The 50,597-nt window shown below is 55.9% G+C and carries 43 protein-coding genes; 14 read left to right on the forward strand and 29 right to left on the reverse strand.

The window, feature by feature from the left end; translation table 11 throughout:
* Positions 1 to 151: 151 nt before the first annotated feature.
* From JT718_RS19975 to JT718_RS19990, 4 genes are all read left to right on the forward strand, one after another.
* Positions 152 to 610, forward strand: a complete 459-nt coding sequence (locus JT718_RS19975) for a hypothetical protein (protein WP_205504572.1) — start codon at positions 152 to 154, stop codon at positions 608 to 610.
* 101 nt (positions 611 to 711) lie between these two features.
* Positions 712 to 1,335, forward strand: a complete 624-nt coding sequence (locus tag JT718_RS19980) for a hypothetical protein (protein WP_205504573.1) — start codon at positions 712 to 714, stop codon at positions 1,333 to 1,335.
* A 581-nt stretch (positions 1,336 to 1,916) separates the two neighbouring features.
* Positions 1,917 to 2,417, forward strand: coding sequence for a hypothetical protein (locus JT718_RS19985; protein ID WP_205504574.1), 501 nt, complete (start codon positions 1,917 to 1,919; stop codon positions 2,415 to 2,417).
* A 115-nt stretch (positions 2,418 to 2,532) separates the two neighbouring features.
* The gene (locus JT718_RS19990) at positions 2,533 to 2,976 is read left to right on the forward strand and encodes a nuclear transport factor 2 family protein (protein ID WP_317195537.1); all 444 of its coding nucleotides are present in this window, start codon (positions 2,533 to 2,535) and stop codon (positions 2,974 to 2,976) included.
* Positions 2,977 to 3,191: 215 nt separating this feature from the next.
* Here JT718_RS19990 and JT718_RS19995 read toward each other — a convergent pair whose 3' ends face one another.
* A complete protein-coding gene (locus tag JT718_RS19995; protein WP_205504575.1) occupies positions 3,192 to 4,790 on the reverse strand; it encodes a cation:proton antiporter in 1,599 nt (532 codons plus the stop codon).
* Positions 4,739 to 5,200: a cation:proton antiporter gene (locus JT718_RS20000; RefSeq protein ID WP_205504576.1), complete on the reverse strand. Its 462-nt coding sequence runs from the start codon at positions 5,198 to 5,200 to the stop codon at positions 4,739 to 4,741. Before JT718_RS20000 ends, JT718_RS19995 begins: the two co-directional genes overlap by 52 nt.
* Before the next feature lie 399 nt (positions 5,201 to 5,599).
* On the opposite strand from JT718_RS20000, the gene asnB reads away from it, so the two are divergent.
* A complete protein-coding gene (asnB, locus tag JT718_RS20005; RefSeq protein ID WP_205504577.1) occupies positions 5,600 to 7,294 on the forward strand; it encodes an asparagine synthase B in 1,695 nt (564 codons plus the stop codon).
* Between the two features lie 88 nt (positions 7,295 to 7,382).
* On the opposite strand, the gene JT718_RS20010 is transcribed toward asnB, so the two are convergent.
* The 8 genes from JT718_RS20010 to JT718_RS20045 all read right to left on the reverse strand — a co-directional run bounded on the left by JT718_RS20010 (position 7,383) and on the right by JT718_RS20045 (position 18,874).
* The gene (locus JT718_RS20010; RefSeq protein ID WP_205504578.1) at positions 7,383 to 7,874 is read right to left on the reverse strand and encodes a DUF4890 domain-containing protein; all 492 of its coding nucleotides are present in this window, start codon (positions 7,872 to 7,874) and stop codon (positions 7,383 to 7,385) included.
* Between the two features lie 238 nt (positions 7,875 to 8,112).
* Positions 8,113 to 8,778, reverse strand: coding sequence for an OmpA family protein (locus JT718_RS20015; RefSeq protein WP_205504579.1), 666 nt, complete (start codon positions 8,776 to 8,778; stop codon positions 8,113 to 8,115).
* 6 nt (positions 8,779 to 8,784) lie between these two features.
* Positions 8,785 to 10,542, reverse strand: coding sequence for a BAR domain-containing protein (locus JT718_RS20020; protein WP_205504580.1), 1,758 nt, complete (start codon positions 10,540 to 10,542; stop codon positions 8,785 to 8,787).
* A 324-nt stretch (positions 10,543 to 10,866) separates the two neighbouring features.
* Positions 10,867 to 11,883 (reverse strand): hypothetical protein, encoded by a 1,017-nt coding sequence (locus JT718_RS20025; RefSeq protein ID WP_205504581.1) that lies wholly within the window; start codon positions 11,881 to 11,883, stop codon positions 10,867 to 10,869.
* A gap of 82 nt (positions 11,884 to 11,965) precedes the next feature.
* A complete protein-coding gene (locus JT718_RS20030; RefSeq protein ID WP_205504582.1) occupies positions 11,966 to 15,421 on the reverse strand; it encodes a cell division protein FtsA in 3,456 nt (1,151 codons plus the stop codon).
* 209 nt (positions 15,422 to 15,630) lie between these two features.
* On the reverse strand, positions 15,631 to 17,082 hold the full coding sequence (locus JT718_RS20035) for a hypothetical protein (RefSeq protein WP_205504583.1): 1,452 nt from the start codon (positions 17,080 to 17,082) through the stop codon (positions 15,631 to 15,633).
* A 2-nt stretch (positions 17,083 to 17,084) separates the two neighbouring features.
* Positions 17,085 to 17,498, reverse strand: a complete 414-nt coding sequence (locus JT718_RS20040) for a hypothetical protein (protein ID WP_205504584.1) — start codon at positions 17,496 to 17,498, stop codon at positions 17,085 to 17,087.
* A 2-nt stretch (positions 17,499 to 17,500) separates the two neighbouring features.
* A complete protein-coding gene (locus JT718_RS20045; RefSeq protein WP_205504585.1) occupies positions 17,501 to 18,874 on the reverse strand; it encodes a hypothetical protein in 1,374 nt (457 codons plus the stop codon).
* Positions 18,875 to 19,747: 873 nt separating this feature from the next.
* Here JT718_RS20045 and JT718_RS20050 point away from each other — a divergent pair.
* Together JT718_RS20050 and JT718_RS20055 are read left to right on the forward strand one after the other, a co-directional pair.
* Positions 19,748 to 22,360 carry an Ig-like domain-containing protein gene (locus tag JT718_RS20050; protein ID WP_205504586.1) on the forward strand — a complete coding sequence of 871 codons (2,613 nt, stop codon included), beginning with the start codon at positions 19,748 to 19,750 and terminating at the stop codon, positions 22,358 to 22,360.
* A gap of 4 nt (positions 22,361 to 22,364) precedes the next feature.
* Positions 22,365 to 23,372: a PorP/SprF family type IX secretion system membrane protein gene (locus tag JT718_RS20055; protein ID WP_205504587.1), complete on the forward strand. Its 1,008-nt coding sequence runs from the start codon at positions 22,365 to 22,367 to the stop codon at positions 23,370 to 23,372.
* A 478-nt stretch (positions 23,373 to 23,850) separates the two neighbouring features.
* Here the strand turns inward: JT718_RS20055 and JT718_RS20060 are convergent, their stop codons facing one another.
* Positions 23,851 to 24,966 (reverse strand): glycoside hydrolase family 43 protein, encoded by a 1,116-nt coding sequence (locus JT718_RS20060; protein ID WP_205504588.1) that lies wholly within the window; start codon positions 24,964 to 24,966, stop codon positions 23,851 to 23,853.
* A gap of 379 nt (positions 24,967 to 25,345) precedes the next feature.
* On the opposite strand from JT718_RS20060, the gene JT718_RS20065 reads away from it, so the two are divergent.
* Positions 25,346 to 27,286: a glycoside hydrolase family 2 protein gene (locus JT718_RS20065; protein ID WP_205504589.1), complete on the forward strand. Its 1,941-nt coding sequence runs from the start codon at positions 25,346 to 25,348 to the stop codon at positions 27,284 to 27,286.
* 167 nt (positions 27,287 to 27,453) lie between these two features.
* Positions 27,454 to 28,215, forward strand: coding sequence for an MBL fold metallo-hydrolase (locus JT718_RS20070; RefSeq protein ID WP_205504590.1), 762 nt, complete (start codon positions 27,454 to 27,456; stop codon positions 28,213 to 28,215).
* 112 nt (positions 28,216 to 28,327) lie between these two features.
* Here the strand turns inward: JT718_RS20070 and JT718_RS20075 are convergent, their stop codons facing one another.
* Together JT718_RS20075 and JT718_RS20625 are read right to left on the reverse strand one after the other, a co-directional pair.
* On the reverse strand, positions 28,328 to 28,699 hold the full coding sequence (locus JT718_RS20075) for a hypothetical protein (RefSeq protein WP_205504591.1): 372 nt from the start codon (positions 28,697 to 28,699) through the stop codon (positions 28,328 to 28,330).
* A gap of 128 nt (positions 28,700 to 28,827) precedes the next feature.
* Positions 28,828 to 29,172, reverse strand: coding sequence for a hypothetical protein (locus JT718_RS20625; RefSeq protein ID WP_240337200.1), 345 nt, complete (start codon positions 29,170 to 29,172; stop codon positions 28,828 to 28,830).
* Between the two features lie 173 nt (positions 29,173 to 29,345).
* Here JT718_RS20625 and JT718_RS20085 point away from each other — a divergent pair, with 173 nt between their 5' ends.
* The 3 genes from JT718_RS20085 to JT718_RS20095 all read left to right on the forward strand — a co-directional run bounded on the left by JT718_RS20085 (position 29,346) and on the right by JT718_RS20095 (position 34,106).
* The gene (locus JT718_RS20085) at positions 29,346 to 30,521 is read left to right on the forward strand and encodes a transglutaminase domain-containing protein (RefSeq protein WP_205504592.1); all 1,176 of its coding nucleotides are present in this window, start codon (positions 29,346 to 29,348) and stop codon (positions 30,519 to 30,521) included.
* A gap of 507 nt (positions 30,522 to 31,028) precedes the next feature.
* Positions 31,029 to 33,497 (forward strand): S9 family peptidase, encoded by a 2,469-nt coding sequence (locus JT718_RS20090; RefSeq protein ID WP_205504593.1) that lies wholly within the window; start codon positions 31,029 to 31,031, stop codon positions 33,495 to 33,497.
* A gap of 150 nt (positions 33,498 to 33,647) precedes the next feature.
* Positions 33,648 to 34,106: a hypothetical protein gene (locus JT718_RS20095; RefSeq protein ID WP_205504594.1), complete on the forward strand. Its 459-nt coding sequence runs from the start codon at positions 33,648 to 33,650 to the stop codon at positions 34,104 to 34,106.
* Positions 34,107 to 34,192: 86 nt separating this feature from the next.
* Here the strand turns inward: JT718_RS20095 and JT718_RS20100 are convergent, their stop codons facing one another.
* The 6 genes from JT718_RS20100 to JT718_RS20125 all read right to left on the reverse strand — a co-directional run bounded on the left by JT718_RS20100 (position 34,193) and on the right by JT718_RS20125 (position 41,731).
* Positions 34,193 to 35,239 carry an iron-sulfur cluster-binding domain-containing protein gene (locus JT718_RS20100; RefSeq protein ID WP_205504595.1) on the reverse strand — a complete coding sequence of 349 codons (1,047 nt, stop codon included), beginning with the start codon at positions 35,237 to 35,239 and terminating at the stop codon, positions 34,193 to 34,195.
* 488 nt (positions 35,240 to 35,727) lie between these two features.
* On the reverse strand, positions 35,728 to 38,226 hold the full coding sequence (locus JT718_RS20105; RefSeq protein WP_205504596.1) for a TonB-dependent receptor: 2,499 nt from the start codon (positions 38,224 to 38,226) through the stop codon (positions 35,728 to 35,730).
* A 751-nt stretch (positions 38,227 to 38,977) separates the two neighbouring features.
* Complete coding sequence (locus tag JT718_RS20110) at positions 38,978 to 39,709, reverse strand: hypothetical protein (RefSeq protein ID WP_205504597.1); 732 nt, start codon at positions 39,707 to 39,709, stop codon at positions 38,978 to 38,980.
* Positions 39,710 to 39,715: 6 nt separating this feature from the next.
* The gene (locus JT718_RS20115) at positions 39,716 to 40,093 is read right to left on the reverse strand and encodes a GntR family transcriptional regulator (protein ID WP_205504598.1); all 378 of its coding nucleotides are present in this window, start codon (positions 40,091 to 40,093) and stop codon (positions 39,716 to 39,718) included.
* A gap of 17 nt (positions 40,094 to 40,110) precedes the next feature.
* A complete protein-coding gene (locus JT718_RS20120) occupies positions 40,111 to 40,887 on the reverse strand; it encodes a hypothetical protein (RefSeq protein ID WP_205504599.1) in 777 nt (258 codons plus the stop codon).
* Positions 40,877 to 41,731 (reverse strand): ABC transporter ATP-binding protein, encoded by an 855-nt coding sequence (locus JT718_RS20125; protein WP_205504600.1) that lies wholly within the window; start codon positions 41,729 to 41,731, stop codon positions 40,877 to 40,879. Before JT718_RS20125 ends, JT718_RS20120 begins: the two co-directional genes overlap by 11 nt.
* 416 nt (positions 41,732 to 42,147) lie before the next feature.
* Here JT718_RS20125 and msrA point away from each other — a divergent pair, with 416 nt between their 5' ends.
* Positions 42,148 to 42,834, forward strand: a complete 687-nt coding sequence (gene msrA / locus JT718_RS20130; RefSeq protein WP_205504601.1) for a peptide-methionine (S)-S-oxide reductase MsrA — start codon at positions 42,148 to 42,150, stop codon at positions 42,832 to 42,834.
* 521 nt (positions 42,835 to 43,355) lie between these two features.
* On the opposite strand, the gene JT718_RS20135 is transcribed toward msrA, so the two are convergent.
* The 7 genes from JT718_RS20135 to JT718_RS20165 form a co-directional block, all read right to left on the reverse strand.
* A complete protein-coding gene (locus JT718_RS20135; protein WP_205504602.1) occupies positions 43,356 to 43,676 on the reverse strand; it encodes a peptide-methionine (R)-S-oxide reductase in 321 nt (106 codons plus the stop codon).
* Complete coding sequence (locus JT718_RS20140; protein WP_205504603.1) at positions 43,645 to 44,124, reverse strand: AAA family ATPase; 480 nt, start codon at positions 44,122 to 44,124, stop codon at positions 43,645 to 43,647. Before JT718_RS20140 ends, JT718_RS20135 begins: the two co-directional genes overlap by 32 nt.
* A 12-nt stretch (positions 44,125 to 44,136) precedes the next feature.
* Entirely contained in the window at positions 44,137 to 44,523 is a 387-nt protein-coding gene (locus tag JT718_RS20145) for a methionine-R-sulfoxide reductase (protein WP_205504604.1), read from the reverse strand.
* A 187-nt stretch (positions 44,524 to 44,710) separates the two neighbouring features.
* A complete protein-coding gene (locus JT718_RS20150; protein ID WP_205504605.1) occupies positions 44,711 to 45,091 on the reverse strand; it encodes a PH domain-containing protein in 381 nt (126 codons plus the stop codon).
* A 135-nt stretch (positions 45,092 to 45,226) separates the two neighbouring features.
* Entirely contained in the window at positions 45,227 to 45,721 is a 495-nt protein-coding gene (locus JT718_RS20155; RefSeq protein ID WP_205504606.1) for a GyrI-like domain-containing protein, read from the reverse strand.
* 276 nt (positions 45,722 to 45,997) lie between these two features.
* Entirely contained in the window at positions 45,998 to 46,576 is a 579-nt protein-coding gene (locus JT718_RS20160) for a c-type cytochrome (RefSeq protein WP_205504607.1), read from the reverse strand.
* A gap of 64 nt (positions 46,577 to 46,640) precedes the next feature.
* The gene (locus JT718_RS20165; protein ID WP_205504608.1) at positions 46,641 to 47,075 is read right to left on the reverse strand and encodes a hypothetical protein; all 435 of its coding nucleotides are present in this window, start codon (positions 47,073 to 47,075) and stop codon (positions 46,641 to 46,643) included.
* A gap of 747 nt (positions 47,076 to 47,822) precedes the next feature.
* On the opposite strand from JT718_RS20165, the gene JT718_RS20690 reads away from it, so the two are divergent.
* Entirely contained in the window at positions 47,823 to 47,945 is a 123-nt protein-coding gene (locus JT718_RS20690) for a hypothetical protein (RefSeq protein WP_262897369.1), read from the forward strand.
* Between the two features lie 205 nt (positions 47,946 to 48,150).
* Here JT718_RS20690 and JT718_RS20170 read toward each other — a convergent pair whose 3' ends face one another.
* From JT718_RS20170 to JT718_RS20180, 3 genes are all read right to left on the reverse strand, one after another.
* On the reverse strand, positions 48,151 to 48,711 hold the full coding sequence (locus JT718_RS20170) for a DUF3592 domain-containing protein (RefSeq protein WP_205504609.1): 561 nt from the start codon (positions 48,709 to 48,711) through the stop codon (positions 48,151 to 48,153).
* Positions 48,712 to 48,814: 103 nt separating this feature from the next.
* Positions 48,815 to 49,369, reverse strand: a complete 555-nt coding sequence (locus JT718_RS20175) for a hypothetical protein (RefSeq protein WP_205504610.1) — start codon at positions 49,367 to 49,369, stop codon at positions 48,815 to 48,817.
* Between the two features lie 546 nt (positions 49,370 to 49,915).
* Complete coding sequence (locus tag JT718_RS20180) at positions 49,916 to 50,392, reverse strand: DUF1493 family protein (RefSeq protein WP_205504611.1); 477 nt, start codon at positions 50,390 to 50,392, stop codon at positions 49,916 to 49,918.
* Positions 50,393 to 50,597: the final 205 nt, after the last annotated feature.

Consider the following 50,597-nt stretch of genomic DNA (forward strand, 5'->3'; position numbering starts at 1 on the left):
AGACCTTTCCGACTCGTTAGCGGGTAGTGCACTGGCTGCCTCTTCAGGTACAGCAAGTTAATCCTATACCTGGCAAATAGGAAGTAGGACTATTGGAAAAATGAAACTGCGCTAAGCTAAAGGTTAGGTGCAAAAGAAAAATAAGAAATAGATGTTACTATACGTCCAGCTTCTCCTTATTCTAGCCTTTTCTGGAACAGAACCAGAATTTGAACAGTTGGCTGCCGACCATTTCTTCAAAAATATTTTTTCTGAAAAATACCCCGATCTAAAAGCTGCGGAATTAGACACGAAAACCGATTCGACCCTTCACTTTGGAATAGTAATGAACTGCCAGCAATGGGACGAAGAAACTAGGAAAAAGGTATACTCTGGTGGTTACGGAAAGCAGCAAGAACTGGCATTACCCAACTCCGATATTAAAATAAAGAAACACAGAAAATACACCAACCGATTGAAAATAGCAGTATCACCTAGAAGAAAGGTCGGGGACAATTTCTATGTAGAAGTAATTGCATATAAGAAGCTTAACTTCGTTGACTACTTTATATTCAGGTTTGAACGTGATGGGCGGTTGGTAAGTATTTGCAACAAGAGTGAAATAATTTAAAAAAACTTCTGCACCTAACACTGCATAAAAATCATGCTTCGGCCGACGGCCTTGCACGTTTTTTATACGAGACCGTTAGGGGCAATTAAAAAAATAATCAAATGGACGAAACAGAGAAAAACGAACTCCTTTCTATCAGCAAAGACTTTGGTGAACTTGGACTAGACACACTACTTGAAGATGGATTGTTTAAGGACATACCGTTCATAGGAACTGGAATCTCAGTTGTTAAATTAATCAACTCGTTTTCGGACAGAATCTTATTAACAAAAATACTTCACTTTATAAACGAACTCGGACTAAAGAACCAAAAAGAAGTTAGCGACTTTAAGGATAAGTACTTAAAAGACAAGGATTACAGTAAGATAGGTTCTAAAATTCTACTTGTACTAGAAAGAGCAGATAGCTTGACCAAAATCCAATGGCTTGCGAAAAGCCTTAGGCTTTTTGTTGACCAAGAGATATCAAAGAATGAATTTTTACGCATTTGTTCTATAATCAATTCCGCATATGTTGAAGATGTACACCAAATAACTGTTTTTGACAGACGTGAAAAAATTACATCTCATAATGACCTTATTGACGCATATGTTCTTGACCATCTTTTCTCTATAGGACTTCTTGCAAATCACGGCTTTGACGGCGGAAATGCGGCAGGTACAAATGCAGGTACCATTTATGCTTTAAATAAATTCGGAAAAATTCTGAAAGAGAAAATAATATAACTGCCCCTAACATTGTATAAAAATCATGCTTCGGCCGACGGCCTCGCACGTTTTTTATACTAACCGTTAGCGGTAAGCTTGAAAATTGAAAATGAATAAAAAGGAAATGATATCATTAAAAATTCTTGGGCTCGGCACCACGATTTTATATGGTTGGAGCTTTTTATGGATTTCTATGATGTACTTATATGGAGGAATGTATTACCCAATAAATGAATCAAGTTTAAAAAAATACATTCCCTTTGAGTTTGCAGTCGTGACCTTTTCGACAATTATCATCGGACTCGTAATTTTCTACTTTAGGAAAAATTCATTTTGGTCACTCTTGTTTCAGGACATTAGCTTAATAATTATTTCAGTGCCTTTATTTGCTACCATTTTACAATACTTTGAAAATGGATTCGACGACCCTGAAAGTTTAAAATACATTTATTCATCCATTTTTTTACTCACTATTCTAATCATTAATTTAAATGACTGGGTAAAAATAAAAAAGCCTACCGCTAACACTGTATAAACGCCAGCATCGGCCGACGGCCTTCGCCGTCGTTTATACTAGTCCGTTAGGCACAAGCTAAAAAATGGAAAAACTCAAAGCGACAATAAAATACTTGCTTTCATTTTTCAAGTCTGAATGGAGCTTTGAGGATTATCCACTTGAGACTTGGGAAAATCTGAATGCACAACAAGATGATATAAAGTTTGGGGCAAAGTTTACTAACTGGTCGACTTTTGTAGCTCACGGAAATACAATACCTGAAGCGGTTGAAAAGTTGAGAACAAACTTAAAAGAATATGCTAAAGAAAACCCACTACCAAGACCAGGAAGCAAAGTGCCCATCCAATTTGCAGAATCAGCTCGTGTCGAGCAGTACGAAGAGATAGCAGTCGACTTCTTTGAAAAAATAATAGGGATTAATTACTATGATTGCTTTATCTCTGACTATTCCAGCCTTGCCGATTTTGATTTAGATAACCCAGAGACGCTTGAAAAAATAAAAGAAGAATATGAAATTGACCCTAAAGGTGATTTATTTTTAGCTGACCTTTTTGAACAAATAAAAAATAAAGCCAGTGCCTAACACTGTGTAAACGCCAGCATCGGCCGACGGCCTCACCGTCGTTTACACAAGTCCGGTATACGCAGGTTTGTATCATGAAAACTTTTTGTTAGTATAGTGACAAAAAAAAGTTTTTGTGAAAAGATACCTTCTGGCTTTATCTAGTTGCATGATGACCATGGCCTGTACCCCCCACAACCCACCCACCCTTCACACAGAAAACGTAGCGTTGGTACATGAGTATTACGCACACTTCAACAACCACGCCTGGGAAAAGATGGCGGCGATGTACACAGAAACAGCCGAGTTCAAAGACCCTTCCCTGGGGCAGGGAATTGTTAACCAGACCCGGCAGCAGACCATTCAGAAGTACCGTCAGTTGCAGGCCACTTTCCCAGACCTGCACGACCAGGTGGTCCAGCTGTACCCCTCCGGCGACCGGCATGTGATTGTGGAGTTCGTCTCCACCGGAACAGCCCCAGACGGGTCAAAGTTTACCCTTCCCATCTGCACCATCTTCACCATTGAGAACGGCAAGATTGTGAAAGACTTCACGTACTATGACAACTTTGAGGAGTAGAAGACCTGCCCCCACCAGGGCGGCTTTTACCACGGGGAAGCCCGTGCCTCGCCTACTCTATTTCTGGTGGTAGCGGCAAAAGGATGGAGCATTCCCCAGGAACAAGCAACAAGCGGCTAACAAGACAACCGGCTGATGAGATCGGGCATGGGCCCTTGTAGCGCCACCGGGCTCAGCGGAAGATCAGCCTCACCTTGTTCCCGGGCGCTGCCCCCCTACTTCTGTTCCGGGTACAGAAGTACACAGCTCACGTCTTCAAAATACCGCGCCAGGTAGCGGGGCACCACATTGAACTCGGGCCGGTAAGACACCGTATGGGGCCGGCCCAGCACCACCGTGAACAGGTCATGCTTGGTTACCTCCCGGGCCAGGTCGGGGAATTTGTCCCAATCGTCAAACAGCTCGTAGGTGATGTGCACCGTGAACCGTTCCTGGTTGTCTAGGTAGGACTCCAGCGTGGTAAGGGTACTGGTGGCCCCCAGCAGCCTGATGCGGGCGCCGGCCCCCTTGGCCAGCTGCAGCAGGGTGTTCACCCAGAACGGAAACCCGGCCTCGCGCTCAGAGAGCGGGGGCGCCACCACTACCATGGTCTTAAGGGTGTTCAGGGGGTCACAGAACTTGCAGAACAGGGTCTGCACCGTGGTGTGGTTCACTACCCGGTTCATGATGTTGCCCAGGTACCATTCGCGGGCGCTGATTTTGCCGTTCCAGGCCATCACCACCTCGGTAATCCGGAGCTCGCGTACTGCTCGTATGATGCCGTTGCCCACGTTGATGTCTACCCGGTACACGGGCAGTAGTTGCTCGGGGTGCTCGGTCACTTCCCGGATCACCCTGGCCACTTTCTGCTGGTGCAGCTTGATCTTGTCTTCGGGGGCATGGTGCTCAGACACCACCACCAGGGGCAGCAAGGGCTCCGCCGATCGGGGATTCTTGATGAGCAGCGAAAAGTCCAGCAGGCGTTTGAGGTGGTCCAGGTTTTCCGCCGCAATCAGGATGCGCTCGTCGCCCTCGGTGCCTTCGGGCACTTTGTTGGCTTCGGCCATGGCAATCTCGCGGCCGGCCTTCTCGGCCACTATGCTGCTCACCAGGCAGGAGACCAGGATCAGGAGCACGGTGCCGTTCAGGGCCCTTTCATCCAGGATCTGCAGGTTGTAGCCAATGAGCACCACGGCAATGGTGGCGGCGGCGTGCCCGCTGCTCATGCCAAAGATCAGCCGGCGCTCTGCGAAGTGCAGCCCGTAGATTTTCTGGGTGGCGAAGGCGGCCAGCCATTTCCCGGCGAAGGAAATCACCATGATCACCCCGGCCACAAACAGCGCCTCGGGGCCTTCCAGCAGCACGCGCACGTCTACCAGCATGCCCACGCTGAGCAGGAAGAACGGGATAAACAGGGTATTGCCCACAAACTCGGTGCGGTGCATCAGCGGCGAGGCCTTCGGAATTAACTGGTTTAGGGCCAAACCGGCCAAAAACGCCCCAATGATGGGCTCGGCCCTGGCCACGTGGGCCAGGAAGCCCGACAGGAACACCACCGCCAGCACAAACAGGTACTGCGAGTTGCCCTCGCCCTCCAGCTGCCCGAAGAACCAGCGGCTCACGCGGGGCACGCCCCAGAGCACCAGAAACACAAACGCCACCAGTGACACCACAAACTGCACCCAGAACAAGGGCGTGACCTCGGGCTTCTGCAGGTTGGTGACCACGGCCAGGATGATGAGCACGGCGGCATCGGTGATGATGGTGCCGCCCAGAATAAGCGTCACGGTCTTGTGCTGCGTAATGCCCAGCCGACCGATGATGGGATACGCCACAGGGTATGCGTGGAGAACATGCTGGCCAGCAAAAAAGAGGAAAGCGGGCTGTACCCCAGCACGTAATAAGAGCCCAGCCAGCCCAGCACCAACGGAATAAGGAAGGTAAGCACCCCAAACACGATGCTCTTGTTCTTGTTCTCCCTGAAATCGTCCAGGTCCATTTCCAGCCCGGCCAGGAACATGATGTACAGCAACCCAATGGTACTGAACAGCACCACGCTCTCGTCGCGCTCCAGCACGCCCAGCCCGTGCGGGCCCAGCACCACCCCCGAGAGAATCAGGCCCAGGATGCCCGGTATCCGCAGGCGGTTAAACAGGAGCGGCGAAAACAAGATCACCAGCAAGATCACCGCAAACACCAGAACCGGGTCCTGGAGGGGAAGGCTGAAGAGCGAGAGTACAACCATTGGGGTGCAGGTCTGAGTGAAGGGCAAGGTCCCCTCTGCTTACGGGGCAAGCTTGCGGATGTTTTGGGCCGGTTTTTCGGAAAATGGGCCTGAAAACCGGCCCGGCGGCGTTCCAGGGCTACAGGAGCCGGGCGGCGCACCATAGGGGCTTGCCCCGTTCTGGGTGGTCATTCCCTCAGCCGTACTGCTTTAGGGCCGTTTTACGGAAAACCGGCCCAAAACCTGCCTTCACCATCAGTTTTGCAGCACTTTAAAGCCTTTTACCGTACATACTCACAGCAAAACCTAAACTATGTTAAATATTTAGTAAACATTTATTGAATTTATTACCATATTTACTTTGTTGTAAATTTATTTCTACGATATTTGTTATCAGAACCTATTAAAAGATTAAGGACCGTGTGTGGAATTGTTTGTGCATTTGATTTAAAGGAAACGGCGGAAGCCCTGCGCCCGCAGGTACTGGAAATGGCGAGGTGCATTCGTCACCGGGGACCAGACTGGAGCGGCATCTTCAGCCATGAGAAAGCCATTCTGGCGCATGAGCGCCTGGCCATTGTAGACCCTATCTCGGGCAAGCAGCCCCTGTTCAGCCCAGACGGAACGGTGGTGCTGGCGGCCAACGGCGAGATTTACAACCACCTGGCCCTGCGCGACCAACTCACCACGAATTACGCTTTCCAGACCAAGTCTGACTGTGAGGTGATCCTGGCGCTTTACAAAGAGAAAGGCGCTACGTTTTTAGATGAGCTCAACGGCATTTTCGGGTTTGCCCTGTATGACATGGCCAATGATGCGTACCTCATTGCCCGCGACCACATGGGCATTATTCCGCTATACGTGGGCTGGAACCAGGCCGGCACCCTCTTTGTGGCCTCTGAACTGAAGGCCCTGGAAGGCAAGTGCGACAAGATAGAGCTCTTCCCGCCGGGCCATTACCTCTCCAGCCAGGAAGAAGGCTTCCAGAAGTGGTACGCCCGCGACTGGATGGAGTACCAGAACGTGGCCGAGAACGAAACCAACATCCAGGCCCTGAAGGAAGCCCTGGAAGCCGCCGTGCACCGCCAGCTCATGAGCGACGTGCCCTACGGCGTGCTGCTCTCGGGCGGCCTGGACTCTTCCATCACTTCGGCCATCGCCAAGAAATACGCCCAGAAACGGGTGGAAAGCAACGACCAGGAAACCGCCTGGTGGCCGCAGCTGCACTCCTTCGCCATTGGCCTGGAGGGCTCCCCCGACCTGGCCGCCGCCCAGAAAGTGGCCGACCACCTGGGCACGGTGCACCATGAGATCAAATTCACCATTCAGGAGGGCATAGACGCCATCAGAGACGTGATTTACCACCTGGAAACCTACGACGTGACCACCGTGCGGGCCTCTACCCCCATGTACCTCATGGCCCGCGCCATTAAGTCCATGGGCATTAAGATGGTGCTCTCCGGCGAGGGCTCAGACGAGATCTTCGGCGGGTACCTGTACTTCCACAAGGCCCCCAACGCCCAGGAGCTGCACAAGGAAACCGTGCGCAAGCTGGAGAAACTGCACATGTACGACTGCCTGCGCGCCAACAAGTCACTGGCAGCCTGGGGCATTGAGGGCCGCGTGCCCTTCCTGGACAAAGAGTTTATGGACGTGGCCATGCGCCTGAACCCGCAGGACAAGATGATCAACGGCGAACGCATGGAGAAGTGGGTCCTGCGCAAGGCGTTTGAGGAGTACCTGCCCGCCTCGGTGGCCTGGCGCCAGAAAGAGCAGTTCTCAGACGGCGTGGGCTACAACTGGATTGACACCCTCAAGGAAATGGTGAACCAGAAAGTGACCGATGCGCAACTGGCCAACGCCCACACGCGGTTCCCCATCCAGACGCCGGCCTCTAAGGAGGAGTACTACTACCGCTCCATCTTCTCAGAGCATTTCCCCAGCGACGCGGCGGCTCTGTCGGTGCCGTCGGTGCCGTCGGTGGCCTGCAGCACGCCCATTGCGCTGGAGTGGGACGCCTCGTTCAAGAACCTGAACGACCCTTCGGGCCGAGCCGTGGCTAACGTGCACGCCGATGCCTACCAGAAAGATCTGGTGCAGGAGCTGGCAGAGTAGGGATTTTAGAGGTGTTTTCTATAAAAAGGCCCTAAAACAGAAAAGGCAAGCGCGCTGCTTGCCTTTTCTGTTTATAATAGGAATTTACTTAACTGTTCTGCTTCTGTCGGAACTCCCGGCCCTTAAAGTCCTGGCCTTTCCGTTGGCCTCTGGTTTCCTGCTGGCTCCGCTTCTCCTTGCGGCTGGCTTCCAGGGTGGCGTACTGCTTCTTGGTCAGGATCTTTTGCAGTTCGGCCTCCCATTTGGCGTGTGCTTCTTTTCTGGAGGCTTTCAGCTGGGGATCTTTGCGCTCTCCTGGCTGGCGGTTGGCGCGCAGTTGCTCCCGTTCTTTGCTCTGCTCCAGGAACAGGGCCGTGATCTTCTTCTCCTGGGCTTTGCTCAGGTCTAGCTGCTTGTCTAAGCGGGCCGTGCGGGCGGCTGCCCACTGCTCCGGGGTTTTCCTTTCGCGGTCTGCCCTGGGTTTCTGGTGGCGGTTTTCAAGGCGGTGCTTGCGGCCCTCGGGCTGCGGAGCAACGGTTTGCGCAAAGGAAGTTCCGGCGACTAAAACGCCCAAAGAGAGCATGGCAAGTATCTTTTTCATCTTGGTGCTGGTAAAGGGTTCTGACTTAGTTTCCCAACCGGAAGATCTTTCCCGCTTGGTTAGACTCCCTAATTCAAACGGTGTGCCAAAAACCGAGACATTCCGCTAACGGGCACCGCTTAAACGCCCCATCCACCCACTACCCATTCTAAACCAACTACTTACCAACTAAAGATTCTTACAGCCCCTGCCCTGTTTTTCTCCCTTTTCCTGAAAAGCGCCCTAAAACAGGCGGGGCTTACTTGCCAGAGATCTGCCGGGTGTCCAGGGTGCCTACTTTGGGCAGGATCTGGATCACGAACCGGCGGTCGCGCACATCGCCGGTGCGGCCGGCGCCCTCAAAGCCACTGCCCGAGGCAATCAGCTCAATACGGTCCTTGGGGAACTTGATGCCGGCACTGCGCCAGAACTGCAGCAGCGCCAGCGCCCGCTTGTAGCTCAGCTCCAGGGCATACTCCCGCTGGGTCACGTTGCGCGGGTCGCCCTGCGGAAAGCTGGCCGCCCGGCCGTCAATTACAATCAGGTATTTCACATCGGTGCCTTTGATGGAGTTGATCACGCGGCTCAGCTCCTGCCCGGCCCGGCGCAAGGGAACCAGGGACCGCTGCGGCAGGGCCGCGCTGCTCTGCGGGAACAAGACGTCTACCAGCAGCTCATGGCGTTTGTAGCGCTCATTGTAGTAAAAGTACCGGCTGTCCAGGCGCGAGAGCGCGGCTTTGATTTCGTCTAGCTTGCGCTTTTCCTGCACCTCTACCTGCAGCCGGGCAATGTTGCGGCGGTTTTCGGCGTCTTTGTCCCGAAACATCTTAAAACTGAGCACAAACAGCACCAGCATGATCAGGAACAGGGCCGTCATGAGGTCCACGTAACTGGGCCAGAAAAAATCGCGGTTTTCTTTGTTCATGCTGCCTTATCCCTTGCGTCTGGTAGTGGGTTGCCCCGTGCCGAAGATGCGCCCCATGGCCGCCTTGAACGGACCCGGCTCCATGCTCTTCTCCACGTTGGCGTTCAGTTGGGCCAGTTGCTGCAGCAGGCGCTGCTGAATCTCAGTGTCGGTGTCAATCTTGCGAAGCAGGCGCTCATTGGTCAGCCTGATCTCCTGCGCCAGGTCCTGCTGCTGGCGGTTAAGGGCCTCCTGCTGGCTGGTGAGGCTCTGGAACGGCTGCATGTAGTCCAGGATGCGCTGGTAGATGTTGTCCTCGTTGAGGCGGCGGAAGTGCTCCTGCCATTTCTCATAGGCGTTCTGGGCATCGCGCTCCTGGTGCTCCAGGCGGGCCTGCATCAGGTCGGTGAGTTTCAGGGCCGCTTTGTCAAAGTACTGCTCGGTGCGGTTGGCAATGGTGTCCAGCTCCTCCTGGTGGCGCTGGAAGAAGTTGATCTGCCGCTGAATGGACTCGTCGTGCTGCTGCAGGTAGCCCGGCACCTGGTCAAAGCCTTCCTGCAGTCTGGTGAGGCGGTTGAGCACCTGCGTGATGTTGTGGGTCAGCTCGCCCCCCTTGCGCACCGACTCATTGAGGGCCTCCTGGTACTGCAAGAAGTTCTGGAACAGGCGCTCGCTTTCCTTGATCTTGTCAAACACCTGCAGGTTGGCGTTGGCCATCTGGGTGAACCCGATCTCGTCCAACTTCTGGATGAATTCCTTCTGCGTGCTGATGTTGTCGGTGAGGGTTTCCACAATCGGGCGGAAGCCCAGGATCTTGTCCAGAAAATCTTTGTTGAACGAGTCCAGCACCGATTTCAGGTTGCCCAGGCTGGCGGCCATGTCTGAGTTGAGCTTGGGCAGCAGATGGGTCTGCAGAAAGGTGTAGTACTCGTTCTTGAGCCGGTCACGGGTGCTGCGGGCGTTTTTAAGCCTGTTGTTGCCCATGAGGGTGAGCAACAGCCCGAAGAAGCTGCCCGCCATGGCAATGAGCACCCCGAACAGGAACGAGGGAATGTTCTGGTCGGTGATGAAGGCTCCTTCCTCGCCGTCGCCGCTGCCCAGCCCGGTAAAGATCAGGCTGGAAAGCCCAATGATCACCCCCGAGAAGGTACCCAACAGGCCCACGTACAGCGGCGTGGCAATGGTAGACTGCACCTCGGCCTCCAGGGCGTCTGAGTGGCGCTCGGCCACGTCCTTCAGGATGTCAAAGTCGGCGGCGGCTCCTTTGTTCAGGCGCAGGTACTCATTGGTGCTGCTGATGACCTTCTGGAACGTGGGCGATGGGGCCTGCACCTCAATGAGGTCAATGGTGGTGTCCTGGGTAGGGTCAGGGGTTTGCGCAGCACCGGTGGCCAGGTCCTGCACCAGGAAAATACGGCCCTGCGCCAGCTGCTCCCGCAACTGGGGAATGGGCACCTTGTAGAACGGGGTGGCATCGTGCTGGGCCTCCAGGTGCAGTTCCTCGGCATCTACGGCAATGACCCGTTTTGTGACCGGACTCTCGGCGGAGCCCTCCTTGAAGTACTCGCCGTACAGGAGCCGCTGCCATTGTTTTTCCTGCTGGTCCGGTGCGCTGGCCCCGGCGGCTTTTTCTGCCTGGGACCGGCGCGTGACCCGCAGTTGGTCTACCCCCGGAAACAACCGCTCCAGGCTCTCCAGTTTGCCCCGATTGGCCTGGTAAACCCGCCACTGGTACCCCAGAATGACGAGCACCAGCAGGGCCTCAAAAATAAAAATTACTTCCATGTATGTGGTGCGTGAAAAGACACCCGGTAAAGGTAGTGCCTGGACGGATGGGGCAAAAGCGCCCAGCCCCTGCGGCCGGTTTCTTTTGCGTTCTTAAGGTATGATTGACAGGTTGGTTTTAAGCCGGATTTCTGCAAAACAGGCCCGAAACAGACCGCAGGCCCTCTCCGGTTGCGCGGACTGCCAGCCCCTCACCGGCCAGGAGCAGCGGGGCAGGAAAGGCAGAAAACCGTTTTACGCCGGTTCTGCTGAAAACGGGCGTAAAACGGTTTACCTACCGGCTGGGTGTCGCCCGGGGGCGGCGGCTTCGGCAAAGGCTCTCCCTTACCGGAAATCAATGCGGGCTTTCTCCTGGATTTTCCAACCGCTGCTGGTTCTGGTGAGTACGCCGTCGCCCTGCAGCACAATGCGGCTGACCATGCGGTTAGAGGGCTTCTCAAATGAGAACGCGTTCTCCAGCCGGTCCATGCCCTGCGAGATCACGAAGGCCTGGTTGCCGCCTAGGTTAAACCGGTAGCGGGTGCTGGTGGTGCCCTCCTGCGGCGCGTCAATCTCCAGGTAACTGTCTGAGTCGGGGCGCTGCTGCAACTGGTGGCTCTTGATGATGCCATCTTCGGGGATGATGGCGTACCGGAAGCGGCTCACGGGCTCTTCGGGCTGCGGTTGCGGTTGTGTTTGTGGGTTGGGCTGCGGTGGGGTTTGCGTCAGTTCGTTGAGCAGGTCATCGCCCACAATGCCATGGCCTAGGGTGGCGGAAGGCACGGGCCGGGCAGTTTGGGTAGCCTCCGGAGGGACCGCGCTGGCGGCTTCGCGTCTGCGCCCCTCGTTGCGGCGCGACTGCTGACTGGCTTTAGGTTGCGCATTGCCCTGCCCTGCCTGCGGTTGGGCCTGGGGCTGACCTTGTGGTTGGCCTTGCCGTTGGCGAGGTTCCTGCGGAGCTTTGGGTTCCTGGGGCTGGCGCGGCGCGGCGGGTTGCTTCTGCCGGGGCTCCTGCGGCTGCTTTTGCGGCGGCTGGCCCTGGGCGTTTCGTTGCTCCGGAGCTTGTTGCTGCTGCCTTCCCGATTGACCGCCCTGCTGCTTCTGCCGGGGCTCCTGGGGTTGTCTTTGCTGCGGCTGGGCAGCCTGTGGTTGCTGGCCGCCCCGACCTCCGCGGCCCTCGGCCTGCGGCTGGTTGCGTTTCAGGCGCTTCAGTTCCTCTTTGGCGTCCTGCATTTCGGCCTCCAGCCGGCGGTTGCGTTTCTCCAGAGACTGTACCCTGGTCAGGATGGAGGCTACCTTGTAAAAGGTGAACCCCGCCACCAGCAGCGCAACGGCCCCTAGAATAATTGGTAAAAATGCCATATCAAGTGATCTGTTTAGGTTTTTTTAAGATGAGGAAGAAAGCCCCGCCCGCGCCACTCGGAGGCGGACGGGGGGCATGGAATTAGACAAACGCCCCTACCTGCTGCTGGTACAACTCTTTGGAGAGCAGGTACAGCGACTGTTTCAGGGGCATGAAGAACATGGTCTCCGGGATGAGCTCGCGGTCAGAAAGGCCCCGGAGGGTTTCTTCCAGCACCATGGTATAGCTGTCCTGGATGTGAGAGCGCATGAAGCCCAAGACCCAGTGCGGGTCTACCTCCACGCCCATGGAGCGCATGAGGGGAGCCACGTCCACATCGTCCAGGAGCAGTTCCAGGCAGTTCATTACGTTGGCCAACACGTCCTGCCGGATGGCCGAGGTAATCTGGCTCTTGTTCACCGGTTGCAGGGCGTCTTCGCCGGTGGCCACCCCGGTGGGGCGCATGATCGGAATGTCGGTGAGGTCAGATAGGTTGGTGCCTTCCAGGGCCATGGCGCCGCCGTTGGCGGTTACCTGCTTAGGATTGTCTACCAGCACCAGTTTAAAGTTGGCGGGCGGTTCCTGGCCGGTCACCTTCCGGAACACGGTTTTGGCGTAGCGCTCCACGTTAGACAGGTTGTTGCCGGCGCTCAGCAACTTAATGTACAAGCTGCCCTGCCCGCTGAAGCAGATGTAGCGCGGCACCTGGGCCCCCAGCTGCTGGGTGAGCTGCGCCAGGTGGTACATCAGGGCCCCGAAGTGCAGGTAGAACATCAGGCGCAGCTGGCGGGCCTGCAGCAGTTGCGAGCTGTAATGCAGTTCCTTGTCATAGCTGAACAAGAGGCTGGTAATGTCCGCCGAGCTGAAGTCGGGGTTGTCCAGGGCGGTCTCCAGGAACTTCTTGTATTCCTTGCCTTCCTCGGTGAGCGGAATCTGCAGCACGTGCGCCACCCCGTACTGGAGCAGGCCGTTGTCTTTGCTGGTTTTCACCGAGGCGAAACCGTCGCCCCACAGGTCGTTGCCCGCAAAGCGGAACGAGGCGCTGTGCGAGGGCTTACGGTTGGTGAAGAGCAGTACGTCGGTGGTACCGCCCCCGATGTCCACGTTGAACAGGTTCTCGTCCTGGCTGGGCACCACCGCCCCGGTTCTGGACAGGAAGTAGAACGGCGCCACTGATTCTGTAATGCAGGCCGTGTTGCGGCCGTTCTTGAACACGCTGTGGTACACGCCGTCCCACACGTTCTGGAACATGTTGCGCGAATAGTCATCAAAGCTGAGCGGGGCGAACCACACCACCTTGGTGTTGGCCACGTTGCCGTGGTTCAGCACCACCTTGTTCCTGATGAGCAGCATGATCTCGGTAAAGAACGCCTCAATGCGGCGCTTGCCCGTGTTGGACAAAGTCTCGCTCCACTTCAGGTCGGTGTGGTAACTTTGCTTGTACTGGCTCTGGTGCGTGCCCTCGGTGTTGATGGAGAACCCGATGTTGATGTTCCCGAACAGGTTGGGGATCTGGTTCTCAAAGTCGATGGACTCACAGGTGGCCGTGCGGGTGGGGAACGAGTACAGCGAACCGCCTGAGCCGATGAGCAGCGGAATAAACTCGCGCTTGAGCAGGGTCTCCACCGCAAACAGCCGCCCGAAGCCGCGCTTGTGGAAACGCTGGTAATCGGTGAGGGAAACGTCATCAGAGGGTTTGTTCAGCATCACCAACTGCTGGTCATTGGCCGTGATGGCAAACTCCTTGGGGGCCTGGTTGGGCCCGGCGGTGTACGCGATGTGCGTGTTGGAGGTCCCGAAGTCAATGGCGAAAGTGAAGTTCTGGATGCCTTGCTGTACCTCCTGGAAACGGGGCACAATCAAGGCTTTGCCGGTCACGTCCATGCCCTGGTGCGTGAGCTCGGCAAAGTCAAAGTGCGTGCCCCTGATCTCGTAGTACGTGCTGCCCGCGCTGGCATTGCTCTTCTTGGTACGGCGCTGGGCCGTGGCCGAGATAATGCCGCCGCTGGCCTCCAGCTGCCGCCCGCCCGCGAAGAACGCCAGCGAATGGTTGCGGTTCACCAGCAAGGGGTCAATGTCCTCGTCTACCAGCATGACTTTGTAGAAGTCGTTGTAAGTAGGCGCGTCAGTGAATTTGTAGAACGGAAACACGCCGATGCCCACCCTTGATTTGAGGATATGGCCCTTCTCCGGGATTACCTGGCCGTAGGCGTCCTTGGAGTTGAGCGGGTTGTCATAGTAGCTGCGCTCGTACACCACGTTGCCTTGCTCAGTGGGCAGTTGCAGCGTCACGCGCACGTGGTTCACATCCACGTAGAACGTGAGGTGGTTGGCCAGGTCCTCGGGGGTAAAATACTCAAAGTACAGGCTGGTGACCGGCAACAGGTAGTTAAATACTTTGTCGGTAACGCCGGGCTGGTACAGCACCGTGCCGCTGTAGAACCGATCAGTGTTTACTTCATAGGGCACCTGCACAATGGTTTCCTGCAAGAGGTCATTGATGGTGAGGTACGGGTAGTTGAACCCCACGCCCGGCAGCGAACGGGCCGGAATTTCCTTGGGGTCCGCGTAGCCCACCTGGGTGTTGGCCGGCCAGGCCAGGTTGTTCACGTACTTCACGTGCGGCGCCAGGCGCAGATCTGGTTTGAGCACAATGGGGCGGTCGCCGGTGAACAGGGGGTTGGTAGTGCGCAGAAACAGGTCGCTGCTGGTCACGGCGGTCTGGTCTTTCTTCACCAGGAAGGTGAGGTGCCCCACGTGCACCGGGTTCTGCTGAATGTCAACCAGCGGCAGGTACTCAGAAGCAATGGCGTTCTGCCCCACTACGCCAGACATGCTGATGCTCTTGAGCAGGTGCTCATCCAGGGCATTGTACACCGCCGGAAACGCCTGAATGTAGGCTGGGTTAGAGACAAACAGCTTGTGCACGTACTCCTTGAAATCGCGCTCGCGGTCGTTCAGGGAAATGTAGTGATGGTCAAAGTACACGCCCACGTTCTGCGCCCGGTTCATGGCCAGCGGCTGCACGCTGGGCGACACAAACAGGAAGGTGAGCGGCGAGGTGCCGCCCAGCAACTGCAGGTGGCGGTCGCCGCGCGGGCTGGTGGTTTCCAGGTAAAACAGGAACAGGTCATCTACGCCCCTGAAGCGGGGATCGTTCATGAACAGCTCCAGCGTTTTGCCCAGCAGGCTGGTGTTGGGATTGGCCTGCATGGCCGCCAGTTGCTGCTGTTTGTTCCAGCGCCGGATCACAATCTTGTTGCCGCCCTGGGCGTAACTCTGGTGGTTGTAGAGCAGCTCCCACAGGTCCCAGAAGTGGGTCACCATTTTGTGGTAGATGCTGTTAGGGGTACTGCTCACCCCCTGCTTCACAAAGTCAAAGGCCGTCTCAAAGAGGTGCATGCGGGCGAACGGCGTGGGAATGGAGGCATTGATCTTCTGCGCCCGTCCGCCGGCCCCGTCTACCATGTCCTTGATCTCGGTGCTGGTGATCTGGCTGGTTTTGGCCCAGCCCTCTATGTTGGAGCCGGTCTTATGTAGTCGAAGTACTTTCGGCATGGTTTGGTCTGTTTTTAAGGTGTTTTAGAGAAAAGAGCCCCAAAAACGATATGGGGATGACCTTCGAGTCCTGAGTCTTGAGTCGAGAGTTCTGAGTCAAAAACTAGTATCCTCTGGGTTTCGCCTGCTTTTCTTTCCTTTTAGTTTCTACTTCTTCTAGAGGAAGATTGGTACTGTTGTTACTTCTCCGTCCTCCTTTGAAGGCGTGATTAAGAATACTTGAGCTTGTCCTCCACCAGGTTGTGGGTGGCAATCTCGAAGGCCTTGATGGTGGCTTTGAAGGGCTCGCGGTCTGGGATGGACTCCGAGGCGCGGTTCAGCTCCTTCACAAACGAACCCTGGTGGATGCCTTTGTTCAGGAAGCCGGTCTCCACCTGCTTGTCAGAGACCATGCGGTTAAAGTCGGGCTCGTTGAGGTGGAAGGCGGAGAAGGTACGCTCCAGACGGCCCAGTTCGCGCAGCCACGACTCATACCCAAACTCGGGACTGGTCAGGAATTTGTTCAGTTCCTTGAACACCGGCTCATTGCGCATGGCGCTGCTCAGGTCCACGCCTTTGGCGTAGGCGGCCTGCGCATCATCGGGCACGTGGGTGGTGAAGTAGCGGACGAAGTAATGGAACCTGATCAGTTGCTTGGCCACGCGGTCGCGGGTTTCCTGGTCCAGGTGTGAGAACTGCACGTGGTCCACGTCTTCGCGCAAGCCAAACTCATGGTACAAAGCGTTGCCGGTGAGCTCATTGTCTGAGTAGTCCATAAAGTCAATGATGGACAGGGCGCTCAGCAGCTCAATGAGGTGGGCATCGTTCTTCTGGCTGGCCCGGCCCGGGTTGTTCTCCAGCGGCTTATCAGGGGTGTCGCCAATGTAATAGGTGGCGTTGACGCCCGTGAGGTGGTTCTGGTAGTAAGACAGCGCGTCCTTGGCCTTGGTGGTGAAGGTGTTGGAGTCAATGAAATCGGCCTCCACGCCGGGGGCGGGTTGCTCCAGGGAGAAGTACGGCAACACCACCATGGCCCCGGTGAGCGCGGCGTTCAGGCTGGAGCCGTTGGGCAGCGTGGTGTGAATGTCCTTGAAGTTCTTGAGCAAGAGCGGGAAACCGGCCGCCCCGGTGCCCCCAAAAATGGAGCTCACGAAGAAGATGCGGTCGCCGGCCTGGAAGTTGGAGGCAAAAAAGCGCATCTCGGGCGAATCGATGATCTCGTTCAGCACCACGCTGCCCACGTTGGGACTGCCCCGGAAGCCCACGTCCAGGCTGTTGCCCAGGTTCTCGGGGGTGAAGAGCAGGTCTACCAGGGCCTGGCTGTCAATGTCCAGCTGGTTGTAGCCCACGTGGTCTTTGAACGGCTTGTTGATGCCCCCGAAGTCATACACAAAAGAGTCTCTGATTTTGGAGGAACCGTCGCCGGCAATGCTGGAGAGCGTGCTGATGTTGGTGTGAAAGAACCCTTCCTCGCGGCGGCCCAGCTGGTCGTGCAGGTGCTTGTAGGTCTTGAGCAGTTCCACCGTGCGGTTCATGTCGCCGTTCTGGGTGTCGGGGTCAATGATGATGGGCACTATCTTATCACAGTTCTTGATCTTGACACCGGCGGCCATGAGCATGACCAGGGAGCGGATGACCCTGGAGCCCGTGCCCCCAATTCCGAATACAAAAAGTTTTGCCATAGTTATCTAGTGTGGGGCCATTTCACAGGAGTGGTCCAGGCCTGGACCGATCCTTTTTTAAGCAGTAAAGAGAAAATAAAGAATAAAACAAGGCTGAGCACCGCGTTCACCAGGGCAAACGTGTAGGTATAGGAATGCGTCTCTACCCCATTGTTGCTCACCTGGATGAGGGGCACCGCAAACGCGATGGCCGCATTCAAGATGAGCATGATGACCCAGTGCCGGGGTTTGTACAGGCCGGTGCTCAGGACCCGGTTGAAGACGTAGTAATACAGGATGACCAGGACCAGCGTGATGAGGAACAACTGCAGGCCGGTGTTGGGAAAAATCACCTCGCGGTAATCATTGGTGTAATTGGCGGGCATGGGCCGGCCCAGGAATAGCTCATAAAGCCCGGAGAAGAAATTCTGGATCATCCTTACTTGGTTTCTTTGTTAAACTTTATTGTAGCACTAAACACAGGTTGGTTCTGGTCGCGGTACAGGGCCTGCACCCCTTCCATGATCTTGTTGAACTGGTACGTTTTGCCGGGCGCCGCCACCGGGTTGTTGTCATTGCCCGTAGACCACTGGTTGATCCAGGCGGGCACCACCTGCGGCAATTGCAGCGTGAAGGTTCCGGCGTTGGCCGTGAGCTGCGGCACCCGCACCCGCACAAAGTGCGTGTACTGCGCCAAGGCTGGGATGGCCTTCACGTCTTCAGAGGCTGCAAGGATTGTACCAAGAGAGGCCCTCCCGCCGGTGGCGGACAGTTTCAGGTGCTGCTTGAGGTAGGCCACTTCCTGCATGGAGGCGGGTAAGCCGCTCAGGTTCAGGCCAATGGTAAACTCCACGGGAGCGTCTGGCTCAGGCATTAAATTTACGCTGGTACATACCTCAGCGGTGCGGCTGGTGCAGTACACAATGCCCGCAGGGCGGAACTGATCAGCTTTCAGCAGGGCCGAATAAGGCACCTGCTGGTAATGGAACCCAAAGTAAGCCTGCTGCGCGGGCAGGTTGCGGAGCACCTTGTTGGTCACGGTCTGCACTTCCTCCTGCTTGCCAATGACCCAGATGTAGAACGGAATCTGCTCGCCGGCGAGGTTGCGCTTTACCTGGGGCTTCTTCACCGCCGGATGGTAGGTCCCGAAAAAGGGCGAGGCCTCGGCCAGCACCGCCACCACCAGGCCCTGGTGCTCGGCTTGCTTGAGGCTGCTCCTTATGTCAGAGTCCAGCGACAGGAACTGCCCGGGGTTGTTGGGGTCGGGGCCGTGGATGAAATCAGAGACAATGACGCTCACTGCCCTCCGCTCTACGGAGTTCTCCAGGGCCGCCCGGAGCATGTCGGGCAAGGGGGTGCCCCGCACATCGGCTTTGATGCCGCTCACAATGGTGTTCTTGAGGGTGTTGTAGGTCACGCTGTCCAGCACGGGTTTTCCCTGGCTGTTCTCCCGGGCCAGGTAGTAGCGTTTGGCGTCTACGTAAATGCCGTCCTGCACCTCTGAAAGGAGCTTGTTGAGCCGGTTTTGGAACACGGTGGGCTCTTTGTCGGCGGCGGGCGGGGGCATGAAGCCTTTCATGCCGTTAGACACCTCCAGGTACAAGTCTATGTCTACCTTCTGGTTAGCAGTGGCCGGCGGGGTGGCCGAAGCTCCGGGGGCCGGGGTGGTGCGGGCAGGAGCAGTCTCCGTCTGGGGCGTACTGGTTGGGGCGGTTTCGCTGGTACCGGATTTTTTCTCATAGCATCCGGCAAGAGCCAGCGCTCCGCACAGGAGCAGCACCTTGGCGCTTGCCGTCACTTGGTTTTTATGCATGCAGTTGCGGTTCATTTGCTAAAGGGCACATACTTACAATGCCTGAAAAGGTTATGGGCCATAAGATGGATATTCTGCCAGACTTTCCAAAACAGATTTGACGGAAGGCCCAGAAATTGCCACCAAGCGGCTCTTTCTCCCTTTTCCTGTTTAGGGGGCGTTTTGCCCGAAACCGCCCCAAAACGCCAGCGCAGGGCTCCTCTCCTCTTTTCTTAACCGGCTCTGCGCCCCCTTTATTGTACCCGGCGTTTGTGCTTTGCCCCCGCTGCTCAGGGCAACGGCCATAACCAAAAGAGTACCAGCATAATGCAAAGGACATGACTGGCAAATTGCCGTAGACTTGTACTCTTCTAACAGTTCTATTTAAATTTTACGCGGGGTCGCCCAATCTTTTTCTGTTTATGAGCCACTTTTTACAAGAAAGGCGCAAACAAAATCCTCAGGAATAAGTACTTCAGGAGAATAAAACACCTGAAGAAAACCAAGCCTTGGGCGTCTTAACCGCCCATGAGCCCCGGTAGGTACAAGTTTTGCAGATACATATTGCTTATTTAATATTAATATGTACTTTTAGCTGAATAGTTTAGTAACACGCAGCGCCCCGGTCCAAAATTGAATCCGGTACTTTTTACGGCTCGGGTGTTACTCAATGAATTACGCAGAACCACATACTAAAATTGCTTTTTCAACGATTACTAACAAGAGGTTCAATAACTAAGCAGAAAGAAATTTGAGATAACTATTACTACCCTCCTACATCTGGAATCACCCCTTCAAGTAGATCCTGTTCCCGGATAGGCAGACGGAATAGTTCTGTACAGTTTCTTCCTCAGTTTACCTGTTTGATGTTGTTTATTTATTCCAGAAAACCGAATGCACTCCTTCAAAAGCTATCTGCTGCTATTCGCTATTTACCTGTATAGCTCTTCGTTCCTGTTTGCCCAGACGCAGACGCCGTGCGGTGCTTCCATCTCCCCTCCGGCGCAAACCACGGTCTGTTCGGGCACCCAGCTTACCGCCAACCCCGCGGGCAACGGGTTCTTCTACCAGTGGCAGAAAGACGGGGTCAACCTCCCCAACGCCAACCAGAGAACCCTTCCGCTGGAGGAATCTGGCAGCTACACCGTGATTGTGCTGGGCCCCACCTGCGCCCCAGACACCTCAGACGCCGTGGCCATGACGGTGAACAAAGAGGAGGCCAACTTCAGCGTGGAAAAACGGGAACCCATGCAACCCCAAAGCACCGACCCTGATTCCTGCGGCATTCCGGTAAAAGTCACCTTAAAGAATGAGTCTACCCCGGCCACCGGTCTCACCTACAAGTGGGAAATCCTGGAGGGCGAAAACCCGGTAGACCCGGCCAAGGCCGTATACATTGAAGGCACCTCTGAGACATCGGAGAACCCGGTGCTCAGGTTCAACGCCAAGGGGCAGTACACCATTAAGCTACGCATCCAGGGAGCCTGCTTTGACCCCGCCAACCCCGACGGGCCCGAAGATCCGGTGGACCCCGATAATCCTGACCAGGAATCTGATGGCCGGTACGTGCACGAGGAACAGGTCATCATTGTGTACCCGCAGGTAACCCCGCAGCCGTTCAGTGAGTGCGAAGAACCCGGCGTGCCGTACACCACCAGAGGCAGCGCCCTGGCCCAGTTTGACCCCAACACCCCACAACCCATCAAGCCGGGCTCCATTCTGTGGCAGGTAGTACAGGGCAACGGCGTCACCATTGATGACCCCACGGTTGAGAACCCCACCATCACCTTCCCCGAGAAAAGAGGCTCTTACGTTTTGTCGGTGAAATTTGAAAACCAGTGCGAAAGCTCAGACGCCCTGGAAGGCACCCCAACACTCATCAACGTGGACTTCAACCCCCGCCCCGGCAAGCCGTTCCTGCAGCCTGAGCAGGCCTTTGTCTGCGTAGGTGCCACCTATGAGATTACCCCCACCCGCAACGACCCCACCCGGCTGTATAACTTCTACGCCAATGAAACCAGCACCACGCCCCTGAACACGGGCGGCCCGGCCCCCACCTACTTCGCCGGACCGGTAAACGGCCGCACCGTGATTTACGTGGCCGCCGTGGAGGGCGATTGCGAAAGCCTGGAGCGCAGTGCCTTTACCCTTAACGTGGTGCAGCAGGACGTGGAGAACACCATTGCCAGCGCCCAAACCATCTGCGCCGACACCAAGCCGAGCGCCCTCACCGGTACCGACGCGCGGGTAGGCAACCTACTCCCTGTTTACCTGTGGGAAAGCCAGGCCCAGGGCGCTACGGAGTTCTCGCCGGCTGCCGGCACCAACAACCAGCAGAGCTACTCGCCCGAAGCCCTGTCGCAGACCACCATTTTCCGCCGGACGGTGACTTATGAAGGCTGCGACATCCCTAACCTCAGCAACGAGGTCACCATTGAGGTGCTGCCAGTGATTTCGCCCACCGAGAACGTGATTGAGGTAGACAAGGAACTGGTATGCCGCGGCGAGGCACCCACCTTTACCGGCAACCTGCTCAACGGCGACATTGAGTACACCTGGCAAAGCAGCACCACCAGCGCCACCACCGGCTTTGTGGATGCCGCCGCCGCCCCGGGCTCCGACAACAAGAACGGCGCCTCGTTCACCCCGGCCTTTGTGTCGCAGCCTACCTGGTTCCGCCGGGTGGCCCGCTACCAAAACACCGACTGCGCCTTTGTGCCCTCGCAGGAAGCCATCCTGATCAACATTGTGGAACTGCCCCAGGCCCCCATTGTAAAAGCCACCGATGTGAGCACCTGCCAGGGAAGCTCGGCCACCCTGGAGGTGGTTCCGCCCACCGGCGGCGGCACGTTCACCTACGTGTGGTACACTGAGCCAACCGCCGGCAGCCCCATTGGCTCAGGCTCGCCCTTCGCTACGCCACCGTTGACGGGCAACACCATTTTCTACGTGGAGGCCGTGAATGAGAACGAGTGCGTGAGCAATCTGCGCACCGCCGTACGGGTAACCGTGGCTCCTATCTCGGCCAACGCCGGCAGAGACACCACCATCATTGAGGGGCAATCGGTGCAGCTGCGGGCCACGGGCGGCAACACGTTCAAATGGACGCCGGCTACCACGCTGAGCAACCCAGATGTGGCCAATCCTATTGCCACCCCAACGGCCACCACCACCTACACCGTGACCGTTTCCAGCGGCGCCGGCTGTGAGGCCGTAGACGATGTGACCATTACCGTGCTGCCCCGCATCAAGATTGTGAACACGTTCAGCCCCAACGGCGACGGTGTCAACGAGGTCTGGGAGATTGCTAACATTGAGAACTACCCAGACGCCACGGTAGAGATCTTCAACCGCTACGGCGCGCAGGTCTTTAAATCTACCGGATATGCCCAACCGTGGGATGGCCGGCACAACGGCAGCCCGCTTCCGCTGGCTACCTACTACTACATCATCCGGCTGAACAAAGACGAGCGTCCATTCACGGGCAGTATTACCATTATCAAATAAGCAGATGAAGAAAAATATAGGTGTTATTCTGGTTGTACTGCTCTTAACAGCCCCAGCCTGGGCCCAGCAACGGCCGCAGTACAGCCAATACATGATGAACAGCTACTTGCTGAACCCGGCCCTCACCGGCATTGAGGACTATACTGAAGTGAAGATTGGTACCCGCCAGCAGTGGGTGGGGCTGGAAGGCGCCCCCAAGACCTACCACGTGAGCGCCCATACCCCGCTGAACAAGCAAGTCTCCAGCGTGCGCCGGGAGGGAAAGGGGATTACCAGCACCCGCAAGGTAAACCAGAACCGGTTTGTGCGCACCTACCCCCACCACGGGGTGGGCATCCAGGCCATCAGCGACCGCACCGGGCCCCTGCGCCGAACCAACGTGAACCTTACCTACGCTTACCACCTGCCCATTACCAGAACCATCACGGTTTCCATGGGGGCCAGCGCGGGTCTCCTGCGCAACAGCATCAATGCCAGCGAGGCCACGTTCACCAACCCAGACCCGGCCATTGGCAGCAACTACGTGAACCGCAACTACTTTGACCTGGGCCTGGGCACCTGGATCTACGCCAGCAACTTCTTCGTGGGGTTCTCGGGGGCCCAGCTCCTCAAGAGCGAACGCGACCTGAATACGCCCGGCGAGGAAGAAGTCTCCAACAACGTGCTGCAGCGCCACTTTCTGGGCACGGCGGGCTACAGGTTCAGGGTAGGCTCTGAGGTGACGCTCGTCCCCTCGGTGTTGGTGAAGTTGACCAGCCCCAGCCCCACCACCATAGACTACAACCTGCGGGCCGTCTACGCCGACCGGGTTTGGGCAGGGGTCTCTTACCGCAACCAGGATGCCTTCGCCTTTATGGCGGGCGTGAACATCAGCCACATCATGGACGCCAGCTATTCCTATGACTACAACACCTCGCCCTTGGGCGTGGCGAACTCCGGCACCCATGAGGTAATCCTGGGCCTGAAGCTCTTCAACAAAGGCAAGGTCATCTGCCCCAGATGGATGCAATGATTTCTTACCCATATTGATTATAACCAAGGCAGGCTTCTATGGGGGCCTGCCTTTTTGTTTACTTGGCGGGAAGAGTCTGGCTTAGAGCGCTTCTTTGAGATTAATTCTGATAGAAGCAGAACCCCGCTTTTTCAGGGCGATTTCTCCAAAACCAGGCAAAAACGGACTTGGGTTAAGTCAGTAACGAATGGCACAAGCAAACGCTTGCACCATAGGAAGGGCTTTAAGTTGATTGGCTAGCAACTTCCCTGCGGGCTGAAATGAAGTCACTGCTCTTCCTGGCTCCTCACAGCGCTAGCATCCGCTCCTACTCTTTTTAGCCAGGCCGTAGGGTTACCAAGTGCTTTCAGCTGGTCTGCGGCGTTCTCTTCTATCCAGTATGCGTAGCCGATTCTCAGCCATTTTCTTAAAAAAAAGCCCTAAAACAAAAAGGCCCGCTTCCAGTGAGAAGCGGGCCTTTTTGAAGATACGTTGTGGTTTATGACTTCACGGCGGTGATGGTCTTGATGGTGCCGTCCGGTTGGTGCTCCAGCTCGGTTACTTTGATGTTCCGCAGGTGGGTTTTGCCAGACAGCTGGGTGTCATGGTAGAAGATGTACCACTTGCCTTTGAACTCCACAATAGAGTGGTGGTTGGTCCAGCCTTGCACGGGTTTCAGGATCACGCCCTGGTAGGTGAAAGGACCGGTAGGTGAATCGCCGATGGCGTAGGCAATGTTGTGGGTGTCGCCGGTAGAGTAGGAGAAGTAATACTTGCCGTTGTACTTGTGCACCCAGGCCGCCTCAAAGAAGCGTTTGTCGTGGTCAGAGGCCGGGATGAGTTTGCCGTTCTGGTCCAGGAGCTGCACGTCTTTCACCGGACCGTCAAAGCCTAGCATGTCGGCGCGCATCTTGGCCATTTTGGGCAGCAGGGCGTTTCCGCTGGTGGGCTCAGGAGCCACGGTAGAGTCGTACTTGCCGGTGGCCCAGCGCTGTAACTGACCGCCCCAGATGCCGCCGAAGTACATGTAAGCAGTTCCGTCCTCATCGGTGAACACGGCCGGGTCAATGCTGAAGCTGCCCTCAATGGGCTTGGCCTCAGCCTTGAACGGACCAGTGGGCGACGTAGAGGTGGCTACCCCAATCCTGAAAATGTCCTGCTTGTCTTTGGCCGGGAAATACAGGTAGTACTTGCCGTTTTTCTGGGCCGCATCGGGCGCCCACATCTGGCGGCCGGCCCACGGAACGTCTTTGATGTCCAGTGCCACGCCGTGGTCGGTTACTTTGCCGTTAATATCGTCCATGGAGTAGACGTGGTAATCGCGCATGTCAAAGTGGTCTCCGTTGTCGTTCTCGGGCGTGCCGGCGTCAATGTCGTGCGAAGGGTAGATGTAGATCTTGCCGTTGAACACGTGGGCAGACGGGTCTGCGGTGTATAATTCTGAGACTAGCGGTTGGTTCAGATACTTTGAATTTGCGGAGTCGGCGCTGGCGGTAGTGCCCTGCACGTCAGAGGCTGCATTCTCAGAAGTAGATTGCTTTTGGCAGGCGCTGTTGAACGCAGAAGCCGCAAGAAGCACCAAAGAAAGGTACTTAGCAGATTGGGTCCTTGTCATCTTTTGTTAGCGGTTTTTGGTTAGTTGGGTGAAGATATGCAAAAACCAGCCTCTTCTGCAACCGATTTCAATAAAAATTAGGCCCCAAATTTTAACACTTTCACAATACCCGCCCGGTTCCTGGTACAACCATCCCTTGCCCCACCGCTAAGGCCAGGGCAGCCCTCCCTCCTTTCTTCCCTGCCGGCCCGGCGGTTTTGGGGGCTTTTCCAGGAAACGGGCGTGAAACGGTTCGGGCCTCCGCCGCGGCCAATCCGGCCGCCTCATTACCCACCGGCAAAACTTTAGCAGAACTGATTTTAGAAAGGGCAACCCTGGCAGAAAAAAACTTCGTTTAAGACTCATAGTAATCAGACATTCCATAAACCCCCATAAGACCATGAGTTCAATACACCCCAACCTCAGCGTGACGGAAAGCTTTGAAGAAGCGAGTGGTTTACGAAACCATATTGAGCCCACCGAGGCTGAAGTAGATGGTGCGGCGGCCGCTACCCTAACCGCCGAGAACCCGCTGCCCCGGGTAGTGCTGCGGCCCAACACCTACTCTCTGCTAGACGGGGAATGGAGATTCTCCCTGGACCAGGAAGACCGGGGCCTGCAGGAAGCCTGGTACCTGGGCTACAAATACCCGCACACCGCCAACTGGCCGGGCTCTGTGGAAGAGCACATGGCCCAGAACAAAGAAAACCTGCAAATGCCGGCCTGGCAGGACAAGGTGATTGCCTGGTACGAGCGCGAGTTCACCCGCCCCGAGAAACTGGAGAGCGGCGGCAAACGCATCTACCAGATCACCTTTGGGGCCTGCGGCTATGAAACCCGGGTGTGGCTCAACGGCCGCCTGCTCACCGACATTGAGGGCGGCGAGGTGCATTACGGCGAGTACAACTCCTTCTCCTTTGAGATCAACGAAGACCACCTGCTGCCCGTGAACTGGCTCACCGTGCGCGTGGCCCACAGCATGGACGCCGAGGTGCCACGCGGCAAGCAGGAATCGCACGTGTACAAGCGGGGCGGCATCTGGTACCAGACCTACGCGGGCCCGGTGCGCAGCGTCTGGATTGAGACCGTGGAGCGCAACCGCCTCCGCTCGCGGGTGGGCGTGCAAAGCCTCATTGAAGACTCGCTGGTGCGCTTCAACTTCACCACCAGAATCCATGACCCCGGGCAGTACCTGCTCCGGCTCAACATCTATGAGCGCGACGGGGGCGACGGGGCAGCCCCCATTGCCACCTCAGACTACCCGCTGAAACTGGAGGAAGGGCAGCGCTCGCAGTACGTGGTCATTGAAGTACCCAACGCCGAGCTCTGGAGCCCCGAGAACCCGCACCTGTACCGCTTTGTGGCCCAGCTCATAGACGCCAGCGGCTACGCCGCCGAGATTGAGGGCCACTTCGGCCTGCGCAAGATTGAGGCCCGCGGGCGCCACCTCTACCTCAACAACCAGGAGATTTACATTGACGGCATCCTGTACCAGCCGGGCACCGCCACCTATGAGGAAATGAAGCGCCACATGTACGCCATGAAGGAGCTGGGCTGTAACCTGGTGCGGGTGCACATTGCCGGCATTGACCCGCGCATCTACAACCTGGCCGACGAGATGGGCCTGCTGCTCTGGGTAGAGGTGCCCAGCCCGCACTCGTCTACCCGGCGCAGCCGCGAAAACCACCGGCGCGAGCTCTACCGCATGCTGGCCCTTATTGAGACCAACCCCTCCGTGATTATCTGGAGCTTGTACAACGAGGACTGGGGCGCCCAGGACATTGCCACCAATCCCGAGACCCGCCAGTACATCATGGACGTGTTCCACTTCATGAAGATCCGGTACCCCCAGTTCCTGGTGGTAGACAATGACGGCTGGCAGCACATCTCGTACGAGGGCAAGCTCAAGTCTGATCTGCTCACCGCCCACCTGTACACGCCCAAGCTGGGCAAATGGAAAAAACTGCTGGACAAACTCACCGCCGGCGAAATGGAGGGCGTGGCCGTACTGCCCCTGGTCATTGGCGACCAGTACTTCTACCGGGGCCAGACGCCGCTCATTGTGAGCGAGTGGGGAGGCTTTGGGTTCTCTGACTACGGTGGGCCCGAAAGCTCAGAGGAGCGCACCGAGCGGATCAGGTCGTTCAAGAAGGAGCTGCGCAAGCGCCGCATCGCCGGCGACGTGTACACGCAGGCCACCAACATTGAGGAAGAGAAAAACGGGCTCATTGACTTCCACACGGGCGAGCTTACCGTGCCCCCGGGCCTGCTGAGCACCCAGGGCTTCAGCTTTGACGCCAAACCCAGCAAGCGACTGGGCAAGAAAAAGAAAACTGAGTAACGCTTTGCCAGAGAACCTGTTTTGGGGCCCTTTCTACACAAACGGCCCTAAAACAGGTTCTTCCTTTTTAGAGCCCTTCAGGTAACTAATGGATCATCTTGTATGGATATTCTTGTAACTTATCCCTGAATTTGCTTCACCTGTCCATCCACCCTACACCCACACTTATGAAAAAGATTTTGCTTCTGCTGCTCAGCTTCTGCTGCACGGCAGCCTGGGCCCAAAAGCTGGCCCCCGCAGACCGCATCAAGACTGAAAAAGGCGACCTCACCGTTCAGCCGGTCACCCACGGCACGGTGGTGCTGCAATGGAACAACAAAACCATATGGGTAGACCCCTACGGCGGCGCGGCGCTGTTCTCCGGCCTGGCCCAACCCGACCTGATCCTGGTCACCGACATCCACCCCGATCACCTGGACCTGAAAACCCTGGAGGCCCTGCCCACCGCGCAGGCCACCGTGGTGGCGCCGCAAGCCGTGGTAGACAAGCTGCCCGCCGCGCTTAAAAGCAAGGCGGTGGTGCTGAAGAACGGCGACAAAACCCGTCAACTGGACATAGACATCACGGCCGTGCCCATGTACAACCTGCCGCAGGCCCCAGACGCCATGCACCCCAAAGGCCGGGGCAACGGCTACGTGCTCAGGGTGGGCAACAAAAACGTGTACCTGTCTGGGGACACCGAAGACATTCCCGAAATGCGCTCCCTCAAGAACATTGACGTGGCCTTTGTGTGCATGAACCTGCCCTACACCATGGACATTGAGCAGGCTGCCTCGGCGGTGCTGGACTTCAAACCCAGAATTGTGTACCCTTACCACTACCGGGGCCAGGGCGGCCTCAGCGATGTGAACGCCTTCAAGGCGAAGGTAGACGCCGGCAAGAAAGCCATTGAGGTGCGCCTGCGCCAGTGGTACCCTACCGCCCAATAAGCACGTGGGGCGCCCTGTTTTGACCTTGTTTTCAGGAAAAGCCCGGTAAAACAGAAAGCCGGCCTGCGGGGGAGCGCAGGCCGGCTTTCTGTTTTATTCTGTTATGAATCAATTACAACCGGTTGTAGTCGGTTTCCTCGGGTTCGGTGTCATCGCTGCCCAGAGGCTGGTCGTGCATTCTGATGCCGTTGGCGCTGCCGTCCATGGGCTCATAGCTGCCTTCGTACTCAAAGCCCGGGCCTTGGGAGATAGACTCAGTCTCGCTGTGGTCGTTGGCGCCGTACCCGGTGAGTTCATTGCCGCCAATGTGCAGGTTCTCCAGTTGGTCTTTCTGGCTGTTGCGCTGCGTGTCTCCGCCCAGGCCCACGTTGCGCTTGGCACTGGGGTCGGGGCTGTTGCCCATGGAGTTGCGCTCGCTGTATTCGTCGTTTATATTCTTAGAAGTGTTTTTGCCACTCAGGTCTTTATCGTCTTTGGTTGCCATGGTCTTACACATTAGTTTCTCCTGTGTACGCAGCGCAAGCCAGGGAGTTTGTGGCTTTTGGGCAACCCCCATTAAAAAAGGGAGCCCCAAAGAAGCTCCCTTTTTGTTTTCAATCAGCCATGAGGCGATTAGTGCTTTTTGCCTTTTTTCTTCTTGCCGCCTTTGTGGCCGTTGCCGTTTCCTTTGCCGTTGCCTCCTTTGGGCCCTTTCTTCTGCTGGCCCGGGGCGTACGCCCGCGCCGATTGGTCGCCGTACACTTTCTTGGCTTGCCCCGGCGGCATGCCTTTGGTGGTGGCGGTTCTGGTGCTGCCTGGGAAGATAATGCCCGGGAAAGAGTCTGAGGTGCGCTGGCTCTTGGAAGTTCTGGTGCCCGACGGGTACCGGCTGCTGCTGGAATTTTTAGAACTGGAGCAACTGGCCACGCTCACCAGAAAGACCAGCAGCACCAACATTTGTACAATTTGTTTTCTCATAAAAGGCGTTTATTGCTTACATCTGCCAATGGGGCTGCAAGTATAAAGCCAAAAATGCCAGCTTGGTGGTTTTTTGCCTTATTTTTAGAATCTGGCCCTGAAACGTTCTGACCCTCTGGGCTGTTCAGGAGAGAGAAACCACCCCTTGCGCCCCTATGCCGGGCAATTTCAACATGCGAAAGCTCCTACTGCTGTTCCTTCTTCTATCCCTGCAACTTACTGCCCTTCCGCAGGGGCGGTTGCAAGCGCCCGCGCCCGAGGCGATGGCCGCACCGGCTATTCCGGCGGCGCAGACCAGGACCACCCACGGCATTGCCCAGTACATTAACCAGCGGTACAAGACCCCGCAGGAGAAAATAAAGGCCATTTACTTCTGGCTGGCCATCAACATTGCCTATGACGTGCAGGGCCTCACCACCTCGCCCCGCTACTATGAACGGCAGGCGCTCATCCGGCAGACCCTGCAGACCCGCAAAGCCTTGTGTCAGGGCTACGCCGAAGTATTTCTGGACCTCTGCACCAAAACCGGCCTCAAAGCCCACCTGATTACGGGTTTCGTGATCCCCTCGGGAACTTCCACGCCCATGTCGCACGCGTGGGGCGCGGCCCAGATCAACGGCAAATGGTACCTGTTTGACCCTACCTGGGGAGCCGGCCTTTTGCAGGGCAACCTGTTTGTGCCGCGCGTGAACCCGCGGTACTTCATGGTGCCGCCGGCCACCATGGTTAAAACCCACCTGCCCTTTGACCCACTGTGGCAACTTCTTCCGCAGCCCCTTACCTACCAGGAGTTCCTCGCGGGCCAGGCCAAACCCAGCCGGCCCCGGCCCACGTTCCACTTCCTGGACTCCGTGGCGGCCTACGAAGCCTCCTCTGACCGGGCGAAACTCCGGGGCACCCTCCGGCGCATGGAAGCCAACCCCGTGATACCGGCCGTGGTGCTGGACCAGCTCAACCACCTCAAGCAGCAAGCCGCCGTGATGCAACGGAACGATGCCGTAGACCAATTCAATGCCGCCGTGAACGCCTACAATGCCGGTATTGACCAACTGAACGGGTTTATTAGGTACCGCAACAACCAGTTCCAGCCCCAGAAAAGCGTGGGGGAGATCAGGAAGATCATGCAGGGCTATTCGCAACACCTCCAGGAAGCCCAGCGCCTGCTCCAGCAGATTCATCCCCTGGACAATACCAGCCTGCTGCTCAACGTGCAGTCCATGCACCAGTCGCTGGAGAAAGCCTTCGCGCAGGTGGCCGCCCAGGAAAAGTTTCTGGAGAAGTACCTCCGCACCCCGCCCGCCCAACGAAAAGCCCTGTTCTACAAGCAAGCCGTAGCCGACAGCAAGTAGTCCTGTTTGTTCAGGCAGGCCAGGCATAAAGCACATAGCGCCATTTGACACGTCAGCCAATACTTCAACTCACCCATCCCTCCTTCGCTCGCCTCTGGCGAGTGTAAGCTATCAGGTGGACTCTGGCCACCGTAAATAGTCTAATGGTATAGTACAGCATACCCCCCGGCAGCCAGAGGCTGCCCAATAGCTTACACTCGCCAGAGGCGAGCGAAGGAGGGCTGGCTTTATAGGGATGCATCCATCACGCTCCCCTACCTTGAGTATAGATTTGATGTAGCTGTAAGAGCGATTTTATCCAGTGCCCAACCTGCAACCAAGTTGAGTTTTAGGCAATTCTCAGGAAAAACCCCGATAAACCGGCAAAGGCTTGCCGCAGGATAGCCCCACAAACCTTGCCGCCACTCCCCTGTTTTTAGGTTGTTTTTCAGGAATCAGGGTCAATCTATATCTGCTGGATGTTTTGTATCTTGGCTGCCCTAAATCCTTCCACCAAACGAACCTAGCATGTCAAACAAAGTGATTTCACGCCGCTCCAGATGGGCCGTCTGGCTCCTGGCGCTTTCCCTCTCGGGTCCGGCGGCCTACGCCCAGGGCCCCAAAGACCTGAACCTTCCTTACCAGCGCCCGGCCGAAGCGATTGCCAAACTGGTGGAGGCGCCGGCTACGCCCTCGGTGAGCTTTGACTCCAAGGGCGAGTGGATGCTGCTGATGGAGCGCCCCGGGTACCCTTCCATTGAGGAAGTGGCCGCCCCTGAGGCGCGCATCGGCGGTCTGCGCATTAACCCGGCCGTGAACGGGGCCAGCCGCGGCGCCTCTTTCACCAACCTCAAGTTTAAAAAGGTAAAAGGCGGGCAGGAATTCAACATCCAGGGCTTGCCGGCCAACGCCAAGATCTCAGACGTAACCTGGTCGCCGGATGAGAAGCAGGTGGCCTTCCTCAACACCATCGCCAACGGCATTGAGCTGTGGGTGGTGAACGTGCCCGAGCGGTCGGCGCGGAAATTGACCGCCGCTAGCGTGAACGACGCCTGGGGCAATGCCTTCACCTGGTCTCCCGACAGCAAATCCCTGCTGGTGAAGCTGGTGAACCCCAACCGGGGCGAGCGGCCAAAGTCCAACGTGACGCCGGTGGGCCCCGTCATCCAGGAAAACCTGGGCCGAACCGCCCCTTCCCGCACTTACCAGGACCTGCTCAAAAACCGACAGGACGAAGCCCAGTTTGATTATTTCCTCACCAGCCAGTTGGTACAGGTTTCCTTAGACGGCACCCAGACCCAACTGGGCGCGCAAGGCATCATCCGCTCGTTCAGCCTGTCGCCCGACGGGCAGTATGTGCTGGTGGCCACCACGCACCGGCCGTACTCCTACCTGGTACCTGCTTACCTGTTCCCGTACACCGTGCAGGTGTGGGACCGACAGGGAAAGCCGGTGAAGCAGATTGCTGACATTCCGCTGGGAGAGAACATTCCGGTGGGCTTCAACGCCGTGGCCGCCGGCCCCCGCAACGTAGCCTGGCGCGCCGACCAGCCGGCTACCCTGTACTGGGTAGAGGCCCAAGACGGCGGCGATGACAAGAAAGACGTGCCCGTACGTGACATCGTGTACCTGCAGGCCGCTCCGTTCACTCAGAAGCCGGTGGCCCTGGTGGGCACTAAGCTGCGGTACAGCGGCATCACCTGGGGCAACAACGACCTGGCCCTTGTGACCGAGCGCTGGTGGAGAACCCGCCAGGAGCGGCAACTGCGGGTAAAGCCCAGCCAGCCCGGGGCAGAGCCGGTGGTCCTGGTTGAGCGCTCGTACGAAGACCTCTACACCGATCCGGGAACGCCGGTGCTGGTTAAGAACCAGTACGGCCGCAACGTGCTGCTCACCGATAAAACCGGGCAGCACCTGTACATGATCGCTGAAGGCGGTTCGCCGCAGGGTAACCGGCCGTTTTTGAGCAAATTCAACCTAAACACCCAAAAAACCGCTATTCTGTGGCGTTCTGAGGCACCGTTCTACGAACGCCCCGTTGACGTGCTGGACGCCGAGAAAGGCGTATTCATCACCCGCCGAGAATCGGAGAACGATCCGCCCAACTACTTTCTGCGGCAGGTGGGTTCCAAGAAGCTGACCGCCGTGACCAAGTTCCCGCATCCCTCGCCTGAGCTGATTGGGGTAGAAAAGCAGCTGCTCACCTACAAGCGCAACGACGGGGTCACCCTTACCGCCACCCTGTACACGCCCAAGGGCTACAAGAAAGAGCAGGGCCGCCTGCCCATGCTGCTGTGGGCCTACCCCCGCGAGTTTAAGGATGCCGCCGCCGCCGGGCAGGTGAAAACCTCGCCGTATGAGTTTACACGCATCAGCTACGGCTCGCCCCTGTTCTGGGTAACCCGCGGCTACGCCGTGCTGGACCGCACCGATATTCCGATTGTGGGCGAGGGCAACGCCGAACCCAACGACACCTACGTGGAGCAGCTGGTGGCCAGCGCCAAGGCCGCCATTGACCACGTCACCCAGATGGGCATCGCTGATCCTGCCCGCGTGGGCGTGGGCGGGCACTCCTACGGCGCTTTCATGACGGCCAACCTGCTGGCGCACTCAGACCTGTTTGCGGCCGGTATCGCGCGCAGCGGCGCCTACAACCGCACGCTCACTCCGTTCGGGTTCCAGGCCGAGGAGCGCACGTTCTGGCAGGCCCCCGAGGTGTACGCCAAAATGTCGCCGTTCAACTACGCCAACAAGATCAAGACACCCATCCTGCTCATCCACGGCGAAGCCGACAACAACTCCGGTACTTTCCCCATCCAGAGTGAGCGGTTCTACAATGCTCTCAAAGGCCACGGCGCCACTACCCGCTACGTGGTGCTCCCCGCCGAGAGCCACGGCTACAGCGCCAAGGAATCTATCATGCACATGCTGTGGGAAATGGACCAATGGCTGGAGAAATACGTGAAGAACAAGCCGCAGCCGCAAACCAAGCGCTAACTTCAAATAATACTAAAAATAGAGGCCTTTTGGTAAAACAAAGGCCTCTATTTTTAGTTTAAGAGGGTAGGCACAGACACCTCATCAAAAAAACTGAAACAGACCCACCGGCGGAGTGACTACCTCCCGTGGGTGCGCAATGCTTACCCCATGACGAAGATAGAGCTGAAGAAACCCAACGGCGATGTTTTCCTGATTGCCGAGCGGGCCCCGGATAACGCGTACATCCACGCCCACTGGATAGGAATTCAGACCCTGGAAACGGTAAAGCAAGGCGGAAACCTGCACATTCAAATGCTGGAGGAACAACCCTGCCCCCGCCTCCTGAACGACCACAAGGAACTCATAGGCCCCTGGACCGTGGCCAACGAGTGGATTGTCCAGCACTGGACCCCCAGGGTGATGGCGCTGGGCCTGGAGTACATGGCCCAGGTGCTGGCCCCCGGCGTGTACGGCAAAATGTCGTTTCACCAGCTGCACCAGTTCATTGGCGACAAGTTCCAGATCAAGATGTTTGAGGAAGTGGACCCGGCCCTGGCGTGGCTACTCACCGTGGGGACTTCTGACCCGGTCCGGCCACCAGACCAGCGAACGTTTCCTACCCTATAACAAAACAGCCACTGAGAGTCAGTGGCTGTTTTGTTATAGGTGGGTTTTAAGCCTGTTTTGCCCAAAACGGCCCCAAAGCCGGCCACTTACCTGATCTCCAGCACCACATCGCCGCCTACCGGGTGCCCCACGCAGGTGAGCGTCAAGCCCTTGGCCACTTCCCGATCGGTGAGCACCTCGTTGTACGACATCCACACGGTGCCCTGCTGGCAAACGGCCGCACAGGTACCGCATTTGCCGGCCTCACAGCTGTACGGGAGCGACAGGCCCGCTTTCCTGGCGGCCTGCAGAATGGTGTCGGGGTACTGCAGGGTGAGGTAGTGGCGCTGTTCGCCAGACTTGAGCAGCACCGTGTGCGGCAGGGTATCGGGCGGAAGCGCTTTGGTCTGCACCTTGGTGGTGTCAAAAGTTTCCTGCCGGATGTTGGCCGCTGGCACCCCCACTTCCCTGAGCCCGTACAGGCAGAGCCGCCGGTAGTGCTCGGGGCCGCAGACATAACATAATACTTCCGCCGGAGACACTACGGCATACTGCCTCACCAATTGTTTCAGGAGCTCTTTGTGCAGCCGGGCTTGGTCCAGCCTGGGCGACACGCTGAACAGAAAGTGCACCCGCAACCGCTCCGGAAAGGCCTGGGCCAGGTGCTGCAGCTCCTTGAGGAAGATAGTGGTCTCCGGCGCGTGGTTGCTGTACACCAACACCACCGGCACGTGTGGGTGCTGGTGCAATACCGTTTTGAGCAAGGCGTAAATAGGCGTGATGCCGCTGCCGGCGGCCCAGAAAAAGAGTTGTTTGCTAGGCGAAAGATCATCGGGCAAGGTAAAGAACCCGGCGGCCCCAATGGTGAGTATCTGGTCCCCTACCCGGGCCTGGTCTACCAAGCGGCGGGAGAGCAACCCGTTCTTAATCCGTTTCACGCCAATGGCCAGGGGCTCCCGCAGGGCCGGTGCCGAGGTGATGGAGTAAGACCGCCTTACCTCCTCCCCTTTGGTCCCCTGCGCCACCAGGGTCAGGTACTGCCCCGGCAGGTAGGGCAAGGTTTTGGCTTCTTCGCCGCCAAACATAAACGTTTTTACCCCGGGAACTTCCTCCCTGATCTGGGTGATGGTGAGCGCGTGATACGGTTGGTTCATGCAATGCTTTCTGGCTGAAGTATCTCTAAACGTAATTTTCGGTTTCAGAGATAAGAGCAGAACGCTGCGGTGTGTTTAGAAGATGAAACAAAAAAAACCTCGCTCGCCTCCCGGACGCGGGTGAGAAATGGGACGGTGTCCCGCCGAGTGCTCGGCTTCATAAAAAGTCCCCCCCGGCGGCCAGAGGCCGCCCGATAGAGCACACGCGTCCGGGAGGCGAGCGAGGGTTTGGGATACGTGAAAAGCCAGTAGAATGCAGAAAGCAATTAAAATTCAACCTCGGTCGTTTCCGGGCTATTTTGGGGCAAATAACCCAGAAACGAAACGCTTCGACTAAGCTCATTTCCACTAACAAACCAACAAGAAGAAGAAAACTGCTTAGCAAAAGCACCGAGGCCAATAAACACCAGCTTTATAAGAAGAACTGCTGGAAGTGGTGGAGCGAGGAACCGCAGGCAGGTGAGGCTTTGCCTCTGGGCTGCGCCTGCCTAGGAGTTGGCGTCGCCGTCTGATTTGGCGTCATCGTTGTTGATTTTCTTTTTGCGCTTGGGCTGCTGTTTGGTGGTCACCTTCCCGAACTTGTAGTTGGCGCTCACCCGCACCTGGCGGGCGTAGATGTACATGGTGCTGGCCTGCTCGGCGGTGGGCGTGCTGAACGTCATTTTCTGGCGCAGGCGCTCGCTGAAGGGGTTTTCCACGCTCAGGCTGATGCTGCCGTTCTTGTCCAGGATGTCTTTCTTCACCGCGAAGTTGTACGTGGAGGCTGGATACACCTTGCCCTGCAGCGTGGCGCGCGGTGAGTTGAACTGCCCGAAAGCCTGCACGCTGATGCCCTTGTTGAAAGCGTAAGACGCATTCAGGTTGGCGTTGTACATGAAGCTGCCATTGGAGGCGTTGAGCAAAGAGGTCTCGCTTTCCAGGTCCAGGTAGAAGGCGTTGAGGTTGGCGCTCAGGTTGCCTTTCTTCAGGAACTTGGTGCTGCTAAACAGGCTCATGCCGTAGCTGGCGTTGCGGCCAATGTTCGCGAAGCGGGTGTAGTTCACGCCTTCCTGGGTGGGCAGGGTGTAGGCCTCAATGGCGTTGTTGGTCTGGCGCCAGAAGAACGTGGCGTTCACCGATACCCCGCTCTTGAAGAAGGTGCTGTAGCCCAGTTCATACGCGTTGGTGACTTCGGCCTGCAGGTTGGGGTTGCCTACCTGAATGTTGAAGGTGTCGGTGCGGTTCTCATATGGGTTCAGGAGCCCCAGCTGCGGCCGCTGGATGCGCTTGGTGTAGTTGAACTTGAGGGTCTGGTTGTTCTTGAGGGCCCGGGAAATGGCCAGGCTGGGAATGAAGTTGTCATAGTCTTGCCGCACCCGGGTACTGGTGGAGACAAAGTCGCCGTTCACGTGGGTGTACTCATAGCGTGAGCCCAGCTTGAAGTTGTACTTCTTGTTGAGGCTGAACTCATAGGAAGCGTACGCTGCGCCCACGTTCTGGTGGTACTCAAACACATCGGTACGGCTGGGGTCGGCCACGAAGGGAGCAGCGGCCGGATTGGCCTGCAGGAACCGGAAATCACTCTCCACGTAGCGCAGGATGGCTTTGGCGCCCACCTCCAGCAGGTGCTTGTTCTGGAACGGGTGCGAGTAGTCTACCTGAAAGGTTTTCTCCTCGTTATAGGCGTCGTTCAGGTTCTGCTCGCGGGCGGCCAGTTGCTGGTCGCGGTTAAAAACCTCCGCGAAATTGCTGTTTTCCCGGTTGCTTCGGCTTAACAGGCCCAAAACGCTCAGCTCCTGCCCCGGCTTGGCAAACTGCTGGGTAAAGTCCAGGTTGAGGTCGTAGTTAAGGTTGTCAAAGGCATTGTTGTTGGCTCTGGTGTTTTCGCCCGTCACCGCCCCGGCCCGGTACTGCCTGGAGTGCAGGCTGGTCTTGTAGGCGAACTCGCCCCCCTGCATCCGGAACCCGGCCGCCAGGCTGCTCTTCTTGGTGAGGTCGTAGTCCACGCCCAGCTGCAGGAACTGAAACACCCCTTCGCGCCGGCCGTCCATGGTTTGGCTCAGGCGGTCAATGCCCGGCACCCCCTTGTACTCTGTCTCGCGGGTGCTCTTGGTAGGGTTGTTGCGCCACTGCCGCCCGAAAGCGGTAGTGAACCCCACTTTGCCTTTGCGGTAATTCAGGTTGCCGTTGCCCGAACTGATGCGCGGCCCGTAAGAACCGGCCACCGATCCGTTGAGGCCCTGCAGGTTGTTTTTCTTGGTGATGATGTTGATGATGCCCGCGGTACCTTCGGCGTCATACCTGGCCGAGGGGCTGGTGATCACTTCCACGCTCTTGATCTGGTCGGCCGGAATTTGCCGCAGGGCATCGGCCATGCTGGACGCCATCATGGCCGAGGGTTTGTTGTTGATGAGCACCCGTATGTTTCCGCTGCCGCGCAGAGCCACGTTGCCCTCCAGGTCCACGGTTAAGCCGGGCACTTTCTTGAGCACATCTGAGGCGCTGCCGCCCTGGTTGGTGATGTCTTTCTCGGCGTTGTACACCATGCGGTCTACCTTGTCTTCCACCAGCAGCTTATCGCCCACCACCGCTACCTCGTCCAGCACCTTGGCATCGGTCAGCAGCGAGAGGGTGCCCACGTTCACCTCGTCCCGGTTGCCCAGCGTGATGTTCTCCACCGTTTTGTTCTGGTACCCCAGGAAACTGACCTGCAACTTGTACCGGCCCGCCGGCAGCCGCACCAGGCTGAACCGGCCCCGGTCATCGGTCACGGTGCCGTCAATGGTTTTCCCGCTGGCCATGTCTACCAGCGTGATGGTGGCAAACTCCACCGGTTTCTTGCCGGTTTCATCCAGCACCACCCCGGCTATTTTGCCGTTCCCCTTGGGAGTAGGCTGGGTTGGGGCTGGAACAGGCTTGCTGTTTTCAGGCTTGTTTTGCGGAGCCTGGCCAAAAATGGGTTGCACCGCCAGAACACCGGCTACGGCAAAAAGTACTAGTTTTTTCATACGCTTGGAGTTATCATGTCATTAAAGGGTTACCGAAGTGCGCCTCTCCCCTGCGGGAGCCTCTCCCCTCAGACCGAGGGGAACCGGAGCTTGCGTTGGATGGGTCAAGGTTAGCCACCATTTCACCCCCGGGAAACAAAATGTGATGAAAGCCGGGAAAAATGTGACAAACCAACTTTCTACCTGGTAGCAGGCCATACGGTGGCAGTATCATACCCAAGTAAAAAGGCGCGCGGAAGCAGCAGAAAGGCAAGCCTGACCCAGGCACCGGATTGGCCGGCATGGGCTAAGCTGGGACAAAAGAAGCCGAATACAGAAGTGGGATGCAGAAAACTGCCACGCTATACTGCGCCAGCTTTCAGGAGAGAGGGATGGGGTGTGCTCTGGATAGCGCGTACTTTCTCAGGGTCCTATGAAAATAGGCCTATCAAAGGGGCTTTGGATAAAGGTTTGGTTTAGAAATCAGCCTTCTGCCAGCTGGTTGCTGGTTAGAAAGAGCTCAGGGACTGTCAAACTCGCGGGCGCTAGCGACTGGTTGTGCCGCTCACGGCGGGTTTATCGGGGAATCAAGCCCGCTGGTGCCAAAGGAATTTTAGTCTGGTAGCACCAGCAGGCGTAGCGGGCGTTGGGAAGTAAGTTCGCAGAATTATCCTATCTCTTCCCTACTTCCACGGAGTTGGCTTGGCAGCCCCTGTTTCAAGGCAATTTTCCTGAAAACAGGCTTAAAACAGGGGCTACCTTCTTGCGGGGCTTATTGCTTGTTCAAACTGGCCAGCGAGGAGCCCAACAAGATAACCCGCGCGCTGTCTGAGAACTGGTAATGCACCGCCGGGATCACCACATTGTGCAGGTTTAAGGTAGCAATGGTGTTCACGGTCAACTCCGCCGACTGCACCTGGTTAGAGGGCCCCAGGGTGAGGACCGAGGTGCTGCCCGGCGTTCTTCCCACCTCGGCCACTAATTTCCCAAGGCTGCATTTTTCCAGTTCCACCTGGGTGGCATGGTCTTGCCTGATCTGGAGACTGTCCTGGGTAAGGCCCTGCAACTTTACCGTGTGCACCATGTAGTTGAAGGCCCGGTCAATGCCGGGGGTTCCCTTTAGGGTGTAGCGGCCCGTGGTGGTGAGGGAAGCCAGGTTGGGACAGGAGATCAGCACCGTGTGGTCTCCGTAAGACGGCATGTCGCCCTCGGTTTGGGCCACGTCAATCAGCAGTTTGTTTCCCTGTTGCCTGATCTGCAGGTACTCCTGGGCGCGCTCGTGCACCCGCACCTGGTAATCGCCCTGGATGATCTGCACGCTTACCCGGCTGGCCCCGTTCACCTCCACGGCAGTAAACCCGCTGAACTTTTTGGGCACGAACTGAAAATACGGGTTTTTATAGTGGCCGGTGTCATACTCGGCTTTCAGGACAAAATTGAAGGCCGTTAAGGTGCCCAGGAAAAAGACCAAAGCCGCCCCTGACAGAATAGTACTCTTTTTCATGATCTTCTAGTTAAGCGTGAAATGTTCTGACTTAAACTGCTCATACAGCTGCTGCAACTCCGCCAGGGGAATGTCCAGCAGGATTACGTTGCGGAAGAACTCGGGCAGGTCCTGCTGCAGGAAGCGTTCTTTCCGGTGCTTCTTCACCTTGGTTACCCCGTCTGGGGCCACAAAGAATCCAATTCCGCGCTTGTTGTAGATCACCTCTTGGTTTTGGAGGTATTCAAAGGTGCGCATGACGGTATTAGGGTTCACCTGCAGCTCCACGGCCAGCTCCCGCACAGAAGGGATCTTATCTTCCGGCAGCCATTTGCCCAGCAGGATGTTCTCGCTCACGTAAGCGGCAATCTGGAGGTAAATGGCCTCATTGTTTCTGAATTCCATAGCACTGTTTCTTTGGCCTACACTTCTTTCTCCCTCAGCTTGTGGTAGGCGGCCGCCCACACCAGCAGGGCCGTTCCCATAAGCGCCACCACCATGAGCAGCTCATTGTCGTGCGGGTACTGCACGGTGTAATACTTCCCTGCCTGCATAAAGTTGAGGTTCTCAAACGGCCCCACCTGCCCCACGTCGCCCTCTGCCCCCACAATAGACTGCCAAAAGCCGGTGTTAAGCGTGACAATGGCAAAGCCCAGCAGAATAAAGGCGAAAGCGGTTTTTATGAAGTGCCATTTCTCAAAGAAAACTGAGCCCAGAAACGTGATGGAGTGCAGGAAGAGAAACATGATGAGCGCCACCCCAGAAACGCCGTTGCTGCTGAACAGCGTCATATACTCGGGATCCCCCCCGCGCCAGTCGTCCATGGGCAGTACCACCAGGAGCACCAGGTAAAAGCACCCAATGTACACCAGCTGGAAAAACACGAAGGAATACAGCCAGGCCACCAGGAATTTCTCAAAGTGGGAGGCCGGCAAAGTGAGGGCGGCAATGGCCTTGCGCTTGTCGCCCAGGTGGGCGAAGATGGTGCTGGTGAAAATGGTACCCGTGGCCAGCAGCAGAAACAGGAAGATAATCTGCTGCCGGCTGGCATCAAACGGATGGTCTTCGGCAAAAATCAGAAACAAGGTGATAAAGGCCGTGATCCCCATCAAGACGCCCGCAGACATCAGGTAATATTTGTAGTGCTCGGCGGTATGTTTCCTGAACAACCACCCGAACCGTTTCAGGCTAAATTGCATTTTCCAGTTGGTTTTGGTTCAACATCTGTAGTAGTGGCCTATTGCCCGAGATAATGGCGTTGAAGAAAAGCTCCATGTCTACCCGGCTGTAGATGCCGTCCTGGTTGGGCAGGATCACGTGCTTGCCCTGGAAAGAGTCCTCGGCATACAGCACCTCGTAGCCATCGGTGACCGCCAGCGTGGTGAAGAGCAGTTTCTCGCCAATCTTGTCCAGCTCCTGGTTCACCACCACCTCGCGGTCGTGCAGCACCACCAGCGTGTCAATGAGGCTCTCCAGGTCGCGAACCTGGTGGGTGGAGATGATGATGCAGCGTTCGGAGGTGAGCGCCGAGGCGATGCTCTTCCTGAACTGCGCCTTGGAGGGAATGTCCAGCCCGTTGGTGGGCTCGTCCATCACCAGCAGATCGGTGTTGGTGGCCAAGCCGAAGGCGATCATCACCTTCTTCTGCTGCCCGAACGAGAGTTTGTCCAGCCGGCCCTGGCGGGGCACCTCAAACTCGGTCAGATACCCATAGAACTCCTGCTCGTTGAAGTTGGGGTAAAAGCAGGCCGTGTTGGCCACGAACTGGGCCGTGGTGAGCGCAGGCACGTAGATCTCCTCCGGCAGGAAAAACAGGTTCTCCAGCACCTGGGGCGAGCGCCGGGAAGCGTCGGCCCCGTCTATGGTGCAGGTCCCCGCCCTGGGGTAAGCCAACCCGATCATGTTCTTCAGCAGCGTGGACTTTCCGGCCCCGTTTTTCCCGAGCAAGCCGTAGATATGCCCCCGGGACAGCGACAGGTGCAGGTTCTGGAACAGCAGGTTGCCCTTCTTGTACCCGAAACTCAAGTTGTGGATGTGTATCATGGCCTCACTGTTTACTGTATTAGTTACATAGTACACTACAAAAGTAGAAACAGTTTTGACATTCGCAAGGCTTCCCCAAAATTATTTTGCATAATATGTTGTATTTATGAGCTATTTTCTGGAAAACAGGCCTAAAACAGCTTTAAAGCGGCTTTTTAGAACAGGTATTTGCCTGCATCAGGCAGCCATCTTCTTGCAAAGACGGTAGCTTTTAAGCCCGATTTCAGGTAGGTTGGAGGAGCCTGAGGTGTACCGGGTAGCTGGCAGGGTTGGGGAAATCCGCTGTTTTTTCCTTTCGGCCTATTATTCACCACATGCCCCACTCCCTTCCCCGGCCTTCTATGGTTTGAGGCATTTCAAGGAATAGAACATGCAGACTCCCTACACAAGCGGCGTCTGTTTCGCGTACAAGGCGCATGAACCCTTTTGAAGAGAGCAACTTTCCGGCGATTGACCAGCTCACCTACCCCGCTCTGGAAACCGCCACCCTGGCCATGGGCTGTTTCTGGGGACCCGAGGGCCTGTTCGGGGCTACGGGGGGAGTGGTCAGGACCCGGGTGGGCTACGCCGGCGGCAGCACCCAGCACCCCACCTACCGCACCCTGGCCGACCATATTGAAACCGTTCAGCTGGAGTTTGACCCCAGCCAGCTCACGTATGCCCAGCTGCTGGAGCAGTTTTTCAGGCACCACACGCCCACCAACGTGCCCCGCAAACGACAATACACCTCGGCCATCTTCTACCATTCCGCCCAGCAGGAGCAGGTCGCCCGGGAAGCGATCCAAACGGCCAGGGAACGCCTGCAGCAGCCTATTCAAACCGAACTGCTTCCTTACCAAGCCTTTTACCTGGCCGAGGAACGGCACCAAAAATGGAAGCTGCGCCGGGTACCCGCGATACTGGCCGAACTGCAGAAGATCTACCCAGACCCGGAGGCTTTCATCCACTCTACCGCCGTGGCCCGGGTGAACGGCTACGTAGGCGGCTACGGCGAAAAGGAAAGGTTTATGGAGGAAATGGGCAGCCTGGGGCTCTCCTACCCTCTCCAGAACACGCTGCTCGCCCATTTTCTGGCGCAGGAAAAAACGGGTTGCTCCCTTTGACAACTGCTACCTGACCACTGCTGACCCGTCTGTTTCAGGCCTGTTTTCAATAAAACTGGCCCAATCGCTGGCGCGAGCGTCCCGCTCGTGTCCGCACGGACTGTGGGCATATTTCTGACCTATTGCGACTTTCAAGCAGCCTATGATTTAAACACCGCAAACCCACCCCCACCCCTCCCAGGAGGGGAGTTTCGGGATTTTGGGAAGGCTGCCACGTTGCAGGGTGTTTACTGATATTGATGCGGTGAGAAAGCGAGTGGGTATATGAAAACTGCTAGTGGGTATATGAAAACTGCGGTTGGGGAGGTGACAACGGCTAGTGGTGAGGTGACAATTGCAAATAGAGACTTGCTTGAACTGCTCTCTTATGGGAACTCCCCTCCTGGGAGGGGCGGGGGCGGGTTTACCAGCGTTAAAGCAATTAACCCATAACACTCTTCTTTGAAACAAAGGCCACAAAGGAACCCGTGCGGACACAAGCGGGACGCTCGCGCCAGCGATGAGTTACGAAAAGTAAGTGGCTAATCTTTTTCCTGGAGGTGAATGGAGTCTGCGTTGATGCAGTACCTCACCTTGGAGGGTGTGCGGGCATCCTGGAAGAGGTGGCCCAGGTGCCCGCCGCAGTGGTGGCAGAGCAGCTGCGTGCGCTCCCGGCCGTAGGTGTCCAGCAGGTGGAATCGCACGTTCTGGCCCAGGTGGCCCCAGAAGCTGGGGAAGCCAGTCCTGGAGTCAAACTTCTGGGCCGGGGAAAACAGGGCGGCCCCGCAGCGGCGGCAGACGTACACGCCGGTTTGTGGGTGCTGGTGGGGGTTAGCCCAGTCTATCTGGCGGTTCTTGAACATCTGGCTCCTCCTTTCTCCATTCCTGTACTACAAAACCATCACCCTGGATGCGCACGCTGAAGAGGCGGTCAAAGCCCTCCTGAAAAGACGGCGGCCGCAGCTTCTTGCGTACGTCATACAGGGCAATGTCTTTTACCTGGTCTCTTCCCTGGCGCAGGCGGTTGCGGGCCAGGGCATCGGGCAGGGACGTCTGGAAGTAGTAACCAATGACCTGGTAGCGGCGCGCTTTGCACAGACCAATGTACCGGGCCCGGTCCTCTGGGGTGGGATTGGTGTTGTCTACCACCAGTTTGGCGCTGGTCTGCAGGCACAGCTGCAGGAACTGAAGCTCCCGGTGACGGGTGCGGAGCAGGTCCAGGCTGATGCGCACGTGCGTGTTGAAGAAGCGTTGCTGGTAGAACGTAGACTTCCCAGAGGCCTGCAGGCCTATAAAGAGAATGGCCTCCACCCGGGCGGCCGCTTAGGCGTTTTCCTGGGCCGGCACAAACGCCATGGAGATGGAGTTTACGCAGTGGCGGGTGTTCTTCGCGGTGAAGCGCTCGCCCAGGAACACGTGGCCCAGGTGGCCGCCGCAGTTAGAGCAGATGATCTCGGTGCGGCGGCCATCAGCGTCGGGCACGCGAGTCACGGCCCCGGGAATCTCGTCGTCAAAGCTGGGCCAGCCGCAGTGTGATTCAAACTTGTCTTCTGAGCGGTACAAGGGCGCGTTGCAGCGGCGGCAGATGTACGTGCCGGCCTCTTTGTTGGTGTAAAGCTTGCCGGTGAACGGGCGCTCCGTGCCTTTGTGCAAGATCACGTACTCTTCCTCCGGGGTAAGGTTGTTGTATTTTTTTTCCTGGTTTTCCATGGTTCAGTGGGGTTTACTTCTGCTGATTGTACTGACTTTTGGCCAGTGCCGTTGCGGTGCAGGCAACAAGGCAAAGGTACCAAGAAATCTGCGTAAGCCTTTTGGGGGTGTTTTGGAGGAAACAGCCCCAAAACGGGCCACCTCCCCAGCGCCAGCGTAAGAATCAGGCCTAAGCCTGGTCTTCGGTTTACCGCGCCACGTGGAAGGCCAGGATCTTCTGCACGTCATAGACGTTCACGGCCTTGTTGAATTTCTTCCTGATGCTGGGCTCCACCTCGCTGGAGATCCAGATCTTCAGCTCGGCGTCCAGGTCAAACGTGCCCGAGGTCTCCACGCTGAACCGGGAGATGCTTCGGTAGGAAACCGACAGGTACTCCACTTTGCTGCCCGTGAAGCCTTGCCGGTCAATCAGGATCAGCCGTTTGGTGGTGAAGATGAAGGTGTCCCGAATGAGGCGGAAGCCCAGCTCAATTTCTTCGCCTTCGGTGAGCAGCTTGCCAAACTCTCTGGTTAATTCTGCCTGGCTCACGGCTCCGGCGTTTCCAAGAATAGAAGAAAAGAATCCCATGGGTGTTGAGGTTAAGGGTGGAACATGCGTTGGTACTTCTTACTTGTCTGCGTATTACTGCTTCTTTATCCGCACAGCCCGGGGTAGCACGGCAAAGGACAGGGGCTGCCTGCTGCCCCGCCCGGCCGCAGGCGCTTAGAGGGTACGGGTTCTGACCGGTATCCAGATTTCTTCTTCAGAGGCCGGGTCATCGTTCCGGTACTTCTCCCCCATTTTCGCGAAATGCGGCCGGTGGTCCAGTTCATACGCTGAGCCAGGGAGCCAGGTCCCGAAGATGAACTGATAGGCCCGTTGCGCTTCGCTGGATCTGCCTTTGTACCCAAACACCGCGTACGCCCCGCCCGGCACCTGGAGCACCTCCAGGCCCGCCGGTACCGGGGCCGGATCTGAGACCTGAACCGCCGCCCATTTTTCAAATTCCAGGGTAGGGTTGTAGCGCGTGAAAAAGGCTGGATCTGGGTATACCTCCACCGAGTAGCGTTCTGGCCCCGCCACATTCCTGATCTCTTTGCGCCTGGGGCCAAACCGGCGCCAAAGCGCTTGGGTCTGGTCTGCCGCCATGGCCATGGTCACGCGCAGGCCCACCAGCGTTGTTGGCGGCAAAACTTCTATTCTTGGGGGTACTTCCATGGTAAGGTAAAAAAAGGGTTGGCTGGCTGCCGCCTTCGGGCTAGGCTCCCCCTCCCTGCCGGCTGGCTTCCTGGTGCCACTTAGTAACCTGAGCGGCACCTCTTTCAGAAGCGCCCAGCTAAGTTGGCGTTTTCTTTACAATTTTCCACTTTTTGCCCCAAAACTGAAAATCATCGCCAAAACTACTTTTGGTTCAGCTCCCTCTCCAGTTGGGGCGGGTCACAAAAAAAGCCTGCCACCGGCAAGCTTCTCCTGCCGGTGGCAGAGGCAATTCCTTTACAGTTGGCTTTTGCCGGGTGCCGGAAGAGTAGGCTTGAGCACAAAAGCCCGGGCAAATTTCCCCAGCCAGGTGAACTCATGCGCCGGCACCTGGTTGGCAACGGGCTTCAGCGTTCGCAGGTAAGAAACCACGGCGGTCAGGTCTTCGTCGCTCATGTCCTGGCCCTGCATGAACGGAAGCACCGCCTCGCCGTTGCTTTTCACGCCGTACCTGAGCACGCGGGCAATCTCGGCATCGGTCATCCGGCCAATGCCGGTGCTGGCGTCTGGGGTAAGGTTGGTGGTGAAGATGGTACCGAAGGGCGTATCTACCCTTTTGGCCCCGGCCAGGGAAGGCTCTCCCCCGCTTTTCAGCACTGAGTCTATGTTCTGCACGGAGCTGTGGCACTGCGCGCAGCCGTGGGAAACCAGCACAATATGCTTGCCTCGCTCAATCAGGACGGGGTCTGCGCTGGCTTTGATGTTGGGGTATGGGGCGTCATAGGTCAGGTGCTGCCGTAGCATGGTAGCCACCGCCACCCCGGCAATGAGCACCAGCAGCACCAGCAGGGACCATGTTAAGATTTTGCGTAACATCTTGGGTTAGATAACTTGCCTGAAACTTTTATTTGATAAGCGAAGGTACGGGGTGCGCAGTGGCCTACCTGCGGATGGCCGGACAGCTCTTGAGAAGCAGCAACCCCAGGGTAAGGTAAAACAGCACCGCCAGGGCAATGGGGGCTTCCTGCTGGGCATACCAGATATCATGGCCCGCTAACAGGGGGTTGACCAGGATGGGCGTAGCTACTTTGGCAAACAGCAGGAACAAGCCAAACCCCACCGCTGGCGAAAGCAGAAGGGCCAGCACCCGGACCACCACGGCCCGCTGCAGGCTCACCCGATGGCCGATGCCGGTGGATCCCACCGCCAGCAACACCAGCCCCACCTTCATTAAGAAAGCGGCCGCCCCGGTAGTGATGACTCTGCCATCGGTGGAGATGATGACGGCTAATTTCAGTGCCCAGGCCATTGCGCCCGCCAATAACAATACCCCGGCCACCTGGGTCCAATCTTGATTTGCCAATCTTGCTTTCATGTCTGTTTTCCTCTTCGTGCTGTGGGACGTATGCGTGAGAATAGGCAGGAAGCGTACGGCGGAAGATGAGAACCCTAGTTCTTTTTGGTTAGGCCCTACCCTTGCACCCAAGTGGATAGAGCGGCCCAAACTGCCAGGGCATACCGCACCCAGGGCTTCTGTTTATCCTGCTATTGCCTCAGTATCAAGTAGACAGGCCAGCAACAGGTTTCCACTATGTAGCCAACGGGAATATTTTTGCAACCGCAGCGGCGGACACTGGAGAGGTGGAAGAGAGAATGCTGTTACAAGAGGAAGATCTGTGGAAGTACCCCAGACAAGGTGGGGCTGGGAGGCTTGCCGGGCTGCCCGGCTACCTTAATGCTTGGAGGGGCCGTTCTGCAAAATCGCTTTTGTACTTACCGGCTATGCCTGGCTTATTGCTGGCGCTTTCGGTACGCCTCTTTCAGTAATCCGGTGAGGACTATGAACCCAATGCCCAACAGGTACCGGTAGTGAGAGAGGGTATGGTTTGGCCAAACATCAGTGTACGCGGCCACCAGTAGCACCAAACTTATGCCCCAAAGCAGTATACCCAAATACCAGGTTATTTTTGACATAACGGTACAATTGTTTTTCAATAGCTTGTCTATTTTCCCAGTGCCTGCAACCAGGCACTTTTGATTTTTTGCAGGTAAAAAGGCGGACTTTTAGTCTGTTGCAGATTGGAAAGCCGTTAAGTAAAACAGTTCTTATGGACTCGTATAAATGGAGCCCGTGCTGGGCACGCTCCTCATCATCTACATGGGCTTAAGAAAGATCAACACCAGGGGCATCCAACAGGCCCAGAAGGTGATGCTGCTGGCCGCGGCGGCCTACAATCTGCAGTAAATTGCTGCATTTTACCAAAAAAAGGAGTCAAACGGCTGCTATGGCACTGCCCAGACCTCCTGCAGCCGCTTTTTTAGGCTTCTTTGGCCTTGAGGAAGGGGGAGAAATGAAGAAACGAACGGAAGCAAGTAAAGAAGAGCTACTTTACTCAAGAGTTGTGCAACAGCTACCTTTGTTGGCATAAGTTGTTTTATTTACACATTGATTATTTAATATCTGACAATTCAGCTACTTCTGAATTATTCGGATTATTAGGTGAATACAGCACTGTTACAGTATCGCCCAATTTAAATCTGTTCTCTTTATCGGGAATTGAAAAGGTTGTGTAAGCCCTTCCATTCGCGTAGTATTTACAAATAATCAACCACTCTTTGTTGCCCTTACTAGTGGACTTCCACTTTTCAACTACTAATCCTTTTGTCAACGCACCATTCTTTTCTAACTCCTTCTGCTGTTGTTTTCCTGCAACTATTCCAAATGTTGGCCCTACAATCAATACAGATGCAGCCGCAACACCTATTCCCCAGCCAGAATTATTTGACCAAACGCTATTAACAAACTTCAATAAAAGGTAAGGTAACCCCAAGAACACAAGTATAAAAGGTAGCCACCTTTGGAAACCCTCCTTTGCAAATAATACTGAGTCCGGGGTGTCGATGTAGAGAAACCAAAGCACCAGAACAATACAGCAGAACCATAGAGAAGATTGAAATTTATTAGACTCTATAGATTCTACTTTTTTCTTATGATGTGCTTCCCTAGTCACTTAAAATTATTTTATCAATTTAGGCCAACGGACTCGTGTAAAAAACGTGCTAGGCCGTTGGCCGTAGCATGATTTTTACACGAGTCCGTTGGCAGCTGCTTTTTTATTTTAAGTATTCTTGGAATTCCAAATCAATATCTGCGGGATTTATAATTTTAGGAGCACCTTTTTCAGGTGAGAACAAGATTGCCGTCCAGCCTCTAGCGGCCTTTGCTTTAGTGTCAAAGTAAAATTCATGGTTTTTTGAGATGAATTTTATATATCTTTTAGTCGGGTAAACAATTCTGAACTTCTTTTCTTTTAGATATTCTGAAGCTTCATGTTCGAAGTAACTATTGTCGTCCGCAACTGTATAAAAGTCCTCTTCTCCGTTTTCTTTTTTTAATGACTCAATCTGCACGCTGTCGGGCGATATAAAAATTCCAGCCTTTTGAGATATGGTTATAAAGTCGTTAGAAGGTATTTTTGAAACTAAATAATTCTTAAGAACGAAAGATTCTTCAAATGCTTTCCAGTTTCCCGCCTGTTTGATAGAATCAGTATCTGCTTTAGTAAGGTCAATATTTGCCCTGTCGGCTGCTTGAACTTCTTTTTTGGAAGATTCATTGCACCCAATCACAACTGCTATAAAGGTTAGAACAATCAGATTTCTTTTCATTTTTTAAAGTTGCTGCAAACGTACTTGTGTAAATGACGGCGAGGCCGTCGGCCGAAGCTGGCATTTACACGTTGTTGTAAAACGTTTTTTTAGTCTTCTTACCTTATTCTAACAAATTTTCCTGTATGTGAGGTTATGTGTAAATTAACCCTCATAATGAACTCAATAGTATCCGCTTTACAATTTGTTATTTCGTAATAAGGCTCTCCTAGTGATGTCAATGCTTTTTGAATATCTGTTAATCCTTCGGTTTGGTTTTCAGTCGGAATTAGCTGGAAAGCAGTTTCAGACAAGCTTTTAATTGAATAAACTTTTTTATCCGAGTTCAATTCCGTCAAAGTTTTTCCTTTTACTTCAAATTCAAATTTGGAAAATTAGAGAACTGCTTATCATAAAGCACCTTATATTTCCCATTCTCTAAATTGCACGCTTTGTCTGCGAACCTGAGTCCGAGACAAAATATTAATGATATGTAGATTAATTTTTTCAAATGTTTTACAACGTACTTGTGTAAACGGCGGCGAGGCCGTCGGCCGATGGTGCCGTTTACACCTTGTTGTGTGACGTTTTTATTTCATACTTTATATCTTTTTCAGTAGCGTACTTTCCTTCTATGTACCACGTCAATAGGTCTTTGAAGGTCATGTCCGATACATCACTGTTCGGTTGGTAGAAGCTAGGTTTTGGGAGCTTAACCTTATTAAAGGTAAGTAACTCAATTGTTTTTAAAGGAAGCCATATTGAAAGTGCCAATAGGTTGATAAGAGCCGCCCCAGAGCCAAATAACTCTCCTTCGGAGTGAAAGTGTTTACTGTAGTCGAAGCCTTTGTGGTCAAGCTCAAATTTGTCGACGAACTTTACAAGTAGTTCATAGTTGTCGTCACCGTACATGCCTAAATCTTCAGCTACTCTTGTTTTTAGGTTTTCCACGTCCACAAAAGATGCTTCCACTAGGAAGGCTTTAACCGTCTGGTAGGCATGTCGGAGCTTTGTAAACTCAACTTGTTTTATCTGTCTGTCCATCGATTATTTATTTAAATGACACACAACGTCTTAGCTAAACGACGGCGGAGGCCGTCGGCCGATGCTGGCGTTTACACGTTGTGCCTGTTGCACAACTGGCTGAAGATAGCCGTTTAAGGAGGTAGTACCAAATCCTTAACGTGATGCAGGGCAGGAAGCATTTTGAGGACGAGCGGGAGCTGCGTTTCTCGCTCTCGGCGCACGT

It is taken from the genome of Rufibacter psychrotolerans (assembly GCF_016924645.1).
Taxonomy (GTDB): Bacteria; Bacteroidota; Bacteroidia; order Cytophagales; family Hymenobacteraceae; genus Nibribacter; species Nibribacter psychrotolerans.

Bases quoted from the DNA above. Each gene is read 5' to 3' on its own strand.
- JT718_RS20045 (WP_205504585.1), bottom strand. From the start codon at position 18,874: ATGCATAAAAACCAAGTGACGGCAAGCGCCAAGGTGCTGCTCCTGTGC.
- JT718_RS20115 (WP_205504598.1), bottom strand. From the start codon at position 40,093: ATGGAATTCAGAAACAATGAGGCCATTTACCTCCAGATTGCCGCTTAC.
- JT718_RS20690 (WP_262897369.1), top strand. From the start codon at position 47,823: ATGGAGCCCGTGCTGGGCACGCTCCTCATCATCTACATGGGCTTAAGA.
- JT718_RS20160 (WP_205504607.1), bottom strand. From the start codon at position 46,576: ATGTTACGCAAAATCTTAACATGGTCCCTGCTGGTGCTGCTGGTGCTC.
- JT718_RS20030 (WP_205504582.1), bottom strand. From the start codon at position 15,421: ATGCCGAAAGTACTTCGACTACATAAGACCGGCTCCAACATAGAGGGC.
- JT718_RS20150 (WP_205504605.1), bottom strand. From the start codon at position 45,091: ATGGGATTCTTTTCTTCTATTCTTGGAAACGCCGGAGCCGTGAGCCAG.
- JT718_RS19980 (WP_205504573.1), top strand. From the start codon at position 712: ATGGACGAAACAGAGAAAAACGAACTCCTTTCTATCAGCAAAGACTTT.
- JT718_RS20040 (WP_205504584.1), bottom strand. From the start codon at position 17,498: ATGATCCAGAATTTCTTCTCCGGGCTTTATGAGCTATTCCTGGGCCGG.
- JT718_RS20055 (WP_205504587.1), top strand. From the start codon at position 22,365: ATGAAGAAAAATATAGGTGTTATTCTGGTTGTACTGCTCTTAACAGCC.
- JT718_RS20010 (WP_205504578.1), bottom strand. From the start codon at position 7,874: ATGAAAAAGATACTTGCCATGCTCTCTTTGGGCGTTTTAGTCGCCGGA.
- JT718_RS20050 (WP_205504586.1), top strand. From the start codon at position 19,748: ATGCACTCCTTCAAAAGCTATCTGCTGCTATTCGCTATTTACCTGTAT.
- JT718_RS20035 (WP_205504583.1), bottom strand. From the start codon at position 17,082: ATGGCAAAACTTTTTGTATTCGGAATTGGGGGCACGGGCTCCAGGGTC.
- JT718_RS20125 (WP_205504600.1), bottom strand. From the start codon at position 41,731: ATGATACACATCCACAACTTGAGTTTCGGGTACAAGAAGGGCAACCTG.
- JT718_RS20085 (WP_205504592.1), top strand. From the start codon at position 29,346: ATGCGAAAGCTCCTACTGCTGTTCCTTCTTCTATCCCTGCAACTTACT.
- JT718_RS20135 (WP_205504602.1), bottom strand. From the start codon at position 43,676: ATGTTCAAGAACCGCCAGATAGACTGGGCTAACCCCCACCAGCACCCA.
- JT718_RS20120 (WP_205504599.1), bottom strand. From the start codon at position 40,887: ATGCAATTTAGCCTGAAACGGTTCGGGTGGTTGTTCAGGAAACATACC.
- JT718_RS20175 (WP_205504610.1), bottom strand. From the start codon at position 49,369: ATGAAAAGAAATCTGATTGTTCTAACCTTTATAGCAGTTGTGATTGGG.
- JT718_RS20075 (WP_205504591.1), bottom strand. From the start codon at position 28,699: ATGGCAACCAAAGACGATAAAGACCTGAGTGGCAAAAACACTTCTAAG.
- JT718_RS20105 (WP_205504596.1), bottom strand. From the start codon at position 38,226: ATGAAAAAACTAGTACTTTTTGCCGTAGCCGGTGTTCTGGCGGTGCAA.
- JT718_RS20015 (WP_205504579.1), bottom strand. From the start codon at position 8,778: ATGAACAAAGAAAACCGCGATTTTTTCTGGCCCAGTTACGTGGACCTC.
- JT718_RS20000 (WP_205504576.1), bottom strand. From the start codon at position 5,200: ATGGTTGTACTCTCGCTCTTCAGCCTTCCCCTCCAGGACCCGGTTCTG.
- JT718_RS20180 (WP_205504611.1), bottom strand. From the start codon at position 50,392: ATGGACAGACAGATAAAACAAGTTGAGTTTACAAAGCTCCGACATGCC.
- JT718_RS20155 (WP_205504606.1), bottom strand. From the start codon at position 45,721: ATGGAAGTACCCCCAAGAATAGAAGTTTTGCCGCCAACAACGCTGGTG.
- JT718_RS20090 (WP_205504593.1), top strand. From the start codon at position 31,029: ATGTCAAACAAAGTGATTTCACGCCGCTCCAGATGGGCCGTCTGGCTC.
- JT718_RS19985 (WP_205504574.1), top strand. From the start codon at position 1,917: ATGGAAAAACTCAAAGCGACAATAAAATACTTGCTTTCATTTTTCAAG.
- JT718_RS20145 (WP_205504604.1), bottom strand. From the start codon at position 44,523: ATGGAAAACCAGGAAAAAAAATACAACAACCTTACCCCGGAGGAAGAG.
- JT718_RS20110 (WP_205504597.1), bottom strand. From the start codon at position 39,709: ATGAAAAAGAGTACTATTCTGTCAGGGGCGGCTTTGGTCTTTTTCCTG.
- JT718_RS20095 (WP_205504594.1), top strand. From the start codon at position 33,648: ATGACGAAGATAGAGCTGAAGAAACCCAACGGCGATGTTTTCCTGATT.
- JT718_RS20070 (WP_205504590.1), top strand. From the start codon at position 27,454: ATGAAAAAGATTTTGCTTCTGCTGCTCAGCTTCTGCTGCACGGCAGCC.
- JT718_RS20625 (WP_240337200.1), bottom strand. From the start codon at position 29,172: ATGAGAAAACAAATTGTACAAATGTTGGTGCTGCTGGTCTTTCTGGTG.
- JT718_RS20100 (WP_205504595.1), bottom strand. From the start codon at position 35,239: ATGAACCAACCGTATCACGCGCTCACCATCACCCAGATCAGGGAGGAA.
- JT718_RS20020 (WP_205504580.1), bottom strand. From the start codon at position 10,542: ATGGAAGTAATTTTTATTTTTGAGGCCCTGCTGGTGCTCGTCATTCTG.
- msrA (WP_205504601.1), top strand. From the start codon at position 42,148: ATGAACCCTTTTGAAGAGAGCAACTTTCCGGCGATTGACCAGCTCACC.
- JT718_RS20065 (WP_205504589.1), top strand. From the start codon at position 25,346: ATGAGTTCAATACACCCCAACCTCAGCGTGACGGAAAGCTTTGAAGAA.
- JT718_RS20165 (WP_205504608.1), bottom strand. From the start codon at position 47,075: ATGAAAGCAAGATTGGCAAATCAAGATTGGACCCAGGTGGCCGGGGTA.
- JT718_RS20060 (WP_205504588.1), bottom strand. From the start codon at position 24,966: ATGACAAGGACCCAATCTGCTAAGTACCTTTCTTTGGTGCTTCTTGCG.
- JT718_RS20025 (WP_205504581.1), bottom strand. From the start codon at position 11,883: ATGGCATTTTTACCAATTATTCTAGGGGCCGTTGCGCTGCTGGTGGCG.
- JT718_RS19975 (WP_205504572.1), top strand. From the start codon at position 152: ATGTTACTATACGTCCAGCTTCTCCTTATTCTAGCCTTTTCTGGAACA.